General features: G+C 66.0%; 50 protein-coding genes (1 of these 50 only partly in view). 24 read left to right on the plus strand and 26 right to left on the minus strand.

Annotated elements, in window-relative coordinates; all coding sequences use genetic code 11:
• The 4 genes from CDN36_RS16025 to CDN36_RS16040 form a co-directional block, all read right to left on the minus strand.
• Positions 1–349, minus strand: partial view of a gamma-butyrobetaine hydroxylase family protein gene (locus CDN36_RS16025; protein WP_287497247.1) — the 5' portion only. 68 nt of this gene lie to the left of the window's left edge; 349 of the gene's 417 nt are visible here — the first part of the coding sequence; its start codon is at positions 347–349; the stop codon falls past the left edge of the window.
• A gap of 198 nt (positions 350–547) precedes the next feature.
• Complete coding sequence (locus CDN36_RS16030) at positions 548–985, minus strand: HIT family protein (RefSeq protein ID WP_150553646.1); 438 nt, start codon at positions 983–985, stop codon at positions 548–550.
• 93 nt (positions 986–1078) lie between these two features.
• Positions 1079–2767: a Na+/H+ antiporter gene (locus CDN36_RS16035; protein WP_287497248.1), complete on the minus strand. Its 1689-nt coding sequence runs from the start codon at positions 2765–2767 to the stop codon at positions 1079–1081.
• 52 nt (positions 2768–2819) lie between these two features.
• Positions 2820–6815 carry a DUF3683 domain-containing protein gene (locus CDN36_RS16040; protein WP_287497249.1) on the minus strand — a complete coding sequence of 1332 codons (3996 nt, stop codon included), beginning with the start codon at positions 6813–6815 and terminating at the stop codon, positions 2820–2822.
• Positions 6816–7414: 599 nt separating this feature from the next.
• Between CDN36_RS16040 and CDN36_RS16045 the strand changes: the two genes are divergently transcribed.
• Both CDN36_RS16045 and CDN36_RS16050 read left to right on the plus strand, forming a co-directional pair.
• Positions 7415–7873, plus strand: a complete 459-nt coding sequence (locus tag CDN36_RS16045) for a (2Fe-2S)-binding protein (RefSeq protein WP_150553649.1) — start codon at positions 7415–7417, stop codon at positions 7871–7873.
• Positions 7874–7889: 16 nt separating this feature from the next.
• The gene (locus CDN36_RS16050) at positions 7890–10124 is read left to right on the plus strand and encodes a xanthine dehydrogenase family protein molybdopterin-binding subunit (RefSeq protein ID WP_287497250.1); all 2235 of its coding nucleotides are present in this window, start codon (positions 7890–7892) and stop codon (positions 10122–10124) included.
• 118 nt (positions 10125–10242) lie between these two features.
• Here CDN36_RS16050 and CDN36_RS16055 read toward each other — a convergent pair whose 3' ends face one another.
• Positions 10243–10917, minus strand: coding sequence for a YqaA family protein (locus CDN36_RS16055; protein WP_287497251.1), 675 nt, complete (start codon positions 10915–10917; stop codon positions 10243–10245).
• Positions 10918–11084: 167 nt separating this feature from the next.
• Between CDN36_RS16055 and CDN36_RS16060 the strand changes: the two genes are divergently transcribed.
• From CDN36_RS16060 to queF, 4 genes are all read left to right on the plus strand, one after another.
• A complete protein-coding gene (locus CDN36_RS16060) occupies positions 11085–11705 on the plus strand; it encodes a nucleotidyltransferase family protein (protein ID WP_150553651.1) in 621 nt (206 codons plus the stop codon).
• Between the two features lie 118 nt (positions 11706–11823).
• On the plus strand, positions 11824–13353 hold the full coding sequence (ilvA, locus tag CDN36_RS16065; protein WP_150553652.1) for a threonine ammonia-lyase, biosynthetic: 1530 nt from the start codon (positions 11824–11826) through the stop codon (positions 13351–13353).
• Between the two features lie 54 nt (positions 13354–13407).
• Positions 13408–14331, plus strand: coding sequence for a 5'-nucleotidase (locus tag CDN36_RS16070; protein WP_150553653.1), 924 nt, complete (start codon positions 13408–13410; stop codon positions 14329–14331).
• Positions 14318–15145, plus strand: coding sequence for an NADPH-dependent 7-cyano-7-deazaguanine reductase QueF (gene queF, locus CDN36_RS16075; RefSeq protein WP_150553654.1), 828 nt, complete (start codon positions 14318–14320; stop codon positions 15143–15145). The genes CDN36_RS16070 and queF overlap by 14 nt, the downstream gene beginning before the upstream one ends.
• Positions 15146–15241: 96 nt before the next feature.
• Here queF and CDN36_RS16080 read toward each other — a convergent pair whose 3' ends face one another.
• The 5 genes from CDN36_RS16080 to CDN36_RS16100 all read right to left on the minus strand — a co-directional run bounded on the left by CDN36_RS16080 (position 15242) and on the right by CDN36_RS16100 (position 19373).
• The gene (locus CDN36_RS16080) at positions 15242–15760 is read right to left on the minus strand and encodes a hypothetical protein (RefSeq protein ID WP_287497252.1); all 519 of its coding nucleotides are present in this window, start codon (positions 15758–15760) and stop codon (positions 15242–15244) included.
• Positions 15747–16238 (minus strand): hypothetical protein, encoded by a 492-nt coding sequence (locus CDN36_RS16085; RefSeq protein ID WP_287497253.1) that lies wholly within the window; start codon positions 16236–16238, stop codon positions 15747–15749. Before CDN36_RS16085 ends, CDN36_RS16080 begins: the two co-directional genes overlap by 14 nt.
• Positions 16239–16560: 322 nt before the next feature.
• The gene (locus CDN36_RS16090) at positions 16561–16953 is read right to left on the minus strand and encodes a RidA family protein (RefSeq protein ID WP_206111379.1); all 393 of its coding nucleotides are present in this window, start codon (positions 16951–16953) and stop codon (positions 16561–16563) included.
• Between the two features lie 46 nt (positions 16954–16999).
• Positions 17000–18490 (minus strand): N-acyl-D-amino-acid deacylase family protein, encoded by a 1491-nt coding sequence (locus tag CDN36_RS16095; protein ID WP_287497254.1) that lies wholly within the window; start codon positions 18488–18490, stop codon positions 17000–17002.
• 1 nt (position 18491) lies between these two features.
• A complete protein-coding gene (locus CDN36_RS16100) occupies positions 18492–19373 on the minus strand; it encodes a MurR/RpiR family transcriptional regulator (RefSeq protein WP_287497255.1) in 882 nt (293 codons plus the stop codon).
• 209 nt (positions 19374–19582) lie between these two features.
• Here CDN36_RS16100 and CDN36_RS16105 point away from each other — a divergent pair, with 209 nt between their 5' ends.
• On the plus strand, positions 19583–20854 hold the full coding sequence (locus CDN36_RS16105) for an amino acid deaminase (protein WP_150553658.1): 1272 nt from the start codon (positions 19583–19585) through the stop codon (positions 20852–20854).
• A gap of 52 nt (positions 20855–20906) precedes the next feature.
• Here CDN36_RS16105 and CDN36_RS16110 read toward each other — a convergent pair whose 3' ends face one another.
• Complete coding sequence (locus CDN36_RS16110; protein ID WP_287497256.1) at positions 20907–21764, minus strand: LysR family transcriptional regulator; 858 nt, start codon at positions 21762–21764, stop codon at positions 20907–20909.
• 84 nt (positions 21765–21848) lie between these two features.
• On the opposite strand from CDN36_RS16110, the gene CDN36_RS16115 reads away from it, so the two are divergent.
• Positions 21849–22229, plus strand: coding sequence for a tautomerase family protein (locus tag CDN36_RS16115; protein WP_150553660.1), 381 nt, complete (start codon positions 21849–21851; stop codon positions 22227–22229).
• Positions 22230–22340: 111 nt separating this feature from the next.
• Here CDN36_RS16115 and CDN36_RS16120 read toward each other — a convergent pair whose 3' ends face one another.
• The 10 genes from CDN36_RS16120 to CDN36_RS16165 all read right to left on the minus strand — a co-directional run bounded on the left by CDN36_RS16120 (position 22341) and on the right by CDN36_RS16165 (position 32356).
• On the minus strand, positions 22341–22865 hold the full coding sequence (locus tag CDN36_RS16120; RefSeq protein WP_287497257.1) for a MarR family winged helix-turn-helix transcriptional regulator: 525 nt from the start codon (positions 22863–22865) through the stop codon (positions 22341–22343).
• Between the two features lie 4 nt (positions 22866–22869).
• Positions 22870–24465 carry an MDR family MFS transporter gene (locus tag CDN36_RS16125; protein WP_150553662.1) on the minus strand — a complete coding sequence of 532 codons (1596 nt, stop codon included), beginning with the start codon at positions 24463–24465 and terminating at the stop codon, positions 22870–22872.
• Positions 24466–24623: 158 nt separating this feature from the next.
• A complete protein-coding gene (locus CDN36_RS16130; protein ID WP_287497258.1) occupies positions 24624–25616 on the minus strand; it encodes a fumarylacetoacetate hydrolase family protein in 993 nt (330 codons plus the stop codon).
• A complete protein-coding gene (locus CDN36_RS16135; protein WP_150553664.1) occupies positions 25613–26416 on the minus strand; it encodes a cyclase family protein in 804 nt (267 codons plus the stop codon). The genes CDN36_RS16130 and CDN36_RS16135 overlap by 4 nt, the downstream gene beginning before the upstream one ends.
• Entirely contained in the window at positions 26413–27636 is a 1224-nt protein-coding gene (locus CDN36_RS16140) for an MFS transporter (RefSeq protein ID WP_287497259.1), read from the minus strand. The genes CDN36_RS16135 and CDN36_RS16140 overlap by 4 nt, the downstream gene beginning before the upstream one ends.
• Before the next feature lie 14 nt (positions 27637–27650).
• Positions 27651–28781, minus strand: coding sequence for an FAD-dependent oxidoreductase (locus CDN36_RS16145; protein ID WP_150553666.1), 1131 nt, complete (start codon positions 28779–28781; stop codon positions 27651–27653).
• Positions 28782–28836: 55 nt separating this feature from the next.
• The gene (locus CDN36_RS16150) at positions 28837–29196 is read right to left on the minus strand and encodes a Rieske (2Fe-2S) protein (protein WP_370749541.1); all 360 of its coding nucleotides are present in this window, start codon (positions 29194–29196) and stop codon (positions 28837–28839) included.
• 42 nt (positions 29197–29238) lie between these two features.
• Positions 29239–30201: a VOC family protein gene (locus tag CDN36_RS16155; protein ID WP_287497260.1), complete on the minus strand. Its 963-nt coding sequence runs from the start codon at positions 30199–30201 to the stop codon at positions 29239–29241.
• Positions 30202–30247: 46 nt separating this feature from the next.
• Positions 30248–31405 (minus strand): alpha/beta hydrolase family protein, encoded by a 1158-nt coding sequence (locus tag CDN36_RS16160; RefSeq protein ID WP_150553668.1) that lies wholly within the window; start codon positions 31403–31405, stop codon positions 30248–30250.
• Between the two features lie 51 nt (positions 31406–31456).
• Positions 31457–32356, minus strand: coding sequence for a SphA family protein (locus CDN36_RS16165; protein ID WP_150553669.1), 900 nt, complete (start codon positions 32354–32356; stop codon positions 31457–31459).
• 212 nt (positions 32357–32568) lie between these two features.
• On the opposite strand from CDN36_RS16165, the gene CDN36_RS16170 reads away from it, so the two are divergent.
• A complete protein-coding gene (locus tag CDN36_RS16170; protein ID WP_287497261.1) occupies positions 32569–33516 on the plus strand; it encodes a LysR family transcriptional regulator in 948 nt (315 codons plus the stop codon).
• A gap of 27 nt (positions 33517–33543) precedes the next feature.
• On the opposite strand, the gene CDN36_RS16175 is transcribed toward CDN36_RS16170, so the two are convergent.
• A complete protein-coding gene (locus CDN36_RS16175; protein WP_287497262.1) occupies positions 33544–34485 on the minus strand; it encodes a LysR family transcriptional regulator in 942 nt (313 codons plus the stop codon).
• Between the two features lie 171 nt (positions 34486–34656).
• Here CDN36_RS16175 and CDN36_RS16180 point away from each other — a divergent pair, with 171 nt between their 5' ends.
• The 6 genes from CDN36_RS16180 (at position 34657) to CDN36_RS16205 (ending at position 40599) form a co-directional block, all read left to right on the plus strand.
• Positions 34657–35328 carry an aspartate/glutamate racemase family protein gene (locus CDN36_RS16180; protein ID WP_150553672.1) on the plus strand — a complete coding sequence of 224 codons (672 nt, stop codon included), beginning with the start codon at positions 34657–34659 and terminating at the stop codon, positions 35326–35328.
• Positions 35329–35419: 91 nt separating this feature from the next.
• The gene (cuyB, locus tag CDN36_RS16185; protein ID WP_287497263.1) at positions 35420–36160 is read left to right on the plus strand and encodes a cysteate racemase; all 741 of its coding nucleotides are present in this window, start codon (positions 35420–35422) and stop codon (positions 36158–36160) included.
• A complete protein-coding gene (gene hydA, locus CDN36_RS16190) occupies positions 36157–37638 on the plus strand; it encodes a dihydropyrimidinase (protein WP_287497264.1) in 1482 nt (493 codons plus the stop codon). The genes cuyB and hydA overlap by 4 nt, the downstream gene beginning before the upstream one ends.
• Before the next feature lie 44 nt (positions 37639–37682).
• Positions 37683–38630, plus strand: a complete 948-nt coding sequence (locus CDN36_RS16195) for an N-carbamoyl-D-amino-acid hydrolase (RefSeq protein ID WP_150553675.1) — start codon at positions 37683–37685, stop codon at positions 38628–38630.
• A gap of 43 nt (positions 38631–38673) precedes the next feature.
• On the plus strand, positions 38674–39936 hold the full coding sequence (locus tag CDN36_RS16200; RefSeq protein ID WP_150553676.1) for an MFS transporter: 1263 nt from the start codon (positions 38674–38676) through the stop codon (positions 39934–39936).
• Between the two features lie 75 nt (positions 39937–40011).
• Entirely contained in the window at positions 40012–40599 is a 588-nt protein-coding gene (locus CDN36_RS16205) for a flavin reductase family protein (protein WP_287497265.1), read from the plus strand.
• A gap of 26 nt (positions 40600–40625) precedes the next feature.
• On the opposite strand, the gene CDN36_RS16210 is transcribed toward CDN36_RS16205, so the two are convergent.
• Positions 40626–41357 (minus strand): SDR family NAD(P)-dependent oxidoreductase, encoded by a 732-nt coding sequence (locus CDN36_RS16210; RefSeq protein ID WP_287497266.1) that lies wholly within the window; start codon positions 41355–41357, stop codon positions 40626–40628.
• A 111-nt stretch (positions 41358–41468) separates the two neighbouring features.
• On the opposite strand from CDN36_RS16210, the gene CDN36_RS16215 reads away from it, so the two are divergent.
• Together CDN36_RS16215 and yddG are read left to right on the plus strand one after the other, a co-directional pair.
• On the plus strand, positions 41469–42419 hold the full coding sequence (locus tag CDN36_RS16215; RefSeq protein ID WP_150553679.1) for a LysR family transcriptional regulator: 951 nt from the start codon (positions 41469–41471) through the stop codon (positions 42417–42419).
• A gap of 213 nt (positions 42420–42632) precedes the next feature.
• On the plus strand, positions 42633–43568 hold the full coding sequence (gene yddG, locus CDN36_RS16220) for an aromatic amino acid DMT transporter YddG (protein WP_287497267.1): 936 nt from the start codon (positions 42633–42635) through the stop codon (positions 43566–43568).
• Between the two features lie 107 nt (positions 43569–43675).
• Here yddG and CDN36_RS16225 read toward each other — a convergent pair whose 3' ends face one another.
• Together CDN36_RS16225 and pdxR are read right to left on the minus strand one after the other, a co-directional pair.
• The gene (locus tag CDN36_RS16225; RefSeq protein ID WP_287497268.1) at positions 43676–44131 is read right to left on the minus strand and encodes a carboxymuconolactone decarboxylase family protein; all 456 of its coding nucleotides are present in this window, start codon (positions 44129–44131) and stop codon (positions 43676–43678) included.
• Positions 44132–44266: 135 nt separating this feature from the next.
• Positions 44267–45721 carry a MocR-like pyridoxine biosynthesis transcription factor PdxR gene (gene pdxR, locus CDN36_RS16230; RefSeq protein ID WP_287497269.1) on the minus strand — a complete coding sequence of 485 codons (1455 nt, stop codon included), beginning with the start codon at positions 45719–45721 and terminating at the stop codon, positions 44267–44269.
• Positions 45722–45840: 119 nt separating this feature from the next.
• Here pdxR and CDN36_RS16235 point away from each other — a divergent pair, with 119 nt between their 5' ends.
• Positions 45841–46482 carry an HD domain-containing protein gene (locus CDN36_RS16235; RefSeq protein WP_287497270.1) on the plus strand — a complete coding sequence of 214 codons (642 nt, stop codon included), beginning with the start codon at positions 45841–45843 and terminating at the stop codon, positions 46480–46482.
• A gap of 99 nt (positions 46483–46581) precedes the next feature.
• On the opposite strand, the gene tet is transcribed toward CDN36_RS16235, so the two are convergent.
• Positions 46582–47781, minus strand: coding sequence for a Tet(A)/Tet(B)/Tet(C) family tetracycline efflux MFS transporter (gene tet / locus CDN36_RS16240; protein ID WP_287497271.1), 1200 nt, complete (start codon positions 47779–47781; stop codon positions 46582–46584).
• An 80-nt stretch (positions 47782–47861) separates the two neighbouring features.
• On the opposite strand from tet, the gene tetR reads away from it, so the two are divergent.
• The 6 genes from tetR (at position 47862) to CDN36_RS16270 (ending at position 54267) form a co-directional block, all read left to right on the plus strand.
• Positions 47862–48509: a tetracycline resistance transcriptional repressor TetR gene (tetR, locus tag CDN36_RS16245; protein ID WP_287497272.1), complete on the plus strand. Its 648-nt coding sequence runs from the start codon at positions 47862–47864 to the stop codon at positions 48507–48509.
• Between the two features lie 258 nt (positions 48510–48767).
• Positions 48768–49841, plus strand: a complete 1074-nt coding sequence (locus CDN36_RS16250; protein WP_287497273.1) for an ABC transporter substrate-binding protein — start codon at positions 48768–48770, stop codon at positions 49839–49841.
• Complete coding sequence (locus CDN36_RS16255) at positions 49838–50755, plus strand: ABC transporter ATP-binding protein (RefSeq protein WP_241013988.1); 918 nt, start codon at positions 49838–49840, stop codon at positions 50753–50755. Before CDN36_RS16250 ends, CDN36_RS16255 begins: the two co-directional genes overlap by 4 nt.
• A gap of 18 nt (positions 50756–50773) precedes the next feature.
• The gene (locus CDN36_RS16260; RefSeq protein WP_206111382.1) at positions 50774–51526 is read left to right on the plus strand and encodes an ABC transporter permease; all 753 of its coding nucleotides are present in this window, start codon (positions 50774–50776) and stop codon (positions 51524–51526) included.
• A gap of 14 nt (positions 51527–51540) precedes the next feature.
• Positions 51541–52287 carry an ABC transporter permease gene (locus tag CDN36_RS16265; protein ID WP_287497274.1) on the plus strand — a complete coding sequence of 249 codons (747 nt, stop codon included), beginning with the start codon at positions 51541–51543 and terminating at the stop codon, positions 52285–52287.
• A 357-nt stretch (positions 52288–52644) separates the two neighbouring features.
• A complete protein-coding gene (locus CDN36_RS16270; RefSeq protein ID WP_287497275.1) occupies positions 52645–54267 on the plus strand; it encodes a glycosyltransferase family 39 protein in 1623 nt (540 codons plus the stop codon).
• Positions 54268–54434: the final 167 nt, after the last annotated feature.

Genomic DNA, 54434 nt, shown 5'->3' on the forward strand with positions numbered 1-54434 from the left:
CCGCGAGCTTGTCCAGGTACTCCTGCCACAGTGCGTCCTGATGCACGCACAGCTCGTAGAGGTAGTCCCACGAATAGATGCCGGTGTCGTGCCCGTCCGAGAAGACGGGGCGCACCGCGTAGTTGCCGACCGGCTCGAGACCCTTGAGGTCGACGTCGCGCTTGCCGGTCTGCAGCGTTTCCTGGCCCGGGCCGTGGCCGCGCACTTCCGCGGACGGCGAGAGCACGCGCAGGAATTCGAAGGGCAGCCGGTAGTGCTTGCCGTCTTCGTAACCGAGTTCCAGCACCTTCGACGCGCGATGCAGCGTCAGCGAAACGGGAATCGGCGTGTCTTTCTCCAGCCCAGCCATGGTCTTGCTCCAGAAAAATCGTTCGATGTGCGGCCGACGGCGGCAATCCGCGAGGCCCGCGGCAACCCGGCGCGACAAAGCGCGCGGCACACCGGCCGGCAGTATAGCCGCTCGGACCTCAGCGGTCAGCCCGCGCGGCGGCCGATGCGTGCATTGGTCGCAGCCGGGTGCGGCGGCTTGCCCCTCTGGCCCGCCCGCTCACACCGGCCAGGCCGGCATACGGTCCAATTCTGCCACGATGGCCTCACGCAGCGCCGGCCGCCAGGCGCAGCGCTCGGCGAGCACGGACTCGGGCACCTCGCGCTGCCGCGCGCTCCACACCGAGCCGGGGAAATGCGCGTCGTCCCGATAGCGCGGAATGACGTGCCAGTGCACGTGCGGCACCATGTTGCCCAGGCTCGCGACGTTGATCTTGTGCGGCGACATCACCGTGCGCTGCGCGGTCTCGACGGCGAACACGGCGCGCATCACATGCTCGCGCGCCGCCTCGGGCAGGTCGCTCATCTCGGCCACATGTGTGTGCCAGATCACGCGCGCGAAGCCCGGATAACCGTCCTCGCTCGGCAGCACCACGCGCAGCACGGCGTCGCGCCACACGACTTCGCCGCCATCTGCGTTGCAAAACGGACATTCCATGATCGTTTCTCCCTGCCCTTCCCGGCGGTGATACCACACGCCGGACACGCCGGACACGCCGGCCGCGCCGGCGCGCATCGGCGCCAATGTCAGTCAGTGTTTGTATCGCTTCGTTCGTTTGCCGGTGGCCGGATCGACCGGCCCCAACGCCAGTTCGGCGAAGTCGATTTCGCTGAGCAGCTCGCGCAGCGTCTCGTCGTTGATGCGATGCGTGATGCGCAAACGCGAGAGCTCCACGCGCTCGGCCTGCAGCGCCGCCGCGCGCAGGCGCCGCTCCACTTCCACCTCGCGCACCGCACGTTCGCGCGCTTCGTCCGACGCGCTCGAGGCGTTGAGCGAGCGGCGATAGCGCCCCATCACGCGCGCGGCGGCTTCGGCGCACACGGCGGTGTCGAGCTCGTCGCCGGACTTGGCGATCACCTTCTGCAGCGACTCCACGGCCCGGATCGCCGCCTCGGACGCCGCCAGCCGCGCCTCGCTCATTTCCCGGTTGCGCGGATCCTCGGCGGGCCAGCGCACGCCGCGCAGCAGCACCGGCAAGCCGAGGCTGCCGCCGATGAGCGAGAGCAGGATCACGCCGGCGGCGAGGAAAATCAGCAGATCGCGGCCCGGGAAAGGCGCGCCGTTGGGCAGCGCCAGCGGCACCGAGAGCGCACCGGCGAGCGTGACTGCCCCGCGCACGCCCGAGAGCGCGGTCACACCGGTAAAGCGCAGGCCCGGGCGCGTGGTGATTTCGCCGCGTCGCATGCCGAGGAAGTACATCACGCGCCACGCCACCCACACCCAGCAAAAGCGCAGCACGATGAGCACCGCCGAAATCGCTCCGACATAGCCCATCAGCTCGGCCAGGTTCACCAGCGTGCCCCACAGGTGTTCGCTCGGGCGCAGCGCCGCGCGCACGATGTCGGGCAGTTGCAGGCCAAGCAGCACGAACACCGCGCCGTTGAACACGAACTCGAGCATCGACCACACGCCGTTGCCGAGAATGCGCGTGGCGGTGCGGCTGTTGAGCAGATCGGTGGAGCTGACCGTCATCCCGGCGGCCACGGCAGCGAGAATGCCCGAAAAGCCGAAGTGTTCCGCGAGCAGATAGGCGGCAAACGGCATGAGCAACAGCAGCAGCACCACGGTGGCGGGCTCTTCGCTGGTCGCGTCCATCACGCGGCGATGGAACTGCGTGAAGAGCCACGTGACCGCCCAGCCGGCCAGGAGCCCGCCGATCGCGATGACGAAAAACGAGAACGTGGCGCTGCCGATGGAGAAGAGGCCCGTGGTCGCCGCCACCAGGGCGAATTTGAAGACGACGAGCCCCGACGCGTCGTTCATCATCGCTTCGCCCTCGAGCACGTGCATGAGCCGGGCGGGCATGCGCATGCGTCCGGTGAGCGCGGACACGGCCACCGCGTCGGTCGGCGAGAGCACGCCGCCGAGCGCGAACGCCACGGCCAGCGGGATCGAAGGAATCATCCAGTGGATGAAATAGCCCACGCCGACCACGGTGAAGATCACCAGGCCGAGCGCCATCGCGATGATCGGCACGCGCAGGTGCCAGAATTCGCGTTTGGGCATGCGCCAGCCGTCGGCGAAGAGCAGTGGCGGGATGAACAGCAGGAAGAAGATCTCGGGATCGAGGTCGATGTGCAGGCCCGCGCCCGGGTATGCGAGCGCCGCGCCGACGGCGATCTGCACGAGCGGCACGGGCAGGAATCGGACGAAGCTGACCAGCACGCCGGTCAGCGCCACCACGAACAGCAGAATCAGCGCCGTGTAGACTACCTCCATGCCGCCTCCATGGTCCGTCGGTCAGGCATCGGCCGCGTTCCCGGAACAGGCATCAGACCAGCACGCGCTCGATACCGCCGTTGTTGGCGTCCTTCACGTAATCGACCAGCCACCCCTCGCCAAGCACATGCTTGGCGATTTCGACGACGATGTAGTCGGCCGTGACGTTGGCGTCCTCGTTGTAGCGCGACAGGCCTTGCAGGCACGACGGACAGCTCGTGAGGATCTTCACGTCCTCCACCTTGCCGTCGGCCCGCAGTCTGGCCGCGCCCTTGCGCATTTCCTCTTCCTTGCGGAAGCGGATCTGCGTCGAGATGTCGGGACGCGTGACCGCCAGCGTACCCGATTCGCCGCAGCACCGATCGTTCTTCTCGATCTTGTAGCCGTCGTTCTCGCTGCCCATGAGCTGGTTCACGAGCTTGACCGGGTCCATCGTCTTGATCGGCGTGTGGCACGGGTCGTGATACATGTAGCGCGTGCCGCTCACGCCATCGAGCTTCACGCCCTTCTCGAGCAGATATTCGTGGATGTCGACGATGCGGCAGCCCGGGAAGATCTTCTCGAATTCATAGCCGGCGAGCTGATCGTAGCAAGTGCCGCACGACACGACCACCGTCTTGATGTCGAGATAGTTGAGCGTGTTGGCCACGCGGTGGAACAGCACGCGATTGTCCGTGACGATCTTCTCGGCCTTCTCGCCCTGTCCCGAGCCGCGCTGCGGATAGCCGCAGCACAGATAGCCCGGCGGCAGCACCGTCTGCACGCCCACATGCCAGAGCATGGCCTGCGTGGCGAGCCCGACCTGCGAGAACAGGCGCTCCGAGCCGCAGCCCGGGAAGTAGAACACCGCTTCCGAGTCGACCGTGGTCGCCTTCGGATTGCGGATGATCGGCACGATCTTGTTGTCCTCGATGTCGAGCAGCGCGCGCGCCGTCTTCTTCGGCAGGTTGCCCGGCATCTTCTTGTTGACGAAGTGGATCACTTCCTCGCGCAGCGGCGGCTTGCCGACCGTGGCGGGCGGACGGGCCGTCTGCTTCTTCGCCAGCTTCTTGAAGATGTCCGCGCCGAAGCGCTGCGCCTTGTAGCCCCAGTCGATCATCACCTTGCGGGTCACGTTGATCGTCTCAGGGTTGGTCGCATTGAGGAAGAACATGCCCGCGGCCGCGCCCGGGTTGAACTTCTTCTTGCCCATCTTGCGCAGCAGGTTGCGCATGTTCATCGTCACGTCGCCGAAGTCGATCTTCACGGGACACGGCGTCACGCACTTGTGGCACACCGTGCAGTGATCGGCCACGTCGTTGAACTCGTCCCAGTGCTTGATCGACACGCCGCGACGCGTCTGCTCTTCGTACAGGAATGCCTCGATGAGCAGCGACGTCGCGAGAATCTTGTTGCGCGGGCTGTAGAGCAGGTTCGCGCGCGGCACGTGTGTGGCGCACACCGGCTTGCACTTGCCGCAGCGCAGGCAGTCCTTCACGCTGTCGGCAATCGCGCCGATGTCCGACTGCTGCATGATCAGCGACTCGTAGCCCATCAGCCCGAAGCTCGGCGTGTAAGCATTGCGCAGATCGGCAGGCAGGTCCGGCATGTTGAGCAGCTTGCCCTTGTTGAAGCGTCCCTGCGGATCCACACGTTGCTTGTACGCGCGGAATTCGCCGATCTCGGCCTCCGTCAGGAATTCCAGCTTGGTAATGCCGATGCCGTGCTCGCCCGAGATCACGCCGTCGAGCGAGCGGGCAATGTCCATGATGCGCGCCACAGCCTTGTGCGCGTCCTGGAGCATCTCGTAGTTGTCCGAGTTGACCGGGATGTTGGTGTGCACGTTGCCGTCGCCCGCGTGCATGTGCAGCGCGACGAACACGCGCCCGTGCAGCACGCGCTTGTGAATCGCCTGCGCTTCGTCGAGGATCGGCTTGAATTCGGCGCCGGCGAAGATCTGACGCAGCTCGGCACGGATCTCCAGCTTCCACGACACGCGCACCGTGCGGTCTTGCAACAGGTCGATGAGGCGCGTCTCGGGCTGCTTGTTCAGGCGTTCGTTGAGCGCGACGTCCAAATCGCGAATGCCGTAGCGGTTGAGCAGGGCAATGGCGTTCGCGAGCGGCAGCTCGAAGTGATCGCGCAGGAATTCCCAGCGCGCGCGCACGTCGCGCAGCAGCGTGAGCGCCGTCTGCACGCGGTCCTCGAGCAGCTCGGCCGAGGGAATCTCGTTTGCGTCGTCCGTCTTGCCGAGCGGCAGGTTGCCGGCTTCGAAGAACGCTTCGAGGGCGTCGACCAGTTGCAGCTTGTTCTTGAGCGAGAGCTCGATGTTGATGCGTTCGATGTGATCCGTGTACTCGCCCATGCGCGGCAGCGGGATCACCACGTCCTCGTTGATCTTGAAGGCGTTGGTGTGGCGCGCGATGGCCGCGGTGCGCGAGCGGTCGAGCCAGAACTTCTTGCGCGCTTCGGCCGAGACCGCGACGAAGCCTTCGCCGCTCTTGCCGTTGGCCAGACGGATCACCTCCGAGGTGGCCTGCGCCACGGCGACGTCGTCGTCGCCAACGATGTCGCCGATCAGCACCATCTTCGGGAACGCGTTGCGCTTCGACTTCGTGGCGTAGCCGACGGCGCGCAGATAGCGCTCGTCCAGATGCTCGAGGCCGGCGAGAATCGCGCCGCCCGCCGCCGTCTGCGCGAACATGTAGTCCTTGATTTCGACGATGCTCGGAATCGCTTCCTTCGCCTGACCGAAGAACTCCAGGCACACCGTGCGCGTGTGCGCCGGCATCTTGTGCAAAATCCAGCGCGCGCTCGTGATCAGACCGTCGCAGCCCTCCTTCTGCACGCCCGGCAGACCGGCAAGGAACTTGTCCGTGACGTCCTTGCCAAGGCCTTCCTTGCGAAAACGCCGGCCTTCGATCTCGAGCCGTTCCGTCTTGAGCAGCACGGCGCCGGGCGCCTGATTGCCGTCGTACCACTTCAGTTCGAAGCGGGCGACCGGAATGTCGTGAATCTTGCCCAGGTTGTGATCGAGACGCGTGACTTCCAGCCAGTTGCCCTGCGGGTCGACCATGCGCCACCAGGCCAGGTTGTCGAGCGCGGTGCCCCACAGCACGGCCTTCTTGCCGCCGGCGTTCATGGCGACGTTGCCGCCGATGCACGAGGCGTCGATCGAGGTCGGGTCCACGGCGAATACAAGCCCCGCGCGCTCCGCGGCTTCGGCCACGCGGCGCGTGACGACGCCCGCGCCCGAGAAGATCGTCGGCACCGGCTTGTCCACGCCGGGCAGTTGCGAGTACTCGACCTCGCCGAGCTGTTCGAGCTTTTCCGTGTTGATGACGGCCGAGAACGGCGTGAGCGGAATCGCGCCGCCCGTATAGCCCGTGCCGCCACCGCGCGGGATCACCGTGAGCCCCAGCTCGAAGCAGCCCTTCACCAGCGCCGCCATTTCCTCTTCCGTGTCCGGCGTGAGCACCACGAACGGGTACTCCACACGCCAGTCGGTCGCGTCCGTCACGTGCGAGACGCGCGACAGGCCGTCGAACTTGATGTTGTCGTGGGCGGTCGTGCGGCCCAGCACTTTCTTCGCGCGACGGCGCAGTTCCGCCATCTTCTCGAACTCGCCGGCGAACTCGGCCACGGCGCGGCGCGCGGCGTTCTCGAGTTGCTCGACGCGCGCGGCGCGCTCGCGGCCGTGGGCGTCGGCGTGTTCGGCCACATCGGCGCGTCGGCGCTTGTCGATCTCGTTCAGGCGGTGCTCGAGTGCGTCGATCAGCAGCTTGCGCCGCTTCGGATTGTCGAGCAGATCGTCCTGCAGATAGGGATTGCGGCGAACGACCCAGATGTCGCCGAGCACTTCGTAAAGCATGCGGGCCGAGCGGCCGGTGCGGCGCTCGGCGCGCAGTTCGTCGAGGATGGCCCAGGCGTCGGCGCCGAGCAGGCGCATGACGATCTCGCGGTCCGAAAACGACGTGTAGTTATAGGGAATTTCGCGCAGGCGCGGCGGTTGCGCGGCTACGGCGTGCTTTGCGTCGTGCGGCTCGAAGGCGGGCAAGGGTGCGTTCATCTTGTCGGGCTCGTCAGTGCGGCGGTGCATCCGCCGTCGGCGTTCGTCTCGCGGGACGCGCCGAAAGTCAAAATCGGAAAATGCGCTGGGATGCCGGCGGGGGACGCGATAGGTGCGCGCGAGCCGGCAAACGGACGATCTGCGATCAGCGAGATCGGCGACTGCCGTGCGAAGACGTCGATGACGAATCGTGTCCGGTCATCGAGAAGAAGCACTGAGGGGTGAGGCAGTTGTTGCGCATGCCCAGATCTTTCTTCCGGCTTGGGAAAGTGTTGGTAGGGGAATGTAGGCCGAATTGTACTTCATTGCACCGCAACACGTCGGCGCCGCTCCGGATTCGCCCTTCCCGCGCAGGGATCCACCACGAATTCCCGGCGAGCCCCCTCTTCTGACCGCCCCGGCCCGGCTCATCGCCGCGTTGACGACAAATTAACGACCCGGGGCCACCATGGCTTCGACGCTTGCAGGTTCCGACGCTGGTACAGCGCTATATCCCAATAAACACAGCGGTTCGCGGCGAATTCGTGCGCTGAAAGTTCCAACGAATGGGAGTATGTTTGGCCGATCCCCGATCCATCCACCCGTCAAGAGGTGTCTTTATGGTCTCGTTTGAACTGAACGGCCGTCCCGTGCAGGTCGATGTCGATCCTGCCACCCCACTTCTCTGGACCTTGCGCGACGCGCTCAACATGACCGGCACCAAGTTCGGCTGCGGCATGGCGCTGTGCGGCGCGTGCACCGTGCATATCGATGGCGCGGCCACGCGAAGCTGCGTCACCCCGGTTTCCGCCGTGGCGGGCAAGAAGGTCACGACCATCGAGGGCGCGGGCACCGACCCGGTCGGGCGCGCGGTGCAGGAAGCCTGGGTCAGGCACGACGTGCCGCAGTGCGGCTACTGCCAGAGCGGCCAGATCATGTCGGCCACCGCGTTGCTGCGCGAGAACAAGAAGCCGAACGACGAGCAGATCGACGCCGCGATGGCCGGCAACATCTGCCGTTGCGGCACCTATGCCCGCATCCGTGCGGCGATCAAGGACGCCGCGGCGTCGCTGGCCTGAACCGAGGAGGATCGACATGCGCGAACTTCGTTTCTCCCGCTTTGCCCCGTTCCAGGGTGTTGCCGTGGGCGACTACGCCGGCGTGTCGCGCCGGGCGTTTCTCAAGACTTCGGCGCTGGCCGCGGGCGGCCTGATGCTCGAGATGTCCGTGCCGGGCGCCATGCGCACCGCGAGCGCCCAGGGCAGCGCGCCTGCACCGGTCGTACCGTCCGCGTTCGTGCGCATCGCGCCGGACGACACCGTCACCATCCAGGTCAACCGCCTCGATTTCGGCCAGGGCGTGCAGACCGCGCTGCCCATGCTCGTCGCCGAAGAACTCGACTGCGACTGGAGCAAGGTGCGCAGCGAGCTGGCGCCAGCGGCGGACGTCTACAAGGATCCGCTGTTCGGCATCCAGATGACCGGCGGCTCCGGCTCCGTCGCGCATTCGTGGCTGCAATACCGGCGCATTGGCGCCTCGGCGCGGGCCATGCTGATGGCGGCGGCGGCCCAGCAGTGGAACGTGCCGCCGGCGCAACTGCGCACCGAAAACGGCGTGGTGCTGGGGCCGAACGGACAGCGCGCCACGTATGGCAGTCTGGCGGCAAAGGCCCAGACATTGCCGGTGCCGGCCGAGGTGGCGCTCAAGGACCCGTCCCGGTTCCGCCTGCTCGGCAAGCCCACCGGACGGCTCGACGCACGCGCGAAGTCCACTGGCGCGCCCATGTACGGCATGGACTTCAAGCTGCCGAACCTCAAGGTGGCCGTCGTGGCGCGCCCGCCCGTCTTCGGGGCGAAGGTCAAGGGCTTCGACGCGAAGGCCGCGCGCGCCGTCAAGGGCGTGCGCGACGTGCTCGAGATCCCCGACGACCGGGGCGGCACGGCGGTGGCCGTCATCGCCGACGGCTACTGGCAGGCCAAGACCGGGCGCGATGCGCTCAAGCCCACGTGGGACACGGCGGGCGTCGAGCATGTCGACACCACGGCACAGTTGACCAAATACAAGGAAATGGCCAGGACGCCGGGCATCGTGGCGCTCGACGCCGACGTGTCGGCGCTCAAAGGCGCGCCGAAGACCCTGGTGGCCGAATACAGCTTTCCGTATCTCGCGCATGCCCCGATGGAGCCGCTCAACTGCACGGTGCAGCTCACCGAGCACGGGGCCGAAGTGTGGACGGGCACCCAGTTCCAGACCGTCGACCAGGCGGCCATTGCCCGCACGCTCGGCCTCGAGCCCGGGCAGGTCAAGTTGCACACGCTCATGGCCGGCGGCGGCTTTGGCCGGCGCGCGGTGCCCACGTCCGACTATGGCGTCGAAGCCGCGCAGGTCGCGAAGGCATGGAAGCGCGCGGGCCATCGCGAGCCGATCAAGGTGATCTGGAGCCGCGAGGACGACATCCGCGGCGGCTACTACCGCCCGATGTACGTGCATCGCGCCGAGATCGGCCTCGATGCCAAGGGCAATGTGCTGGCGTGGAATCACACCATCGTGGGGCAGTCCATTTTGCAGGGCACGCCGTTCGAGAAGATGCTGGTGAAGAACGGTATCGACGGCACCAGCGTCGAGGGTGTGTCCGGAACCCCATACGCGGTGCCATTGCGCCTGACCCTGCACAGCCCGCAGGCCAACGTACCGGTGCTGTGGTGGCGCTCCGTGGGCAACACGCACACGGCTTTCGTCATGGAAACGTTGATCGACGAACTGGCGAAGAACGCCGGTCAGGACCCGGTGGCGTACCGCTATGCGCTGATGGGCGACAAGCACCCGCGTCACAAGGCGGCGTTGGCGCTGGCGGTCGAGCGTTCCGGCTACGGCAAGACCCAGCTGCCCAAGGGACAGGCGTGGGGTGTGGCCGTGCACGAGTCGTTCGACTCCGTGGTGGCCTACGTGGTCGTTGCCGAGATTCGCAACGGATCGCCGCGTCTGGTGAGTGCGACGGCGGGCGTGCATTGCAACTTTGCGGTGAATCCGCTGACGGTCGCGGCGCAGGTCGAGGGTGCGGCGCTGATGGGTCTGGGCACGACGCTGCCCGGTGCGGCGATCACGCTAAAGGACGGCGAGGTCGAGCAGAGCAACTTCCATCAGTACACGGTGGCGCGCCTGACTGACATGCCGGCGATCAGCGTGCACATCGTAAGCTCGAGCGACGCGCCGACAGGCATGAGCGAGCCGGGATTGCCGGCGCTGGCGCCGGCGTATGCAAACGCGCTGTTCACATTGACGGGCAAGCGCCAGCGCGCCCTGCCGTTCGACATGACGACGACAGCATGACGGCGGCAACATGACGGCAACATGACGGCGGCATGAGGGCGAGGCCCGACGCATCGCGGCCGAAGTAAGAGCACCGCACGCTTTCTCATGGGCGTGCGGTTTTTTTTCATGGCCGCCCTCACCCGACGAGCAGATGCCTGAAGGGTGCGAACATACCTTGCCAGAAGGACTCTGGCACACGCAGCATCAGGTAGGTGATGAGCAGATAGCGCAAGGTCTTGCCGATGGCGATGTAGACGAGGCAGGCGCGCCATGACAGACGCAGCCAGCCGGCGAGCGTGCAGAGCGGATCGCCGACGACGGGCAGCCACGAGAGCAGCAGCAGCCGGGGGCCGAAGCGTCGCATCCAGCGGTGATAGCGTTCGCTCATGGGGGCCTTGCCGGGGGTGTCGTCCCCATCATGCCCATCACGCCTATCACGCCCATCGCGCGCAGGCGCGCAAGCGAGCGAGCACTGTGCGCTGTCGTTGCCCGCGCCGATACTGGCCGCGGTCGCGCCGGCCAGCGCCGCCGCCCGGGCATGCGCGCGCCGGCGCGCTTTCAGGCGAACGAACGCCCGCCGCGCGGCCAATCCCATCCACCAGTCCAGCATGCCGCCGGCCGTGTTACCGACGCTCGCGAGCGCGACGGCCGGCCAGAACATATGGGGATTGAGCGCCACGTAGCCGAACAGCGCGGGCTCCGAGCCCATGGGCAGTAGCGTGGCCGACAGGAACGAGACGATGAAAATGGCCGGCAGGCCGACGCCGGGCAATGCCAGCGCGCCCAACAGCCAGGCGATGAACGACTCCATACCACTCCGGGAAAAGATCCATCCGCGACGGGCGCGGCCAATACGGCGACGCCGCGCGTGCTCTGCCTCCGAGCTCGTCCGACCGACCGGACGGTCGGCGGTTCCGGCGCCGTGGCGGGCACGCGGGTTTGGCACAAACGAAAAGACTGGCGCATAATGCACACCCTATGACCCGTCCCTCGACGCCGCCCGTGGCCATTCTACTGGCAGGCGGACTCGGTACCCGCTTCGATGCGGCTGGGCGCCGGAACAAGCTGCTTGCGCCGCTGCCCGGAGATCCCCTGAACCGACCCGTTGCCCTCGCCAGCGCGCATGCGCTGCTGGCGGCATTGCCGCGCGTGATCGCGGTGGTGCGGCCGGACTCGGCGGAGCTGGAGAACGTGTTGTTGCAGGCGGGTTGCGAAGTCGTGATGAGCCACGCCACCAGGCGCGGCATGGGCGCGACGCTCGCGGCGGGCATCCGCGCCGGCGCCGACGAAGCGCCGCCCCCGGGGCTCGAACATCTCGACGGCTGGCTCGTTGCGCTGGCCGACATGCCGTACATCCACACCAGCACCATTCGCGCGCTCGCCGGCGGGCTCACCTCGTCCGAGGCCATCGTCGCGCCGAGCTATCGCGGACAACGCGGCCATCCCGTCGTGTTCGGTTCCGCCTATACCTCGCGTCTGGCCGCCCTCGACGGCGACACCGGCGCGCGCGACCTGTTGATTGGCGAGCACATTACGATCGTCGATGTCGACGACGACGGTATCGTGCGCGACATCGACACCCCAGACGACCTCCGCTAGGGCGCGCACCCCCTTTCACGTTTTCCCGAGAAACCAAGCGCGACCGCCCCGGCGGAAGCGCTGGTCTATCATTGTCCTTTTGTTCCTCGATGTGCCTAACCTGAAGAAACCTTAAATCATGTCCGACGCAGCTCCCGATTACCTGAAGAAGATCCTGACCGCCAAAGTCTACGACGTCGCCAAGGAAAGCGAACTCGAACTGGCACGCACGCTCTCCATGCGGCTGCACAATCGAATTTACCTGAAGCGCGAAGACAATCAGACGGTGTTCTCCTTCAAGATTCGGGGCGCGTACAACAAGATGGCCAACCTGAGCGACGCCGAACGCGAGCGCGGCGTGCTCACCGCCTCGGCGGGCAACCATGCGCAGGGCGTCGCCTATTCGGCCGCGCGCCTGGGCTGCAAGGCCGTCATCGTCATGCCCGTGACCACGCCGCAGGTCAAGATCGACGCCGTGAAGACCCACGGCGGACGCGCCGTCGAAGTCGTGCTCGCGGGCGATTCGTACAGCGACGCCTACGCCCACGCCATGACGCTTCAGGAAGAGCGCGGCCTCACCTTCGTGCCGCCGTTCGACGATCCCGAGGTCATCGCCGGCCAGGGCACCATCGGCATGGAAATCCTGCGTCAGCATCAGGGCCCGCTGCACGCCATCTTCGTGCCCATCGGCGGCGGCGGCCTGGCGGCCGGCGTGGCGGCCTATGTCAAGGCCGTCCGCCCGGAAATCAGGATCATCGGCGTGCAATCCGTCGATTCCGACGCGATGGCGCAATCCATCCACGCCGGCGAGCGCGTGCTGCTCAACGATGTTGGGCTGTTCGCCGACGGCACGGCGGTCAAATACGTCGGCGCAGAGACCTTCCGCCTGTGCGAGGCGTACCTCGACGAAGTCGTGCGCGTGGACACCGACCAGTTGTGCGCGGCCATCAAGGACGTCTTCCAGGACACGCGCAGCGTGCTCGAGCCGTCCGGCGCGCTGTCCGTGGCGGGCGCCAAGCTCTACGCCGAGCGTGAAAGGCTCAAGGGCGAAACGCTCGTCGCGATCACCTCGGGCGCCAACATGAACTTCGACCGGCTGCGTTTCGTGGCCGAGCGCGCCGAGGTCGGCGAGGCCCGCGAAGCCGTGTTCGCCGTGACCATCCCGGAGGCGCGCGGCAGCTTCAGGCGCTTCACCGAAGTGGTCGGCAGCCGCAACGTGACCGAGTTCAACTACCGCATCAGCGAAGCGTCGAGCGCCCATATCTTCGTGGGTATACAGATGCACAACCGCGACGAAGGCGCGCGCATCAAGGCCGGCTTCGAGCGCCACGGCTTTCCCACGCTCGATCTGTCCAACGACGAACTGTCCAAACAGCACATCCGCTACATGGTCGGCGGCCGTTCGCCGCTCGCGAGCAACGAAGTGCTGTTCCGGTTCGAGTTTCCGGAGCGTCCGGGCGCGCTGATGAAATTCCTCTCGGCCATGAGCCCGAACTGGAACATCAGCCTGTTTCACTACCGGAACCAGGGCGCCGACTACAGCAACATTCTGGTCGGCATGCAGGTACCCGACGACGAGAAGGCCGCCTTCCGCGACTTCCTCGCCACGCTCGGCTATCCTTACTGGGACGAGAGCGACAACCCCGTCTACAAGCTGTTCCTCGGGTAAGTTGCGCTCATCTGCGATTCACGCCACGTAACGACAGGACACCACCCCGCCGCCATGCCGATCACGCTCGAGAACAAGCTCGTCGTCGCGATATCCTCGCGCGCACTGTTCGACTTCGAAGAAGAGAACCGCGTGTACGAGGCCGGGGTGGCGAGCGGCGACGATCAGTCCTACATGCGCTACCAGCTCGATCGCCTCGACGTGCCGGCGCGCGTGGGCGTGGCCTTCCCGCTCGTGCAGAAACTGCTCGCGTTCAACCGCGACGATGCGCACCGCGTGGAGGTCGTCGTGCTCTCGCGCAACGACCCCGTGAGCGGCTTGCGGGTATTTCGCTCGGCACGCCAGGTCGATCTCAAGATCGAGCGCGGCGTGTTCACGCGCGGGCGCGACCCGTTCCGCTACCTCAACGCCCTGGGCGCGCACCTGTTCCTGTCGGCCAACGAAAGCGACGTGCGCAGCGCGCTGGCCGCGGGCTTCCCTGCCGCGCGCGTCTATCCGGACTCCGCGAAAAAGGCCGAACTGCATCCCGACGAAATCCGCATCGCCTTCGACGGCGACGCGGTGCTCTTCTCCGACGAGGCCGAGCGGATTTTCCAGCGCAACGGCTTGGACGCGTTCCAGCAGCACGAGACCGAGCGCGTGGCAACACCGCTGCCGCCCGGCCCGTTCAAGCCGTTGCTGCTTGCGCTGCACCGGTTGCAGACCCTCGCAGGCCACGAAGTGCCGGTGAAGATTCGCACCGCGCTCGTCACGGCGCGCTCGGCGCCTGCGCATGAGCGCGCCATTCGCACGCTGATGGACTGGAAAATCGACATCGACGAGGCGATGTTCCTGGGCGGGTTGAACAAGGGCGCGTTCCTGCGCGAGTTCGAACCCGATTTCTTCTTCGACGATCAGACACACCACTGCGAATCGGCCGCCGGCTTCACACCGACAGGCCATGTCGTCAGTGGCATTGCCAATCATGACAACGCCTGACCAATCCCCGCTCGGCAAGGAAGTCTCCTACACCGAGCAATACGCCCCCCACCTGCTCTTCCCGATCGCGCGCGCGCCGGCGCGTGCGGCCATCGGCGTGCCCGACACGCTGCCTTTCTTCGGCGCCGACATCTGGAACGGCTACGAGCTGTCGTGGCTCAACGAAAAGGGTAAACCGCAGATCGCACTGCTCACCGCCATCGTGCCTGCGGACTCGCCGAACATCATCGAATCGAAGTCGTTCAAGCTGTATCTCGGTTCGTTCGCGCAGACCCGGCTCGCCAATGCGGAGGCCGCGCGCGCACTGATCCAGCAGGACCTCTCGGAAGCGGCAGGCGCGCCCGTGCAGGTGCGTCTCGTGGAGCCGGGCGGTTTCGGCAAACTCGAGCTCGACGAGCTCGATGGCCTGCTCGTCGACCGGCTGGATATCGAAACGGACATCTACGCGCCCGACGCCGCGTTGCTCAAGGCCGCGCACGATGAACCGCACGTCGACGAGACGCTCGTCTCCAACCTGCTCAAGTCGAACTGCCCCGTGACGGGTCAGCCCGACTGGGGCAGTCTGCAGATCCGTTACATCGGCCCGCCGATCGATCAGGAGGGGCTGCTCAAGTACGTGATTTCGTACCGTCGCCATACCGGCTTTCACGAGCAGTGCGTGGAAGGCATTTTCATGGACATCATGCGCCAGTGCAAACCGAGCCAACTGGCCGTGTATGCGCGCTACACGCGCCGCGGGGGGCTCGACATCAACCCGTTTCGCACCAACTTCACGTTGCCCATGCCGGACAACGCGCGCACGGCGCGCCAGTAAAGCGCGCGGCACGCGGGCCATAAAAAAGGTGGCGAGGGGCTGCGCGCCCGTCGCCACCAACAGCTTCACTCACTTCCCTCCGAGGACCGGCGTATTTCAGCGCAGCGCGGCCTGCGCCATGATGCTGCGCGCTGCATTTCGTACCTTCTCGTATCTGGGCTCCCTGCCGCAGCGATCAAGCGTCTCCTTCATCGCCTGGCAAGCCGCGTCGCGATAATCGAGCGCGAGCAGGCACTCGCCCACGCGATACATCGGACCGGGCGCATCCTGGTCCAGCAAGGCCGCCGCCATGAGTAGCGGCAACGCGGCCTTTGGTTCGCCGTGGCGCTCCAGCGACAGCGCGAGCGCCACGGCGTAATCGGCATGCATGGGGCATGCCGAGAGCAATGGCGCGAAGCATTCGATGGCCTGCACGTAGTCGCCGCGCTCGAATGCCCCGTAGCCGCAGCGATAGGCCGCATCGCACTGCGCGGCGTCCCACTCGCCGGGCCGCGGCATGCCCATCGCCTCGCGCTGCTGCACCTCGTCGCGCACCAGTGCGAGCGCCGCTTCGATTTCCCCGGCGATGTGCGCCGACGTCGGTGCGCCGTCATTGCCCTTATCAAGCGGGATCATGGGCTCGGCCCCCAAGCGGTGCGTAATGCGCGCTCAGGCTCAGCAAGCGCATATGCTCCGCCGCCTCGCGGCGCTTGCGCAAACACGCGCCTACCTGATGCAAGCCGATCGAGATCGAAATCGCCGCCATGCCGACCAGCGTCCCGCCCACGGCGTAGGCCGCCCACGGCTCCCTGCCGGGGGCGCCGTCGGCGACGTCCGAGGCGGCATCGAGGCACAGGTACGCGCCACCGGCAAAGCTTGCAATGCCGAGCACCGTGCAGGCCACGCCGGCCAGGCCCGCGGCGCACCCCGCGCGGGCGAGGCGGCTGGCTGTGCGCGAGTGCAGCCGAACCTCGTCGGGCGCCACGGGGAAGTCGAGGGTCACGCGCGCGGCATCACGGGCATCACGGGCATCGGGGACATCATGGGCATCGGGGGCGGCCTGAGCGGCCGGGACAAACGGGGCGGATGTGGTCGAAGCGGGGTCTAGTCTCACTGCCATCTCCTCCTCATGGATAGGTGGGAAGAGATTGCGCGCCCGCGCCGGCATCGGCCATCGAAGGTGGCCCGCCGACTTTGCGAAACGGGAACCGCCGTATCCGTCAACGGAAATGCGCGGGCTGAAAACGAAAACGGCCGGCGAGTTCGCCGGCCGTTATTGTCGATATTGTCGCGATTGGTCGCTATTGGTCGCTATTGGTCGTTATGCGTCGTTATTGGTGGGGCCCGCGTCCGCCGCCGCGCCGGGCGCCGCGAGGGACATCACGCTCGCTGCGGCTGCGGCGCCTGCCGCGCCGCCTTTGCCGCGCGACTTGCCCTCAAGCCGCGGGCTTCTTGTATGCCACGCAGTCGATTTCGACCTTGCAGTCGATGACCATGCTCGAGACCACGCACGCGCGTGCCGGCGGATGGTCGCCGAAATACTCCTTGAACACCTTGTTGAACGATGCGAAATCACGCGGATCGTCGAGCCAGACGCCGATGCGCATCACGTGCTCGGGACCGTAGCCGGCTTCGGCAAGAATCGCCAGCATGTTCCGGATTGCCTGATGCGACTGGGCGACGATGCCCCCGTCGATCACTTCGCCGTCTTTCATGGGCGTCTGTCCCGACACGAACAGGAAGCCATCGGCCTCGGTTGCGCGCGCAAAGGGCATGCGCTGGCCGCCCGTACCCTGCCCGCCTTCTACGCCGTATCGTTTGATGCTCATCATCACTCCTTGATCAAAATCTCGATGAATCGACTTCCACTCTCGCTCAGAGAACCGGTTGCGGCATGCCGCGCCGCACGAAGCGCCCCGCACGCGCGCCACCGGTGGGCGCGCGATCCTGCCAGGACAGCACGCCGTTGACCCACACCGCCTTGATGCCGTAGGCCGGCTGCATCGGATCGGTGAACGTGGCCGCGTCGGCCACCGTCGCCGGGTCGAACAGCACCAGGTCGGCCCAGTAGCCCTCGCGCACGAAGCCACGGCCCGTCAATCCGAAGCGTTGCGCGCAAAGCCCCGTCATCTTGTGTACCGCTTCGGCGAGCGGAAACAACTGCTGTTCGCGGCTGTAGCGACCGAGCACGCGCGGGAACGCGCCCCACAGGCGCGGATGAGGCAACGGATCGTTCGGCAGGCCATCGGACCCGACCACCGTCGCCGGATGCCGCAGAATGCGGCGCACGTCGTCTTCTTCCATGCAGTGATAGACGGCCCCTGCCGGCTGCAGGCGCCGTGCGGCTTCCATCAGGTCGACGCCCCACTCGGCCGCGATCGTCGCAAGCAGCTTGCCGCCCTGATCGGGATGCGGCTGAGACCACGTCACGAGGATGTCGAAGTCGTCGGTGACCTGCTTCAGATCGAGCGTGGAGGAACTCGCGGTGTACGGATAGCAATCGCAGCCGACCGGCTGAAAGCGCCGAGCCTTGTCCAGCGCGTCGAGGATCTCCGTGCTGCGCCCCCAGTTCTCGACGCCCGCGCATTTCAAATGCGAAACGACCACCGGCACACGTGCGTGGCGCCCGATGCGAAACGCTTCGTCGAGCGCCTCCAGAATCTCGGCAAATTCCGTGCGCAGATGGGTCGCATAGAGCCCGCCGGCCTCGGCGAGCGGCTCGGCCAGCGCGAGCACCTCCTCGGTCGGCGCGGCGTTGGCGTTGGCGTAGGCCAGTCCGGTCGACAGCCCCAGCGCGCCGTGTTCGAGCGCTTCGCGCAATTGCGCGCGCATGCCCTCGATCTCCGCCTCGGTGGCGGGCCGATCGAGCCGGTCCATATGGTTGTTGCGCAGTGCCGTGTGGCCGATGAGCGCCGCGACGTTGATGGCCGGCTGAGCCTTTTCCAGCGCCTCGACATACGCCGCGAACGTCGGGTAGCGGAACGCGTCGGCGTCGCCGAGCAGGTTCATGGGATCGGGCGGCTCGCCCTTGAGGGAAACCGGCGAAGCGCTGATGCCGCAATTGCCCACGACGACCGTCGTCACACCCTGCGAGAGCTTCGGCGTCATCTCGGGCGTGCGCACCACGTTCGTGTCATCGTGCGTGTGTACGTCGATGAAACCGGGGCTCAGCACGAAGCCTGCGCCGTCAATCCGCTGTGCCGCCTGCCAGCCGCCGAGTGCGCCGGCCGGCGCGATGGTGTCGATGCGGCCGTCGAGCAGCGCCACGTCAAAGCGCTCGTCGGGCATGGGCGCGCCGGAGCCGTCGGCGAGCCGCACACCGGCAATGAGGGTGTCGAACGTTCGTTTTGCGAGGCAGTCCGTCATGTCAGTCTCCCAGGGGCTGGCGATCGCCGCCGCCCCGATGCGTGTCGAGCACGTACTTGATCCGCCGCAACAGCGCCTGGCTCTGCGGCTTGGCGAGCAACGCCAGCTCCGTGGCCAGGACGTCCATCGCCAGCAGCATCGCGTAACGCGACGACGACGGTTTGAAAATGAAATCCGTTTCGAGTGCACGGATCGGCAGCACGTCGTCGGCCAGCGCCGCGAGCGGCGAGCCCGTCGCCGTGACGGCCACCACCTGCGCGCCGTATTCCCTGGCGATCTCGCACGCCGACACCAACTCCGGCGTGTGGCCGCTCACCGAGAAGGCCAGCACGACGTCGTCCCGGCCCAGCGTGCCGGCAACCATGCGCATGAGCACCGCATCCTGATAGCTGGCAACAGGCCGCCCCAGGCGCACGAGCCGATAGCGTGCCTCGTCGGCCATCAGCGACGAGCCGCCGCCCATGCCGAACGCGTACACCATGCGCGCGGACTGCAAACGCGCTGCCGCGAGCCGCACTGCGTCCGGCTTGATCAGGCCGCGATGCACCTGGAGCGTGGTCTGGATGTCGTCCGCGATGCGGTCGATGGTCTCGCCTGCGCCGTCCTGTCCATTGGCCGCGTTTGCGCCAAAGAAGCGCTGGCCGACCACGGCGGCCTGCGCGAGGCGCAGCTTGAGGTCGCGCACATCGCGGCAGCCCATCGCCTTGGCAAAGCGGGTGACGCTCGCTTCGCTTACGCCGGCGCGCTCGGCCAGGACATTGATCGACGCGGCGGCAGCGCCTGCCACGTCTTCCAGCACGATCTGCGCAACTTTTCGCTCCGCCTGGCTCAGCGTATCGCTGCGCTCGGCCACGCGCGTCACGATGTCGAAGGTTTCCGCCATAGTTCCGGTCATCGCGGCGCCAGGTGCGAGCGGCGCGCAAACGCGTCACCGACAAGGCGCCTTTCTGAATGTGAAGGGTTTTCCGATTTTTTGTTACTTTATAACAAAATTGTCAAACGCGGGTCATTAAACGCTAATATAGGGGCCACTGGGAAATGCACCGTCCCATCGACGTGCCCTTTCAGCCCATGCTTCGCGGAGAATTCTCGATGAATGATACAAACTATCAACATGGCATGATCGATACCCTCAACAAGGGTCTCGGCGCGCTGCAGGCCCCGCTGGCGCCCTCGTCCACGAAGGGTCTGGGCTGGAATCTGCTCGCGGAGGATCTGAGCCTGCCCACGGCGGTGCTCTATGAGGAGAAGATCCGCCACAACCTCGCGTGGATGCAGCGCTTCGTGCACGAGTACGGGGTCAAGCTCGCGCCGCACGGCAAGACGACGATGGCGCCCAAGCTTTTCCGCCGCCAGCTCGAGGGCGGCGCCTGGGGCATCACGCTCGCGACCGCGCAGCAGACGGGCGCGGCGTATCACCACGGCGTGCGCCGTGTGCTCATGGCGAACCAACTGGTGGGCAAGCGCAACATGGCGCTCATCGCCGACTTGCTGAAGGATCCCGACTTCGAATTCTTCTGTCTGGTGGATTCCGCTGCGGCGGTCGAGCATCTCGGCCAGTTTTTCCGCGCGCGCGGCCAGTCGATTCAGGTGCTCGTCGAGCTGGGCGTGGCGGGCGGGCGCACCGGCGTGCGTGACGCAGCCCAGCAGCAGGCCGTGCTCGACGCCCTCGCGCAATATCACGACGCGGTGAAACTGGCCGGCGTGGAAGTCTACGAGGGCGTGCTGAGCACCGAGGCGGACATTCGCGCGTTCCTGCAGCGCGCCGTCGGCATCACGCGCGATCTGGTCGCGGCAAGGCGCATCGAGCGCACGCCCGCGGTGCTCTCGGGCGCGGGCTCGGCCTGGTACGACGTGGTCGCCGAAGAGTTTTCGCACAAGGACGTGGGCGCGCCGCTCGACGTGGTGCTGCGCCCGGGCTGTTACCTCACGCACGACGTGGGCATTTACAAGGCGGCGCAGGCGCAGATCGCCACGCGCAACCCCATCGCCAGGCAGATGCGCTCGCAATTGCAGCCGGCGCTGCAACTGTGGGCCTACGTGCAGTCGGTGCCCGAGCCCGAGCGCGCGATCATTGCGCTAGGCAAACGGGACGCGGCGTTCGATGCGGGCATGCCGGAACCGGCGCAGCACTTCCGGCCGGGGCAGAGCAAGGCGCCGAAGGCCACGCCGGGGCATTGGGAAGTCACCGGCATGATGGACCAGCACGCGTATCTGCGCATCGCGCCGGGAGACGACATCCGCGTGGGCGACATGATCGCGTTCGACATCTCGCATCCGTGCCTGACGTTCGACAAATGGCGCCACCTCCCGGTAGTCGACGGCGATTACAACGTCGTTGACATCGTGCAGACGTTCTTCTGATAGCGCGCGGCGCGCCGGCCCTTGCCGCGCCCCCGTGGCAACGTAAGGGCGATCAGTTTCGCACCACGCTTCGAAAGGCCGCGCAAAGCGCGCTCAGCGCATCGCGCGCTCGGCCGTCCCTGACCCTTGTGTGAAGCACAATGGGCAGCCGCGGCAGCTCCGGCAATGCCAGTCTGGAGCCTACGTCGACCGCCCCAAACGGCACCATGCGCGCGGAAAGCGCCGCAACGCCGAGCCCGGCCATGACGGCGGCGGCGACCGCCATCACGCCGCCGCCAACGAACACTTCCGTCCACGGTATGCCGGCCTCGTCGAGAAGTTGCCCGGCCATGGCCCGCACGCCACAGGGTTCGGCCATCGTAGCCAGCGGCAGAGGCTCTCCCGCGCGATGCTGCCAGCCGGGCGTTGCGAACCAGCCGAACTTTTCTTCGGCGAGGATTTCGCCATCGCTTCGCCCCGCGTGGAAGCGAACGATCACCGTATCGAGTTCCCTGCGCTCGAAACTCTGAAGCAGTTCCCCTGACGACCCGATCCGGATTTCGATCAGCAGTTGAGGGTCCTGTGCGTTCATGCGTCCGATCAGCGCAGGCAGTTCCGGGCCTGCCACATGGTCGCTGATGCCGATGGTGAGGCGCTGCCGGGCTACCGCAACCACCGAGATCGCCCGGTCATGTGCCTCTATGAGCTTGCGCGCATGCTCGAGAAAGGTCGTGCCGTGGGCCGATAGCTCCACGTATCGGGGCGTTCGTTCGACAAGCCTGAAACCCAGCCTTTCTTCGAGCCGCTTCAGCTTCAGGCTGACCGCCGCCTGTGTGGTCCGCAACGCTTCGGCAGCGCGCGTGAAACTTCCCAGTTCCGCAATGCGGATGAAGGCTCTGACGGCTTCCAGATCGAGGGCGCGCTCAGCCATTTCAAATCGTTATCACTGAAATAAAAATACATACGTTATCAGAATAGCTAGTATGAAGCGGGACAATCAGGAAGGGAACTCACGATGCCACTCGCTCATATCTCGTTGCGCGCCGGAAAGTCGGAGGCTTACAGGCAGGCGATCTTCGACGGCGTTTATCGCGCGATGCGCGAAACATTCAACGTTCCCGAAGACGACCAGTTCATGGCCTTGACCGAACATGCGGCTGCGAACTTTCGCTACGGCGCGTCATACCTCGGTGTCGCTCGAAGCGACGATCTGGTGTTCATTCAGATCACCGCGAACAACACTCGCACGGTCGAGCAAAAGAAGGCGCTGTTCCGGCGGATCGCGGAATTGCTTGGTGAAAATCCCGGCATCCGCCCGGAGGACGTGTTCGTGAGCCTCGTCGAGGTCGTGAAAGAAAACTGGTCGCTGGGACACGGGCTCGCGCAATACGCCTGAACCGCGGGGCTTGAACGCGTGCCTCGTCGCACTTCGTCATGAAGGCCGCTGAGGTCGACTTCATGCCGACGCCCGGGGCTCGGCGCTCGGTTCGCACTGAGGGCGACGTTTTTACCTTCTGCGGGCAGCAGGCGCGTGCGGCTCTGCCGGCCGCTTCGCTCGCGCGCCCGACCTCACCGCCGCATCGCCCGCCGAGCCCGCCTTAGCGCGTGCGACCACCGCCTTGAACTGCGCTTCCAGATGCGTGAGCGCGCTCTCCAGCGTCGCGATTTCCTCGGGGGTCATGCCGGCGAGCGCGTCGTCGAAGAACGCCTGCCGGCGCGGCGTCGCCTCGTCGTGCACGGCCATCCCGGCGGCCGTCAGCGTCACATTGGTAAGACGGTTGTCGTCCGGGTCCGTCGCCCGCGAGAGCCACCCGAGCGCCTCCATCGACTGCAACTGACGGGTGAGCGAGGCCGGATCGAGACGGCAGTGTTCCGCGAGGAATTTCTGCGAGCAGGTGCCGCGCTCGGCCAACGCCAGGATGATGCGCCAGCGCGGCAGCGGATGGCCGACCTGGGCGTCGAAGGCAAGCATCATCGCGCGATAGGTCAGGCTGAGTTGCTGGATGACATTCCGCTTCATGGGTGTGGCCATGGCGTCACTCCCCTGCGGGCGGCTGCGGCTTCGCGCCGCGCGTGAGCCGGATGAGCGGCACGCGCCGCACGAACCAGAGGCCGGCCAGCGCTGCCGCGAGCGACACCATCTGGCCGTTGTGAATCGACGCAACCAGCGCGTTGCGGGCCGACTCGATGAACAGCGCGCCGTTCTGGTTCATGTGCGCGAGCGTCATCAGGAAATCGTTCCGCGCGTCGGCGTTGACGAGAATCTGCGGGTCCGAGAGCCGTGCCGTCCACTGTGCGCCGCCGCCGGCGGCGAGCGAATCCTTCACACGGGACGTGTAGCTGTGGTTGACGAGCGTCCCCACGATCGCCGTGCCGAGCATCCCGCCGATCATGCGCAACGATTGCATGACGGCGGTGGCGATGCCGAGATGGGCGCGTCCGGCGACTTCCTGCGCGAACACCGTCAGGTTCGGCATGACGAAACCGAGTCCGAGACCGGCGAGCAGCATATAGGCGGCGATCAAGCCGTGCGACGTGCCGCGATGCGTGGTAATGACGCCGGCGCAAGCGAGCGCGAGCAGCACGAAGCCGCCGTAGAGCATCACGTTCGGATTGGGCAGCCGTGTGATGAGCCGGCCGTTCACGATGCTGCCCACGGTAATGCACACGACCATCGGCGTGACCAGCAGGCCGGTCTCGCGCGGCGAGAGTCCGAAGCCGCCCTGCAGCAGCAGCGGCGCGTAGAACAGGATGCCGAACATCGAGAAGCCCGCGAAGACCGACAGCACGAAGAGCGGCGCGAGGCTTTTGTCCCGGAACATCTCGAACGGCAGAATCGGGTGCGACGTGCGCTGTTCCCAGCGATAGAGCAGGTAGGACGAAATCACCAGCACGACGATGAGGGCGAGCACGCCGCGCGAGAGGCCGTCGGCAGGCAACCATTCGACGAGCATCTGCAGGCTGCCGAGCGCGGCGGTGATGAGCAATGCGCCGAGCCAGTCGATGCTCGCCTTGGCATGCTCCTCGGCGCGCATATGGGGCAGGTGGCGGCCGACGAACCACAGCCCGGCGAGGCCGACGGGCAGGTTGACGTAGAACACGGAGCGCCAGCCGAAGCCTTCGGTGAGGAAGCCGCCGAGCGAGGGGCCGATGGCGTTGGCGATGCCGAAGGCCGAGCTGAGCATGACTTGCCAGCGCAGGCGAACGTGGGCGTCGGGGAACAGTTCCGGGACGCAGGCGAACGCAGTGCCGACGAGCATGCCGCCGCCGATGCCTTGCAACGCGCGAGCGACGACAAGGAACGGCATGCTGCTCGCCGCGCCGCACAGCACGGAAGCGGCGGTGAAAACGACGATGGCCGTCATGACGAAGAGCTTGCGGCCGTAGAAGTCGCCCAGCCGGCCGAAGATCGGCACGGTAATGACCGACGTGAGGAGATAGGACGTCGCGACCCAGGCGTAGTACTCGAACCCTTTGAGTTCAGCGACGATGGTTGGCAGCGCGGTACCGACGACTGTCTGGTCGAGCGCGACCATCATCGTGCAGAAACAAAGGCCGAGCATCGCCACGAGCGACTGCCGGAAAGGCAATACCTGCCCCGCCGAATGCGGGGTGGTCGGAGTGGGGGCCATTTTTTGGACGGATCAATGTTTGATCAGTCAATGATCTTAGCACGAACAGCGCATGAGGCCGCCGGGCACAGGCCGCGCCGGATTTTTCAAGCGTCTTCGGCATTGCGGGCGATGGCGCCGCGCATGGGCGTTTGCCGCACAGGCGCGTCACCGCCGATTCAACAGCCCGGCACGATCCGCTGTTCGATTTCTCCGAACGGGGCGCCGCCGGCGGCATCCAGCGCGACCATTCTCACGCGCTCGCCAAACGCCAGATAGCGGGTACGCGCTTCACCATGCGCCAGGATCTCGATGCCGCGGCGCTCGGCCAGGCATGCCGAGCCGGCCTCACGCGCCGCATTCGAGACCGTGCCGGAACCGATGATCGTACCCGGGCTCAGTTGGCGCGTGCGCGCCGCGTGCGCGATAAGCCTGCCGAAATCGAAATTCATCTCGCTGCCGCTGGGATGCCCGATCCACTCGTCGTTGCGCTGCACGTGCAAACGAAGGTGCACCCGACCGTCGCGCCAGTCGGCCCCCAGTTCGTCGGGGGTGAGCGCGATCGGGGCAAAGCTCGTGGACGGCTTGGCTTGCAGGAATCCAAAGCCGGTGCGCATTTCGCGCGGGCCCAGTGCCCGCAAGCTCCAGTCATTGAGTTGCACGAGCAGCCGCACGTGCCCGAGCGCGTCCGACGCGCTCACGCCCATCGGCACCCGGTCGACAATGACACCGAACTCCCCCTCGAAATCGATGCCGTCGGCCTCGCTCGCCTGGGGCACATCGACGTGAGGCCCCAGAAAATCGTCGCTGGCGCCCTGGTACATGACCGGGATCGTGTCGAAATCCGGGATCGGAGCCGTGTTGAATGCCCGCTCCATCAGACGTCCGTGATTGAGGAAGGCCGATGCGTCGCACCATTGGGGGCTGCGCGGCAGCGGCGCGGCACAGGCGCGCGCATCGAACGTCCTCGCCTGAGCGCTGTGCATGGTGCTGCCCGTGTCGTTCAGCGCATCGTAGCGCCGTTGCAGTGCGGCCTCGACTTCCTCCCAGCGCTCGATTGCCTCGATCAGACTCGACGCAATACCGTCGGCCGGCACGGCGCGCGTGAGGTCGCGCGAGACGATCAGCAGTTGCCCGTCGCGGGTGCCATTGGCCAGCGTCGCGAATTTCATTGCTCCACCTCGTCCAGAATGGCCACCGCGCGGGTCCAGCCGGCCGAGGCGGCACGGATCTTGTGGGGGAAACAGCTCACGGTAAAACCGAAGGCAGGCAGCGCTTCGAGATTGTGCAGTTTTTCGAGATGGCAGTATCCGATCTCGCGTCCGGCCTTATGTCCCTCCCAGATCAGCGATTTGTCGCCGGTCTGCGCGACACGCCGTGCCGTGTAGCTGAACGGCGCATCCCAGCTCCACGCGTCGGTCCCCGTCAGGCGAACGCCTCGCTCGAGCAGGTACAGCGTGGCCTCATGGCCCATGCCGCACCCCGCGTTCACATAATCGGCGTGTCCGTAGCGACTCCCGGCGCGCGTGTTGACCAGCACGATGTCCAGGGGCTCGAGCGTGTGCCCGATACGCTCGAGCTCGGCAGCCACATCGGCGGCCGTGACCACGTACCCGTCCGGAAAATGACGAAAGTCGAGCTTCACACCGCTTTGGAAACACCATTCGAGCGGCACCTGATCGATCGTGATCGAGGGCTTGGCCGGCCCCAGGCGCGCGTCCATGGTCGAGTGGAAGTGCCATGGCGCATCCAGGTGTGTGCCGCTATGCGTGGTCAGGGTTACCCATTCCGCAGCGGCGGCTTCTCCGTCGGGGTAGTCCTCGGCCCGCGTCCCCGGGAGCATGGCCATGAAGTCGGGCAGCGTGTCGGCATGCTTCTGGTACGTGATTTTCGGCGCGAGCGGCGGCGGGTCTGACAGCACGTCGTTTTCGAGATAGATCGACAGGTCGATGAAGCGGTGTTTGACTTTCACTTTGGGGCCTCCGGCTGGCCGTAACGATGGGGAATGCGTGAGAAGCACATCAGGGCGATAGCGCCGAAAAGCATGCCGGCGTATCCGAGGCTCGCGAGCGAGACGAACTTGACAAGCGTGCCGCCGAGCAACGGCCCGATGGCCGCACCGGTCATCACCATGGCGGGCGTAGCCGCCACGGCTCGCCCGGTGGGATCAAGCCGCGCGAGCATCCCAAAGGCAAAGGTGTGGCAAAAGATCATCACCGCGGAGAGCATCGCGCTGGCCGCCGCCCACGCGGCGAACCCCGCGTCTGCGGTGATAAGTACGCCCAACCCGGCCTGCACGATAGGACCGATGCACAGCACGGCCCGGGCATTGAGCCGCCGCTCGAGCAGCGCGGCGGCTGGCGCGGGCACCAGATTGATCATCCCGAGCGTAACGAGCACGGCGGTAATCGCCGTCTCGCCAAAGCCGCGCACCGTGCCGATGTGTACGACAAAACTGATCAGCATCGCCTGGGTGAGCGCCATCGCGCACACCCCACCGATCCCGAACCAGACATGAGCGGCAAGCCTGGGCCCGGCGCCGCGTGCCGCACCGTGGCCGTCCGCGGTGGCGGCGGACGATGCCGAGGCCGCCGTGAAGGGAAGACCGAGCGCGCTGACCACCGCGGCCACACTCATGACAGCACACAGGATCGTGAAGAATGTGCCGCCCCCGTGCGCCTGGATGAGCGATGGCGAGACGCCCAGAAACGCGATCGAAACCAGCCCCAGGCTCATTCCCGCCAGCGCAAACACGCGGTGCGGACGCTCGCTGCGGCCGATGATGCCGTGTGCAAGGCTCAGGCTCGCCCCCACGGCCAGACCGGCAAGGGCATGCAGTGCCGCCAAGGCCGGGTAGAGGCTCGTCGTGCGCGCGACGAAGAACGCCGCGGCGGCGATCGCGAAGCCGGTCGGCACGATCGCGCGCGCAGGCAAGCGTGCGAGCAGTGGGGAACAAGCCATGCTGCTCAGCACCACGCCGGCGAGAAACAACGTGGGTAGCGCGCCCGCGCGTTGCGGGTCGAGGCCGTAGTGGCCTACCAGCGTCGAGATCCACAGCGGCAATGCAGCGAGATCGATCATGCCGGCGCAGTGCGCAATCATCAGCGAGAGCACGCCGAACCTGCGCAAGCGAGCGGGCGTACCCGATACCGCCTCGGGCGTGGCGGCAGGCGCCATCGTGTGGGGTTTCATCACGCGCTCCCGGCTCAGATGGCTTGCGCCAGATACTGATGCGTCTCGCGCATGATGCGCTCGTGCTCCGCACGGTCGCCGCGTGTGATCTCGATCTCGCCCAGACGAGCGGAGTTCTCGACAACGACCCGGCAACGCTCCCAGCGACGCGCCTCGAATGCCTCGAGACCGTCGATCATCGTTGCGGCGCGCGCGAGCTCCTCGGCCAATACGATCGCGTCCTCGATGCCGATGCCGGCGCCCGAAGCCATGTGCGGTGTGGTGGCGTGAACGGCGTCACCGACCAGCACGATACGGCCCCGATGCCACGGGCGACGCAGCAGCAGGCGCTCGAGGGGACGGTAGATCACCGACGCGTGCTCGTCGAGCGCCTGGCTCACGGCTTGCAGCCGCGGCGCCGCGAACTCGGCAAGCAGCGCCTTGAGCATGTCCGGCGCCTGCTTCGGGTCGACGAATTTGCGAGTCGGCGCGTCTTCGGTCACGAACAGGTACATCCGTTCGGCGCAGACCGGATTGATGCCCGCCTTCACACGCGCGCCGAGCCACATTTCCGTGCCTGTCACGTCCTCCGGGCGCGGCACGACGGCGCGCCACACGCCCTGACCGGTATAGCGCGGGGGTTCGGCGTCGGCAAAAATGGTCTTGCGCACGTTCGAGTAAAGGCCGTCGGCCCCCACGACGAGCTCGTAGCTCCCGGCAGTGCCGTCAGTGAACGTCACATCGACCTGCTCGCCGCTGGCGCACAGGCTGGCAAACGTTATGCCAAGTTTGACCTTCACGCCGGCCGCCAGCGTGGCCCTGGCGAGAATGTCGGCCAGCACCGGGCGCATGATCGCACCGCCGCCGGGCACTTCGTCACCGGCCAGGCGCGGCGTGGGGATCTGCGCGATCGGCGCGCCGTGCGGCGCGAACAGCTTCAGCCCGTCGGCGAGCGCCCCCCGCTCGAGAAAGGCGTCAAGCACGCCAAGCGTGCGCAGCGCTCGCAACGTGGGACCACTGATGCTGATCCCCGCGCCATAGGAGCGCCAATCGCGATCGATCTCCACGAGATCGACCTTCATGCCGCGCCTGGCGCCCTCGATGGCCGTGGCCATACCCGAGAAACCGCCGCCGATCACGAGCATGCGCTGGGTTGTCATATCCATTTGATGTCTCCTTCTTTGTACGTTTTTTGCCCGTGTTGGCGACGCCTGAACGCGGTTACGGTAAGCCACGCTCGCAAGCCACGAGGAACACCTCACCCCGTGCGTTGACCTTCAGGGCAAGTTGCGTGAGCGACTGGCCCAGACAGGGTCCCGCCAGGCACGCGCCGCTCACCGGATCGAACTGTGCGGCGTGGGCGTGGCAGACAATGCGCGAGCCGTCGTGATTCAGGTAGGCGTCCTTTCGCCAGGCCATCGGCGTATCGCCATAGTGGGGACAGGCGTTGCGCCACGCCCGCACCTCGGTCCCGTTGCGTACTACGAACATCGTGTCGTGCCCCGCGCCATGCGGATCGAACCCGCGAGCACCGGGGTTCGGTATGGCGTCGAGATGCGTCAGGAAGATCGGTGAGCTCACAGGCAAGCTCCGGCCCGAATCGATGATTGACCGGCCGCCATATCAGGCTTTCTCCCCATCGGCCGGCGCACCGCCTGCCGGCGAGCCGCCCGGCACCCATTTCTCGCGCGGGTGCAACAGGAACAACTGCGAAGCGTCGGCGCTCATCGGCGCAATACGGGCGCACCACTGGTCGTCGTGCTGGTCCATGTCGGCGTCGTACTCGACATGGCACCCCAGAGGGCTATTGAAGTACCAGAACCAGTTCGAACCGAAGCGGTGCCGGCCCGGCCCCCAGAACGACTGATAGCCCTTTTCCACGAGACGCGTGCCCGCATGCATCAACTCGGTCGGGCCGCCCATGTGGAACGTGAAGTGCTCGCACCCCTTCATGAACGGCGGCGTCTGGATAAAGAAGAGCGTGTGGTGATCGAGCGTGCCTGCCGGGCGCAGGAACCCGCCCACGCCCTCGAAACGATCCGTGCAGCGAAAGCCCAGGCGCTCTACATAGAACGCTTCGGCTCGTGCGGCGTCCGGTACGAAATAGACCACATGCGAGAGTGTGCGCGGCGTGAGCGACATGTCGTCGCGCACCGCCACGACGTTGGGTCGGCGTTGCGCCGGCGCCCCCGGCGCGTTGATCGCTTCGGCGGGCATGTTCAGCGTCTTCCTTCGGGTAACGACAAAACCCAGCGCGAAGCCCATATCGTCCACGGTCTCCAACGAGCCGTCGGCGAGTACGCGCACCTCGCGATCGCGCCTCAACTCCTCGCCGATTTGCGCAAGATCTTGCGCGCCGGCCACGCCATAAACGGTCTTGCGCAATTGACTCGTGGTGCCCAGTGCCGGAGGCAGGCGCGAGTCAGTGGCAGACCACACTTCGATCGCAGTGCCGTCAAGCGCGGTGAACCGCCCGGCCTCGCCGGGGGGTTGCTGTGCGACGAGGCCATAGTCGACCAGATATTGGGCAGCACTGGCGATGTCGTCAACGCCAAACACGAGGTATTCGAGTCCGAGGATATTCATGAATGCATTCCAGCTTGAGGAAGAAGGCGAGGCATCGGCGCGGGCGCTAGCGGCGGGTGCGACCGCCGAGTGTTTCGGCCACCCAGTCGGCGATGTAATGGCCCGCGTTGATCGAGTTATCGAAGCTCGCATGCTGCACCCCGCCCTCCCGATCGGTGAAGATCTTCAGCTCGCGCTTGGGGCTGTTGACCAGTTGCTCATACGTGCGATACGCCCACGAGAGCGGGATCTGCGAGTCACGCTCGCCGTGCGTTACGAGAAACGGCACCCGAATTCGATCGAGCACGCCATCGAGATGCACGTCCTCGGCGATGCGCATGAAATCGTCGATGTCCTTGGCTCCCCACACCCAGCACACGTGATTCCAGTAGTGCGGCACAGGGAAGTCGCCCTCGCGCTTCAAGCGCTGCTTTTGCACGTCGCGCCAGTCGTGGTTGGCTCCCCACGCCACGCCGCACGCAAAGCGGGGCTCGAACGCCACCGCACGCGGACAGTAATAACCACCGAGCGAGACGCCCTCCATGCCGATACGCTGCGCGTCGATATCCTCGCGCGTCTCGAGCCAGTCGACCACGCGGCTTGCCCAGTGTTCAGCATCGAAGCGTGCATGCATGCCATGCAGGCGAAGCGCCTCGCCGGTGCCGGGCTGATCGACGATGAGCGACGACACGCCGCGCTCGGCCAGCCACCCGGGCAAGCCGACGAGGTACTTCATCTCTTTCATGGAGTCCAGACCATTGACCTGCACGAGCACCGGCGCGCGCGCGACGCCCGGCGCACGCACGAGCAACGCCGAGAGATGCTCCTCACCGTAAGGGATCTCCACGCGCTCACAGTTCTCTCCTGTGAGCGCAATACCCGTGGCAAAAGACTTCAGCGCGCGCTGATAGAGCTCGACGCGCCCGGGCGAATCATGCGCGAGCATGCGCTCGCAGGTGATCATGTAAGCGCTCGCGCGCTTGTATTTCTGGCCTGCCGAGAATTGGCGACCGCGGGCCTCGTCTTCGGCGGCAAGCGCTTGCAGCCGATCGGCCATGGCCACCCACGCCTGGCGAAATGCATGGGTTCCCTCAGCATCGGGTTGTTTGGCGGCGTCTTGCAGCGGTGCGCAGATCGTTTCGATCTCGCCCATGCGTGCCCCCATCTCGATGGCCAGATTGACGGAGAGATTCCAGACGTAGTTGGTCGGAAAATAGCGGAACATTGTCTAACCTTGTGAGCGTAAAGAAGTCAGTCGCAGCGCATGCGTGCTGCGTCAGAGCAGCGGGATGGCGATGTTCAGCCACACGCTGCTCGATTTGGCGGTATTTGCCGCGTAAAGGCCCTGCTGGTAGTTCACGGCGACGTTGAACCAGCGGCCGTCATAGGAGACCGACGGGCCCATCGCGAAGCTGCGAGCGCGATTGCCGGCGCCGACGGTCACGCCGGACTGGGCGTCGTCGGTGAACTGGTTCAGGTAAGCGCCCACGGCGCCGACTTTCCACGGCCCGAAGTTCCAGCCGACGGTGAATTCGCCAACGTAGGCGCTCCCCGAGTGATAGTTCGTGTCGCGATTGGTCTGGTTGATCATGAGCCGGTTGGACAGCCCCACGTCGAATCCATCGGGGTTGTTGTAGCGAATCGCAAAAACCGGCTGCAGGGACGAATAGCCCACGGCAACACTGTTTTTCGAGGGGCTGTAGGAGCCCGAGGCCGTCATGAGGTCAAGGCCCGTGGCAAGCGTCAAGGTCGACGACGGGCGCCACTGCAGGATGACCGGCGAGACCGTGATGTTGGCTAGGCCGTTTTGCGTGCTGCTTTGCCCGGCGATGTTCATGTGCAGCGAGACCACCGGCAGGACGAGTTGCGAGTAGACATCGGCGCCCAGGAACTTGACCGGGTAGGCGGCGATGAGGCGGGTCGTTGCGACCGGGGCGCTCGAACGGAATTGAATCGGTAGTTTGTTGCCGTCGTTGCCATATAGGGCGTTGGCAAACGTATAGCTGAATTGCTGCAGCATGAAGAGCCCGGGGATCGGAGGCAGCGAGGCAATGCCGTTGGCCGTCGCTCCCGCCGGGTAAGGCGACACGTAGTTTTCGAAGGCATGCGCTTGCTGTGTCGCACAAGCGGCAATGAGCGCGCAGCCCGACAACAGGCTCCTGATCTTGAGGGTCATCTTGTCTCCTGATCGATCTCGCGGATCGAGTTATTGGTGGGACTTCTTTTTTGTTCCGATCAGGTTAAGATGCCTGCTTGCATGTGAAAAATTGATTCGATCCATTCGCGAAATCGATTCGCCGAATACATCAAGGGAAAACCCGAAGGTTGGCGAATACGCGACCGACGCGTCGCCACCGAGCGCGGTGTCCGACGAAAAGAGCATTCCCCATGCGTTTCAACAAGCTCGACCTCAATTTGCTCGTCGCCCTCGATGCGCTGCTCAGCGAGCGCAGCATCAGCCGCGCTGCGGAGAAGGTGCACCTGAGTCAGTCGGCGATGAGCAATGCGCTCGCGCGGCTACGCGAGTATTTCGACGACGAGTTGCTCGTTCAGGTCGGCCGGAAGATGGAGCCCACGCCGCGCGCGGAGGGTCTGGCGGACGCGGTACGCGACATTCTTGTGCGGGTCGAGGCGAGCATTTCCACGCCACCGACGTTTGTGGCGGCCGAGTCCACGCGCGTATTCCGCTTGCTGGTCTCCGATTTCACGTTGTCGACGCTGATCCCGCATTTTCTGAAGCGGGTCTACGCACATGCACCGAACGTAAGAATCGAACTATGCCCGCAGGTCGCGCAGGCTGCGCGCTCGCTCGAGCGAGCCGACGTCGACATGCTGATCATCCCTATCGATTACTGCACGGGCGAGCATCCGACCGATGTTTTGTTCGAGGAGGATTACTGCTGCGTGATGTGGGACAAAGCCGCGCTCGCCGGCACTGCCATCACGCGAGACCAATATCTGGGGGCGGGACATATCGTCGTCACGCCCGGGCACGTCGATACGACGCTCGGCGATTGGTTCGGAGAGCGCATCGGGGTGCAGCGCAAGGTCGAGGTCACTACCTTCAGCTTTGCGGCGCCGGCGCAACTGGTGGTCGGAACGCAACGTGTCGCCACGATGCACCGCCGACTTGCCGAGCTTGCGAGGCGCAGCCTCCCGATTGCGATCTGCGACCTGCCCGTCACGATCCCGAAGATGAAACAGGCGATGCAGTGGCACTCGCACCGAAGCGCGGATCCCGGTCTGCGCTGGCTGCGCGAAACCCTCAAGGCGTCCGTGCTGGACATGGACGGTGGGCAAGGGCCGCACGCGGGCGCGACCATGGCGCTTCGCTGAGCGGCAGGCGGCACTCCCGTCGTCGCCTCACCGTCGCAACGCGTCGATAGCACTCAGGTGGTCTTCGAGGACCGATTGCAGCGTTCGGATGAAGGCGCGCCCGGCGTGCGACAGCGGCTCGGCCTGCGAGTACACAGCATGCACCCGAAGCTTTCTGGCCGGGCGAATTTCGTGGACGTCGATTCGCTGGAATGTCGATGCATCGATGCAGAACGGATCGACGATCGCCACACCCACGCATTCTTTCACCAGCACTCTCGCGCTGATCGCCGAGCGCACCTCCACGATGGGCGACGGCCGACGGTGCTTGCCGAAAATGTCGCCGACGATCGCCCCCAGCGGCGTGTCGTGCCCATAGTCGATCCACGGGTGCGGTGGTAGATCGCTTACCCTTACGCTCCCACCCGGCGCGAGCCACCCCGGCGGACTGATGCACATCATCGGGCCATCGACCAGCGCTTCGGTCTTCAGATGGTTCGAATTCACTCCGAACATCGACACGCCCAGATAATCCTTGCCCAGCAAAACGCGAGGGATCAGGTTGTTGTGGGTGAGCGGCTCGAAGTGGATCTGCAAATCCGGATACCGCCGATTGAACAACGCAATCGCGCGCGGCACCAGCTCCGCCCCCAGGCTCGGGCTGCAAACGATATTGAGCTTGCCGCTCCTGCCCTCGATGATCGCGCGCACCAGGTCGTCCACACGCTGCACGCCCGCGTATGCCGTCTCCACCTCGTTGTAGATGCGTCGTGCCTCGGGCGTGGGAAAGAGCCGCCCTTTCGAGCGCTCGAACAGCGGAAATCCGACGCGGGACTCGGCCGCGGCCAGAATACGGCTGGCCGAGGGCTGCGTGATGAACAGCATCTTCGCCGCTTCCGTGATCGAGCCGGTGATCATGATCGCGCGAAACGTCTCGATCTGGCGAAGGCTCATCGCCAGCGGGCGCTGTATGGGGGCGTCGGATGCCACGTCTGTCACCTGTCCGATAGGGTCTGGATGGTGCAAGAGCTTACCTCAGGCACCTCCTTGGTGCGAATCCATGCATTGAGTCTATAAGGTCCGAAAATCGTTCTATTGGACCCGTCCTCCATGCGGTTGCTATCGTGAATCCGTCACATTCGCCGTGTAGCGGACTCGCGCATGCAACCTACCATCCTCGTTCTCAATCCCAATTCCCTCTCCGGGGTAACACGGCGCATCGCCGAGACGGCGAGCGTTCAGTTTCGTAACGCGCCGGTGCGGCTCGCGTATGCGACCCTTGCCGATGCCCCGCCCGGCATCGCCACCCAACGCGACGCCGAGCGCGCCGCGGTGCTGGCGGTGGACGCCATCGAGCGGAATCTGCGGGGCGCCGACGCCGCGGACGCCTTCGTCCTCGCGTGCTACAGCGATCCCGGTCTCGCTGCCGCGCGCGAAGTGACCCGTCGGCCGGTGATCGGCATCGGGCAAGCAGCGCTCGGCGCGGCAACGGCGCTGGGCGAGCGTATCGGCGTCGTCGCCATTACCGCCGGCAGCATCGCGCGGCATTGGCGAGCCTATCGCGCGCATGGAATCGCGCAAAAGATCGTGGGCGAGCGCGCCGTCGATCTGACGGTCGCCGAGTCAGGCGACGACGCGCTGGCCATACCCCGTATCGTCGACACCGGCCGCGCGCTCGTCGAGCAGGATGGCGCCGACGTCATCGTGCTCGGATGCGCGGGCATGGCCGCACTGCGTGCGCGCATCGAAGATGCCCTCGGCGTTCCCGTCGTCGAGCCATGCACGACGGCTATCTCGCTGGCGTGCAACGTCCTCGCCGGAGTGCCGCGATGAACGCCACTTCCCGGACATGGCGGACGCCGCTCGTCGTTGCGCGCACGGCGGTTATCGTGATCGCGCCGGCGCTCACGCGAGGAGGTGGGCAATGACCGCATCATCGCCGATCCTCGGCGTGCTCGGCGGTATGGGGCCGCTCGCCACGGCGGACTTCATGCGCAAGCTCGTGGAGGCGACGCCAGCCGCCAGAGATCAGGACCACATGCCGGTGTTCGTCCACAGCGTGCCGCAGATTCCCGATCGCAGCGAATCGTTCCTCGCCGGCTCCGACGCCCCGTGGCCCTTCCTGCTCTGCGGGCTGCGCATTCTCGAGGCCGCCGGCGCCGGCGCCATCGCCATACCGTGCAACACCGCGCATCTCTGGCACGCGCGCCTGGCTGCGGCCACCGGGCTCGAAGTGCTGCACATCGGGCACGCGACATCCGCGGCCGTCACGTCGCATCCCGCGGCATTCAAGCGTGTGGGCTTGATGGCCACGTCCGCCACGATCATGGGACGCATTTATCAGGACGCGCTGTGCGCCGCCGGCGTGGACGTCATCGTCCCATCGGCTCACGATCAGGTCGAACTCGTCACCGCGGGCATTGCCGCCGTCAAGGCCGGCGACCTCGCGAGCGCGGCGCCGCGGCTTCGGGAAGCTGCGGCGCATCTTGTCGAGCGCGGCGCGCAAGGGGTCATCCTGGGCTGCACAGAACTGCCGCTGGTCCTGCACGGCGATGCATCGGACGTGCCCCTCTTCGACACAACCCATTTGCTGGTGAAGGCTTGCATTTCCTGGTGGAACAAGTCGAAGGCAGCCCAACGCCGGAGCGAGACGTTTTCACAATGAGCGACTTTGATCTCATCATTCGCGGCGGCACCGTCGTCAACGACACGGAAGCGCGCCGGGCCGACGTCGGCGTCAAGGGCGACAGGATCGCGGCCATCGCGCCACGCCTGGACGGCGAAGCCGCACGAAGCATCGACGCAACGGGGCATCTGGTAATGCCCGGTGGCATCGACACGCACTGCCATGTGGAGCAGTTATCCGGTATGGGCAGGATGGGCGCCGACGACTGGTATTCCGCGAGCGTTTCGGCGGCCTTCGGCGGCACCACGATGATCGTGCCTTTCGCCGCGCAACATCGCGGCAACTCGTTACGCAAGGTCGCGGACGACTACGCCGATCTGGCGCGACGCAAGTCCGTCATCGACTACAGCTATCACCTCATCCTCTCGGAAACCGATCCGCAGACGCTGCACACCGATCTGCCTGAGCTGATCCGCAGCGGCATCACGTCCTTCAAGGTCTACATGACCTACGACCAACTGAAGATCGACGACTATCAGTTGCTCGACGTGCTCGCGGTGGCCGCCCGGGAACGCGCGCTCGTGATGGTGCACGCGGAGAACAACGATGTCATCCGTTGGGTGTCGCAACGCCTGCTCGAGCGCGGCTACACCGCACCGAAGTTTCACGGTGTGAGCCACGTCGCGCTGGCTGAAGCCGAAGCGACCCACCGCGTGATCCAGCTCTCGCGGCTGTTCGACGTGCCGGTGATGATCGTCCACGTGTCGGCCGTCGAAGCGCTGTCGACCATTCAGGCCGCGCAGAAGATCGGCGCGCAGGTGTACGGAGAAACCTGCCCGCACTACCTCGTGCTGACCGAAGACGACATGGACCTGCCCGGCACCGAGGGCGCGAAGTATTGCTGCAGTCCGCCGTTGCGCGACGCGCAGGCGCAGGAAAGTCTGTGGAAGGGGCTGGCCAACGGCACGCTGCAGACGCTCTCGTCCGATCACGCGCCGTATCGCTACGACGAAAGCGGAAAGATCCCCTTTGGCGACAAGACCACGTTCAAGCAGATGGCCAACGGCATGCCCGGTCTCGAGGCGCGTTTGCCGCTGCTGTTCTCCGAGGGCGTGGGTGGTGGACGCATTTCGCTGCAGCAATTCGTGGCATTGAGCGCGACCAATCACGCAAAGATGTACGGCATCTTCCCGCGCAAGGGCCGTATCGCCGAAGGCGCGGATGCCGATATCGCCATCTGGAACCCCGAGCGTGAGGTCACCCTGACGGCGTCCGTGCTCCACGATCAGGTCGGCTACACGCCGTATGAGGGCCGCACCGTCAAGGGCTGGCCGGAGATCGTCGTCAGTGCGGGGCGCGTGATCGTCGCCGATGGCCGCCTCGACGCGGCGCCGGGCAGCGGGCGCTTCATCGCACGCGGCGCGCCCGAGCCGCATACCGTCGAACGCGAGATCTCGGAAGGCGCGAAGTTCTTCCGGACGCTGGCGCTCACGAACGAAAAGCAGAAGAACTACTGATCTGCCGACTTACCGGTTTTGTTTGTTAATTCAAGAGAGTGGATATGAGCAAGAGTCGAAAACTCGGTTTGGCCGTCGCGCAGATGGGCCCGGTGAATCTCGCACACGATCGCCGCGCGGTGGTCTCGCGACTGGTCGAGATGTTGCGCGAGGCCGCCGGCCGCGGCGCGAAACTCGTCGTCTTTCCGGAAATGGCGCTGACCACGTTCTTCCCGCGCTACTGGATGAGCGAGGAGGAGGCCGTCGAGCGCTTTTTCGAAAAGTCGATGCCCAACGCCGACGTGCAGCCGCTGTTCGACGCCGCGAAACAGCTTGGCGTGGGTTTCTATCTCGGCTATGCCGAGCTCACGCCGCAAGGCCGTCGCTTCAATACGTGCGTGCTGGTCGGCGCCGACGGGAACATCGTCGGCAAGTACCGCAAGATTCATTTGCCGGGTCATGCCGATCACAAGACTGACGCGCCGTTCCAGCACCTCGAGAAGAAGTTCTTCGAAGTCGGCGACTCGGGGATTCCGGTGATCGAGTCGTTCGGCACGCGCGTGGGCATGTGCCTTTGCAACGACCGCCGCTGGCCGGAAACGTGGCGCGTCATGTCGCTGCAAAGCGCGGAGCTCGGGCTCGTGGGCTACAACACGCCGTCGATCAACATCCACTGGAACGAGCCGGTGCATTTGCGCATGCTCACGCATCTGGTGTCGCTGCAGGCAAGCGCGTATCAGAACGCGATGTTCATCGGCGCTGCGGCAAAGTGCGGCAGCGAGGACGGCCATCACATGATTGGCGGTTCGGTAATCGTGGCGCCGACGGGCGAGATCGTGGCGCAAGCCGTGACGGAAGAAGACGAAGTGATCTTCTCGTCGATCAATCTCGCAGTAACTGAAGGGTTCCGCAATCACGTCTTCAACTTCGCGAAGCATCGCCGGCCGGAGCATTACCGGCTGATCGTCGAGCGCACCGGTGCAGGTGCGCCGCTGCCCCGGGAAGACTTCTGACAGACACGTCCATTTCTCGTGCTGGCAGCACGAAGGAGACCTCATGAGCGGCTATGAATCAAACAGCCTGAGTCCGGCACAAGGGGCTCAAGACCGACCTGCGGTTGCGGCGGGGCAACCGGGCAGCGGCCCGCTGCGGGCGCTGATCGCAGCGGTGTCCGGCTATGCCATGGACGGCTTCGACCTCCTCATCCTGGGCTTCATGATGAGCGTGGTGAGCGCGGACCTGGGCCTGAGCGCAACCGAAGGCGGATCACTGGTGACAGCGACGCTGATCGGCGGCATCTTCGGCGGCGTGGGTTTCGGGATTCTCAGCGACTACTGCGGCCGCGTTCGCGTGCTGACGTACACGATCCTCGTGTTCGCGATTTTCACCGGTCTGTGCGCGTTTGCCACGGGCTACTGGGACTTGCTGGTCTACCGCTTCCTGGCGGGACTCGGGTTGGGCGGCGAATTCGGTATCGGCATGGCGCTGGCGATCGAGGCGTGGCCGGCCGAAAAGCGTGGCCGCGTGTCCTCGTATGTCGGCATGGGATGGCAGTTGGGCGTGTTGCTCGCGGCGGTGCTTACGCCGCTGCTGCTGCCGCATATCGGCTGGCGCGGGATGTTCGTGGTGGGCGTGGTGCCGGCGCTCGGTTCCTTCGTGATCCGCAAGGTCATCGGCGAATCGGAGCTCTTTCTCGAGTCGACGCGCAAAAAGCGCGAGTTTCCCATCAAGACGCTGTTCCGCGACGCACGCACGACCAAGCGCAGTATCGGCGTGATGATTCTGTGTTCGGTGCAGAACTTCGGCTACTACGGACTCATCGTATGGATGCCGGCCTATCTGTCGAAGATGTTCGGCTACAGCCTCGCGAAGTCGGCCGTGTGGACCGGCGCGTCGATCATCGGCATGCTCGTCGGGATCTGGATCTTCGGGCAATTGGCCGATCGCATCGGGCGCCGCCCGACGTTCATTGGCTACCAGATCGGCGCGTTGGCGATGGTTTTCGTGTACTCGCAACTGAGCACGCCCGAAGCGCTGCTCATCGGCGGCATTGTGATGGGCGTGTTCGTGAACGGCATGATGGGCGGATACGGAGCGCTGATGGCCGAGCTGTATCCGACGCATGCGCGGGGTACGGCGCAAAACGTGCTGTGGAGCATCGGCCGCGGGGTTGGCGGGCTGAGCCCGCTCGCCATCGGCGTCATCGCTGCGCACTACTCGTTCGAGATCGCAATCGCCGCGCTCGCCGGCATCTACGTCATCGATATCCTGGCGACGATATTCCTCATTCCCGAACTCAAGGGTGTGGAGCTCGAATGAAGGACGTCGAGTCCGGTTGAAATCGATGGACAGGCCTGCGGGCCTGTCCTCGTTTTTTCATGATGGGAACTGCGAGTGGAAATCGACTTCGGAAAATTGACGCCCTACGAACGCTACAAGCTGATGAGCAGCCTGATCGTGCCGCGGCCGATTGCGCTGATCACGACGCTGAGCGCCGGCGGCACCGTCAACGCCGCGCCGTTTTCGATGTTCAACATGCTGGGCGAGGACCCGCCGATCGTCATGGTGAGCATCAATCGGCATGATGACGGCGCGCTCAAGGACACGGCCGTCAATATCGATCGCGACGGTGTTTTCGTCGTACACCTGTGCGACGAGGCGATGGCCCTGAAGATGCATCGCTGCGGCGAGCGACTACCGTCGGACGTGAGCGAGCTGGCGGAGGTCGGGTTGACGACGACGCCGAGCGCGGACGTTGCGCCGCCGCGCATCGCCGAGGCGCCGGTGGCGTTCGAATGTACGGTGTGGGAGACGTTGCGCTCGGACAGCCGGCAGATTTTCATAGGGCGCGTGCTGCGCCTGCATGCCCGCGACGGGCTGGTCGATCGCAAGACGTGCCGGATTCGGCTCGACGACTACGCGCCCGTCGGGCGGCTCGGCGGAGGCTTCTACACGAAGACGCGGGACCGCTTCACCCTGTGAATCGCGATGCCGGTTCGACGCCATCCTCACCAGGGCACCGTCCGTCCGAGATAGTCGAGATATTCGAGGCCGGGTCTTCCCCGCTTGGCCAGCAGCACATCGACCACGTTGGGAATACTCTCTTCGATGCTCAGCCGCCCCTGCGGGCCGCCCAGCGCGGTCCGCACCCAGCCGGGCGCCATGGCGACCATGGCGCGCGGTGTATCGGCCTCGCGCGCCGCGAAGCTGCGCATGAACTGATTCAAAGCCGCTTTGGTGCCCCGATACAGTTCTCTCTGGCCTGTCTCGTTGTTCGCAATGCTGCCCTGCCCGGAGGACATGACGCCGATGAGCCCGTCCGGCAGCACATGCTTCGCCAGACGCTCGATCACGCGCATCGGACTCAGGGCGTTCGTGACCATCAGTTCGACGAAATCCGACGTCGAGACTTCACCGATGGTCTGTGTCGGATCGGGGTTGGTCGTGCCGGCATTGACGAACAGGATGTCGAAAACGCGGTCCGTCAGCCGGCCGGCGAGCGCCTCCAGTTGCCCGGACATCGTGATGTCGAGCACCTCGATCTCGACGCGGCCCGGGTATTCCCCGGCCAGCGCATGCAGGGGTGTCGCGGGCTTGTGGCGGCGTACCGTGCCGACGACGTGCCAGCCCCGCCTCAGAAACTCCTCTGCCATCGCGTGGCCCAGCCCGCGCGAAGCGCCGATCAGCAAGATGGTGGGCACGCGGCCCGCGTTCGGTGTCATGGTGTGCTCCCGGATCATGGTTACCCCATGCATCGTAGATACGGCCTGCCATTTGCACCAGACGCTCCACCATCAATCATCGATTGCATCAGACGCCATAGTCGAACGACTTGCGTCTACAATCGAGCGATGCCAGACCTCGACCTGAACCTGCTCCTCGCGCTCGACGCGCTGCTCGCCGAGCGAAGCGTAACGCGCGCCGCCCGGCGCCTCGGCCTGAGCGTGTCCGCGATGAGCCGAACCCTTACGCGGCTGCGCAATGCCACCGGCGACCGACTGCTGCTGCAGGCCGGTCGGGAGTTGGTGCTCACGCCCTATGCCGAGCACCTGAGCCAACACGTCCCGCTGTTGACCCGTGAAGTCCAAAGCGTGTTGCGCCCCCCGGATCAGTCGCTCGATCTCGAGACGCTGGCGCAACGTTTCACGATTCGGGCCAGCGAGGATTTCATCGATTTGCTGGCGTGGGCATTGATCGAGAGAATTCGACAGGCGGCGCCCCGGGTTCAGCTGCGATTTGCCCCCAAACCGGATTGGGATGCGCGGCCGCTTCGGGAAGGCGCCATCGATCTGGAGATCGGCACCGTCCAGACCGAGGCGCCCGAAATACGTACCCGAGGGCTGTTTCAGGATCGCTATGTCGGCGTATGCCGCCGCGACCATCCGATTCTGCGAGGGGTGCCGCGAGGAGCGGACATTTCGTTGGCGCGGTACGTGGAATTCGGGCACGTCGTCGCCTCTCGCACCGGACGCACGACCACGCCGCTCGATACCGCATTGGAAGCGCAAGGGCTGAGGCGAGCGGTGCCGGTCGTCGTGCCGGCCTATACCAATGCCATGCGAATCGTCCGGCATACGGACCTGCTCGCAGTCATTCCGCATTCGTGCCTCGGCAATCCCTTCACGCCCGACTACGCCGAGATCAACGGACTTGGAACCTTCGCCCTGCCGGTGCCCGTGCCCGAGTTTCAGGTGTCGGCCATCTGGCACCCGAGACTGGACAAGGACCCCGCGCAGGCATGGCTTCGTGCGCAGGTGCTCGACCTCTGTCAAGCGGCCTACCCGCCGCAGGCGCGCGGATAGCCGTCCATCGCCATGGCGCCAGGACGCGCATCTGCCACACGGTCGCCGGCCGGTAAAATACGCCCCTTCGCGCCGGCCCTCGAGGCCCATGCCCCAGATGCAAGGCAACGCAAGGCGGCGCAGCTCGGTCGCGACCGTCGGTCCCGGGCGTCACCCGCTCACGATGGCACAGGGCCTTGCAGACCTTCCCGAACCGCAAACAGGCAGTGAAGTATGGATAGCAGGCACAGGAACCGCGCAACGCTCATCGGACTGGTGGCCGTGGTGCTGTGGAGTTCGATCGTCGGACTGATTCGCGGCGTAAGCGAGAGTTTCGGCGCGACCGGCGGTGCGGCGCTCATGTATACCGTGGCGTCGGTGTTCCTGCTCTTCTCCGTCGGTTTCCCGCGCCTTGCGACTTTTCCGAAACGATATCTTTACCTCGGCAGTGCGTTGTTCGTCGCCTACGAGATTTGCCTGTCGCTCTCCATCGGCTACGCGAACACCGCCCGGCAGGCCATCGAAGTCGGCATGGTGAATTACCTCTGGCCGACCTTTACCCTGGTCGCGGCGATCGTCTTCAACAAGCAGCGCGCCAACCTCTGGGTGGTGCCCGGCTTCCTGCTTTCCATGCTCGGCATCTGCCGGGTGTTGGGCGGCGAGCGAGGGTTCGATCTCGCCGGCATGGCCGCGAACGTGCTCGACAACCCGCTGAGCTACGGCCTTGCCTTCGCGGGCGCGCTGATCTGGGCGGCATATTGCACGGTGACGGCGCGTCACGCCCGTGGCAAGAACGGCGTGACGTTTTTCTTTATGCTCGTGGCCGCCGCGTTGTGGCTCAAGCTCGCGCTCACGGGCAACGGCGGCGACATGCGCTGGAGCGCTTCCGGCGTCGTCTTCCTGCTGCTCGCGGCCGGCGCAATGGGCTTCGGCTACGCAGCGTGGAATGTCGGCATCCTCGGCGGCAGCGTGACGCTGCTCGCGGGCGCGTCCTATTTCATTCCCGTCTTCTCCGCCGCGCTGTCGGCCATTCTGTTGCACGCGCCGCTGTCCTACCCGTTCTGGCAAGGCGCGGCGATGGTGTGCGGCGGCTCGGTTCTGTGCTGGATCGCGACACGAGCGAAGCGCGTGCGGCCCGAGCCCGCCGCGGCCGTCGATACGCCCGAGTAGGCGGGTGCCAGAGGTACGCGCTCAGGCGTCGCCCGCCCCGAGCGACATCGTGCAAAACGCGTAACGAAGCCCCAACGCAACACCGTCGAAGCGCCGCCCGTCGAGTCTTACGGCTCGAGTACCGCCCCAGGCGTATTGCGGAAGCTGATCGCCATGCGGTTATAGGTGTTCATCAATCCGATCGCGATCGTGAGATCCACGACCTCGCGTTCGTCGAACACCGTGCGCACGGCTTCATACGCCTCGTCCGGCACGCCAGTGGCGGCGACGAGCGTGACCGACTCGGCCCAGGCGAGCGCAGCGCGCTCACGCTCGTCGAACAGTTCGCCAGCCTCCCGCCAGGCCTGCAGGAGCGCCAGTTTTTCCACTTTCACGCCCCTCTTCAGCAGGTCGCGCGTGTGCATGTCGAGGCAATAGGCGCAATTGTTGATCTGCGACACGCGAAGATAGACCAGGTCGACGAGAACGGGCGACAGGCCGCTCTGCGCGACATACCCATAAACGCCACCCAACGCCTTCACGCCGGCGGGCGCAATCCGGTTGTAGTCGAGACGCTTGCTCATGAAATAGCTCCTGGTGCGATGAGATTATCGTGTCCCTGCATTCTCATGCGGGAAGGCAGCACGCAAAAGCACCAGGAATGAACATTTTCGATGCACCAAGAATCGCCCGCGGCGCCCGGGCGCGAGCCCGGCCGCTCACTCCCCGCGAACGAGGTCGAGCAGCCGTTGGCAGTCTGCGCGAAGCGTGCGCTCGTTCAGATTCGTCACACCTAGCAGCAGCCCCTGTTGCCGGGGCGCGCTCATGAACCAGGGCGAGAGGGGAACCGGACACAGCCCGAGGCGCTGCGCCCGTGATGCGATATCGACGTCCGACAGCGACTCCGGAAGCGAAGCCACCACGGCCGTACCGGCCGTCGCCAGCACCCGGATCGCATCGGAGTCGAGTTCATGCAGGCAGCGAACGAGTGCCTCGCGCCGCGCGGCGTAGAGGCGTTTCATCCGGCGCAGATGGCGCAGATAGTGCCCGTCGTGCATGAACTCCGTTACGGCATGCTGCGCTGAGGCCGCCGGCGCGGGCGAGAGGCACGCGGCAACGTCGCCGAAGCGGTGCGCGAGGTCGGCAGGAACGACGAGAAAGCCCAGCCGCAGCGCCGGACTGATTGTCTTGCTGAAGCTGCCGATGTGCATCACGCGGCCGGCCTGGTCGATCGAGGCGAGCGCCGGCGCCGCGCGCCCCTTCAACTGCAACTCGCCGAGGTAGTCGTCCTCGATGATCCACGCGTTGCTCTGCCGCGCCCAGTCGAGCAGCGCCATTCGCCTTGCCAGCGACATCGTCATGCCGAGCGGCGCCTGCTGGCCCGGCGTCACCACCGCCACGTCCGCTGCGCGCCATGCCTCGCCTTGCCTTGCGTCCCCCGCTCTGCCCGCTTCGCGAATGCCCGCCCCGACATCGAGCCCCTCGGCGTCCACAGGCACGGGCATCACGTCCAGCCCCGCCAGTTCGAGCGCGGTGCGCGTGAGCGGAAAGCCCGGGTCTTCCATCCAGGCTCGTCCGCCCTCCAGGCGAAGCCCGCGAATCGCGAGATTGAGCGCGCCGGAGAAACCCGCGGTAACGAAGACCTGTGACGGGGTACACCGGAGTCCGCGCGCGACGCCGAGATACGCCGCAATCTCGCGGCGCAAATCCGGGTCACCGCGTGGATCGGGGTAACCCACGGGGGCGGCCGCCGCACGCCGGGCCGAGCGCGCCTGGATGCGCGCCCACAGCTTGAACGGAAAGGCGTCCTGCGACGGCACGCCCATCTGGAAGGCCAGCGGCGCCGCGCCGAACTCGTGGAACAGACGGGGAAGCGGCGGCGCCTCCGGCGACCAGCGCGATATGACCGTCGGCGCCGGACGCTCGGCAACGCGAGTGCCCGCCGCTCCCAGACCGCGCACGTACTGTTCGTCGGTCAGGCGCTCGTATGCCGAGCGCACGGTGCCTCGGGAAACGCCGAGCTGTGCGGCCAGATCCGACCACGAGGGCAGCCGCGCGCCGGCGGCGAGCTGCCCGGACTCGATCGCATCGCGGATGGAGCCATAGATCTGCGCGGACAGCGACATGCCTCTGGAGCGATCGAGGCCAATGGACAGGGGCGTCTTAGCGTCCATGGTGCATTCGGATTGTTCGATCTTGGGACTGTTCTATGGTCCGTGAGAAGCGTAGCTTTGTCCCGTGACCCAGTCAATCGACCGCGGTCGCGCCATTCCGAAAGCCCGAGAGACGAGAAATGCAGACGAACGGACCGATCGACGACATGATCCCCGACAGCCAACTGACGCGCGAGGTCACCGAGCTCGTTCGCGACACGCACAGCGAGTTGCTGTTCAGACACTCCACCCGCGTGTACCTGTGGGGCGCCATGCTCGGCCGGCAAAGGCGTCTGGCCTTCGACCCGGAGCTGCTTTATGTTGCGTCCATGTTCCATGACATTGGCCTGACCCCGCACTATCACGACAGCCAGTTGCGCTTTGAAGTGGATGGCGCAAACGCCGCTCGCGATTTCCTGCGCAGTCACCGGGTCCCGGAGGCGGATGTGCATAAGGTCTGGACCGCCGTGGCGCTGCATACGACGCCGGGCATTCCGGAGCACATGCACGCCGAGATCGCCCTGGTCCATGCCGGCGCCGGCATGGACGTGGCGGGGCGCGGCTTCGAACAGTTCACCGACGCCCAGCGGGCCGCCGTGGTCGGCGCCTACCCGCGCGGCGACAATTTCGCCAGCGAGATGATCGACGCGTTCTATGAAGGCATGAAGCACCGCCCCGCGACGACGTTCGGCACGTTCAACGACGATTTCCTCGCACACAAGGACCCGGCCTTCGCCCGAATCGACGTGTGCAGCATCATTCTCCGCTCGCCCTGGGGCTGACGACTCCGTAGCGGCAGGCCACAGGGCTGCCACGGACGCCAGCCGTGCCCTGTCGTGTTCGTGTCGTGCCGTGCCGTGCCGCGCGGCGCCCGCCATGCGCTATCGGGCCTCGCGAAGCCGCGCGCGAGCGCCGGCCTTGCGATAGCCGAGCAACAGCGGCGGCACCAGCAGGTACGCCGCCGCGCCCACCGCCCACACGATCCCCGGGTGAATCTCGCGACTGGCGGCATACACGCCGGTGACGATCAGCGGCCCTGCCACCCCGAGCAAATTCGTCACGCTCGCCAGCGTGCCCTGTAGTTCGCCCTGGCGAGACTCGTCGACCTCACGCGTGAGCATCGCCTGAAGCGCCGGCATCGCAATGCCGCCGAACGCGAACAGGGGCAATAGGGCGAACGGCGCCCAGCCGGCACTCGCTATGCAGAGCAGCGCCAATCCAAGCGCATCGCAGATCACCGCGAAGACGAGCGCGCGGACTTCCCCCATGCGGGCGACCAGCGGGGCGATGATGAGCGCCTGTGCCAGCGAATGGCAAACGCCATAGCCGGCCAGCGACAGTCCCGCGATCCCGTTGCTCCAGCCAAAGCGGTCCTGCCCGTACAGAATCCACAGGGTCGCCGGCCATTGCGACACCAGCGCCACCACACCGAAGATGCCGGCAAGGGGCAACACCGCCGGCTCGCCTCCGAGCCTGCGCAGCGCCGAAAAGGCATTGAGATTCACCCTGGCGGAACGCTCGGCGGCTGGCTTGCGCGATTCAGGAAGGACGAGCCCCGCCATCAGCAGATTCAGACCGTTGAGCGCCGCCGCCAGCAGGAATGGCGCGCGCAGCCACATGTCCCCGAGAACGCCGCCGATCACCGGCCCGGCAATGAAACCGATGCCGGCGGCCGCGCCCATCTGTCCGAAACGCGCGGCGCGTTGGCCATCGGGCGTGATGTCCGTGAGGTAGGCCGACGCCACCGCCATGTTGGCCCCCGTGACGCCGGCGAGCATCCGGCCCACGTAAAGCCAGCCGAGATCCGGCGCGAACGCCAGCATCAGATAGTCGCCCGCCGCGCCGGCCAGCGAGACGAGCAACACCGGGCGTCGCCCGAAGCGGTCGCTCAGCGCGCCGAGCACCGGCGCGCACAGAAACTGCATGAGCGCGTACACGGCCACCAGCGCTCCGTAGTGAAAGCTGCTGAGCGCGCCGCCGCTCACCTCTCTCAACAGGCTCGGCAGGATGGGCATGATGAGCCCGATGCCGGCCGCATCGATCAACAGGATGGCCAGCAGAACATATAAGGGTTTCGTCATTCGATGTCGCAGATGGCATTGGCTTCCCTATCAGCGATAGGGAGAGGTATTATTCCACATTCCCTATCAGCGATAAAGCCTTGAAAGACGCTACCCCACCCAGACTGAGTCGCGACGCGGTCATGCAAGCGGCGCTGGCGCTTCTCAACGAAGCGGGCATCGACGCCTTGAGCACGCGCCGGCTGGCCGAGCGTTTGGGCGTGCAGTCACCCACGCTGTACTGGCACTTCAAGAATAAAGCGGAGCTTCTCGAAGCGATGGCCGAGGCCATCATGCTGGAGCGGCACGTGCAGACGCCGCCCGGCCCCGGCGAGCGCTGGCAGGACTGGCTCGTGGCAAACGCGCACAGTTTCCGGCGCGCCCTGCTCGCGTATCGCGACGGCGCACGGCTGCACGCGGGGACGCGGCCGCGCCCCGCGCAGCTCGGGAACATCGAGGCCAAGACGCGCGTGTTGTGCGAGGCCGGCTTCACGCCGGATCAGGCGATCGGCCTGATGATCGCGATAAGCCGCTTCGTCGTGGGCTGGGTGCTCGAAGAGCAGGCCCCGACCGCCGCGCCCGCGAATGCCGCACGGGGCGAGGACGTCGATGCAAAGGCCTACCCGCTGCTGCGCGCCGGCTGGTCGGCGTTCGACGCGCAAGATCCGGATCAGGCGTTCGACGATCATGTCCGCCTGTTCGTTACGGGAGCGGAGCGTCGGCTAGGCAAGGCGCCGAGCCGCAGGTGACTGAATCGCCAATGCATGAAACCCGCGAACGTCATCCCGCTCAACCGTCCAGTCAGACGAGAAAATCCAAAATGCTTCATCATGTGGCCTCGCGCGCGGCGGCAGCCCCCTTTCGATGGCGGCGGGCCGGTGCCCGCGCTTCACGACACACGGCACACGACAAAAACACAAGACGCATGACGCATGACCCATGACGCACCCGCCTTCGATTTTCCCGGCGCAAGGTCGTGTGCCGGTCGGCTTGACCCGGAGTTGCTGATGAAACCGTTGTACTCAATCGCCGGCTTTGCTGGCATCGCTTCCATCACTCGCATCAATTGCATCATTCGCATGATTCGCCCTGGCCGCTTCGCCCGCCTCGCGTCCCTGTCCCTGCTCGCACTGGCCGCTGCGCTCGCGCTGCCGGCCCCGCGCATGGCCCGCGCCGAAGAGATTTCCGTTACGCAGTGGGGCAGCAGCCTGTACGGCCTGCCCTACGCCGTGGCCATGGAGCGCGGGCTGTTCCGCAAGGCGGGCGTGGACATCACCGGCATTCTCAGCTCGGGCGGCGGCGGCACCACGGTGCGCAACATTCTCGCGAGCAAGACACCATACGGCGAAGTCGCCGTCGCGGCCGCGCTGGCCGCCGCCCGCCAGGGGCTGGACATCGTGATCGTGAACGTCGGCACGCGCAGCGTCGCCGAAGCGTCGATGATCACCCTGCCGGACAGCCCCGTGAAGACGCTCGCCGATCTCGTCGGCAAGAAGGTCGCCATTACGTCGCCCAAGAGCGTGTCCGAAATGCTCTTCCTGATGGTGCTGCGCGAAAAGGGCATCGACGCCGCGAAGGTCACGCGCGTCGCCTCGGGCGGCTACGTGAACGGCATGACGATGCTCGAACAGGGCGCAGTCGCCGGCGCGGTCGCCATCGAACCACTCTCGATCGTGCGCAAGTCGCAATACCGCACGCTCTATCGCGCCGGCGACGTGCTCAAGCCGATGACGACTTCGGTCGGCATCACGACGCGCGCTTTCGCGCAATCGCACCCCGACACGCTGCGCGCCATCATCGCCGGACGCCGCGCCGGCGTGGACGCCACCTACGCCGACCCGGCCGGCGCCGCGAAGCTGCTCGCCGCGCAGTTCAAGCTTTCCCCCGAAGTCGCCAGGGAAGCCGTGGACAACATGGTCAAGTCGCACATGTGGAGCCAGGGCCAGTTCGATCGCGCCGAGCTCGGGCGCGTTGCCAGCGGACTCAAGCTCATCGGCGAGATCAAGGAAGACGTGGATTGGGCGAAGCTGGTCGATTCGCGCTTCCTGCCGGCCGACGTGCGGGCAAAGGGCCAGCTATGACGCCACCGTCTCCCGGCTCGCGCCTGCATCTGGTCGACGAGGCCGGTGCGCCGCACGCCAGCCACGGGCCGCACGTCGTGCTCGCGGGCGTGACGAAAGACTACAGGGCGCCCGATCCGAAGACATCGCGAAAAACGCGGATGCAGGCGCTCGGCCCGGTCGACCTCACATTGCGCAAGGGCGAGTTCTTCTCCGTGGTCGGCCCGTCCGGCTGCGGAAAATCGACGTTGCTCGAACTCATCGCGGGGCTTGCTGCGCCGAGCGACGGCCTTGTCCAGTTCGAGGGACGACCGGTCACGGGCGTGCCCGAAGGCGTCGGCGTGGTGTTCCAGGAAGACGCCTCGTTCCCGTGGCTCACCGTGCGCGAGAACATCGGCTTCGGCCTTCGCATGGCGGGCGTGGACAGCGCGGAGATCGAGCGCCGCGTGGCCTACGCGCTCGGCTTCATGGGCTTGCGCGAGTTCGCCAACGCACGCCCGGCGCAGCTCTCGGGCGGCATGCGTCAGCGCATGTGCATTGCGCGCACGCTCGTCATCGCGCCTCGCCTCATCCTGCTCGACGAGCCGTTCGGCGCACTCGATCAGCAAACGCGCATGCTCATGGGCGACGAACTGTTGCGCCTGTGGCGCGAGACGTCGGCGACCGTACTGCTGATCACCCATGCGCTCGACGAGGCGGCCGTCCTCTCGGATCGCGTGGGCGTGATGTCGTCACGGCCGGGGCGCTTCATCGACGTGATCGAAACGGGCTGGGAGCGCAATCGCGACAGCCGCATCGTGGCCGCCCCGAGGTTCGGCGAAATCACCGCACGCCTGTGGGACACGCTGCGCGCCGAATCGCTCAAGGCGATGGAGAGCGGCGAACGCCCCGCTGGCGCAAACGGTGCGCCAGGCGCCGGCCTGCGCCGCCAGTGAGCTCATGATGCGATTGCCATGATGCGCCCCGAACGCCTCATTCGCACGACCGTCGTCGCAGGTCTCGTGCTGCTCGTGGAGTGGCTGTGCCGCACCGGCGCGATTCCGGCCGACGTCATGATCGCGCCGAGCGCGATGGCGCTGCACGCGGCCGAACTGCTCCGCGAGGGGCGCTTCACCCGCGACATCGCGACGAGCTTCGCAAGCGTCGCCATCGCGTCGATCTGCGCAGTGGTCTTCGGCTTTGCCGCCGGCCTCGTCATCCATGCGCTGCCGGGCGTGCGCCGCGCGCTGGAACCACTGATCGCGAGCTACTACGCGGTGCCGACGTTCGCGTTCTATCCGGTGTTCATCGTGCTGTTCGGCGTCGGCGCGCTGCCGATCATCGCGATTGCCACGCTGCTCGCGGTCGTGTCGATGATGACAGCGACGATGACCGGTCTCGACCGCATCCCGCGCTCGTATTCGAAGACGGCCCGCGTCATGCGGCTCACGCGTTGGCAGGCGGTATGGCACGTCAAACTGCCGGCAACCTTGCCGCACCTGTTCAGTGGCGTGCGGCTCGCGGTGTCGCATGCGTTCATCGGCGTGATCGCCTCGGAGTTCATCCTCTCCGGCTCCGGCATTGGCTACGCGATCAGCTACGCCTACAACAACTTCGAGAACGCCGACATGTATGCGCTCATGCTCACCGTGCTCGTCGCGGTGACCGTGGTCAACGGCATACTCAACCACATCGACGCGCGCTTCCAAGCGCGCAGTCGTCGCTGAACCGGCCGCTGCATATGGACTTCAGGAAACCTAACCCGCTTGGCACGCTCGCCGTCGTGTTCGTGCTGATCGGCCTGTGGCAGACGGTCCACTGGCTCAATGGCGCGGCCCTCGGCTCGCCCGCCGCGACCGCGCGGGAACTTTGGGCGATGATGGGCACGGCGTCGTTCTGGGCAGACGCCGCGCAGACCGGCGAAGCACTCGCCTTCTCGCTGGTGATCGCCATCGCAGGCGGTGTTGCGCTCGGGCAGGTGCTCGGCGCAAATCGCCTGGCGGCGAACGTGGCCGAGCCGATCCTCGTCAATCTGTACTCTCTGCCGAAGGTCACGTTGTACCCGCTGGTGCTGCTGATCTTCGGCCTGGGCGTGGCCGCAAAGGTGGCGTTCGGCGTCATGCACGGCTTGATCCCGATTCTAATCTTCACGATGAACGGCATCCGGCAGATCAAGCCCGTCTACTTCCGCGCGGCGCACGCGATGCATCTGTCGCGGCGCCAGATCGCCCTGCGGGTCGTGCTGCCGGCCGTCCTGCCCGAGGTGCTCTCCGGCGTGCGGCTGGGTTTCTCGCTCACGCTGCTCGGCGTGTTGATCGGCGAGATGTTCGCGTCGCAGAAGGGCCTGGGCCACCAACTGTCCAACGCGATGAACCTCGGCAACATCGACACGATCATGGCGGTCGCGCTGTTCCTCATGCTGTTCGCGCTCGCGGGCAACACGCTGCTCAGCGCACTGAGCCGGCGCCTTGGCGCCGCGGCGGCGTGACCCGCCAGGCTCGCGAGCCCGCCCGCCGCCCTCGTCTCGTCTCGTCTCGTCTCGTCTGTCAATTGACCGCCCGCTTTGTGACGTTTTGTTTTCAGGCCAATGCGGCGAATGCGCCGAACCGGCCGCCAACGGAAGCCGCATCCGGCCGTAACGCCCCGCCGGGCGGCCTCGCGCGACGCGCTCGACGCCCGAGCGGCGACGTCCACGGTTTGCCGCGATCACAAAACTCGACAAAAACGGCATACAACGCGACACGGCAAGCCATATGGCATGGCTACCATGCAGCGGTTCTGAGAGAAGGCCCTGTGCCCGGCGTCAGCCCTCCATCACCCGCGAGCACTGCGATAGCTGAAAGTCATGGCGTTGCCCATTTCCCCGGTCCGGTCCGCCGAGGCCGGCACCGATTCCGTCCCGCTGCCCTTCGGCAAGGCGCCCCGCGCCGGCCTGGGCGCACACGCGTGGGAGCGCCTGTGGGTGCAGTACCGTGCGCCACTGATCTACGTCGCGTTCTTCGGCCTGATCTGGACGCTCGTGAGCGGCGCGCTCGACCCCACCGTGCCATACGACGCCGTCGAAGCGCTCAACTGGGCCCGCAACGCCGAGTGGGGCACGCCCAAGAACCCATGGCTGACGGGCCTCGCATTCTGGCCGGCCATCGGGCTGCGCGGCCCGGCGCAGGGCGTCTACTGGTATGCATCGCACTTCGCCGGTGTGGCGATCGGCCTGCTTGGCGTCTGGCAGCTCGCGCTGCGCCTCACGCACCGGCGCGATCTGGCGTGGCTCGCCATGCTGAGCCTCAATGTGTCTGGCGTGCTCAACATCGACATCCTGCCGTACAACGACAACTATCTGCTGGTCATGCTCTGGCCGTGGATGCTGTACCTGCTCGTGCGCGCCGTCTTCGACACGCCAGCCGCGTGGCCGCTGTTCGGCGCCGTGGCTGGTCTGGCCGCCATGACCAAATATTCGACGTTCGCGATCATCGGCATGGCGTGCGTGCTCGCGCTCGTCTCGCCGGCGTTGCGTCGGCGCTGCCGAACGCCGTGGTTCGCGCTCGCGGTGGCGATCTTCCTGCTGCTGGTGCTGCCCAACCTCTGGTGGCTCGCGCATCACGACTTCGCGGCATTCCGCTGGGTCGGCGATCAGATCCGCGAGCGGTTGAACCCGCGTGGTGTGAAAGCCGCGGCCTGCGCGTTCTATCCGGTGGCCGTGCTCGCCATCGTGGCGCTGTTGTGCGGCGCCCGGCTGCGCTGGCCACCTTCGGCCGAAGCGCAGGCGCCGTTGCGTCTGCTCGCCCAGGTGCTTCTTCTGCCGCTCGTGCCGATCCTGGCGTATTTCACGGTGTTCGACGGCGGGCGCGTGACCGAATGGTTGCAACCGTTCGTCGTGCCGGCGCCCGCGCTGCTGGTCGCTTGCCTTGCCGGCGCCGGCCCCGGAAGAGACCTCTGCGTGCGTCGCGCCATCGCGGGCTTCGCAGGCGCTGCCGCGGTGGTCCTCGTGGTCTATGCATTCTTCCTGTGCGCGAACGTCAAGAACGCCGGGCAGAAATTCTCGGGCCTGAAGACGCTCGGCGTTGTGCTCGAACAGCGCTGGCACGACCGGTACGGCGCCCCGCTGCGCTATGTCGGCGGCCATCCGGTCTCGCACTGGCTGACGTTCTACGTGCCGGGCAATCCGCAACTGCTCGCCGCATGGTCGAGCGCGACGCGGCCCAACATCTACACGCGCGGTATCGACGAGGCGAGCGTGCGGCGCGACGGCGCACTGCTCGTCGGCACGCCCGAGGTGCGCTGCGACGACGCCGATTTCGGCTCGGTGCTCGCGCAGTGGCCCACGCTGAAGATCGACGCCACCGAGGACGTCCTGTTCTCCTTTCATCGGAACGCAAAACAAAGGCAGAAGCATCTGTGCGTCGCGTGGGTCGCACCGGCCGCATCGGCACCACCGGCCGCGCCTGCCGCACCTGCCGCGGCGCATTGAATGGTGCGCCGGCCTTGATGGTCGGACACGTCGCCCATGGGCCGCTCGTCACCGGGGGAAGGCGCAAGCCATTATTGATCCGGCCCCTGTGAACTTGTATCAAGCTGCATAGCGAACAGGGCCGTGCTCGAAATACTTGCGAATTCGTTCGGGCTGGCGTTGCACGC

The organism is Pandoraea sp. CB10b_02 (assembly GCF_002216225.1).
Classification (GTDB): Bacteria; Pseudomonadota; Gammaproteobacteria; order Burkholderiales; family Burkholderiaceae; genus Pandoraea; species Pandoraea nosoerga.

What these genes read in the sequence shown, in the direction of transcription:
- CDN36_RS16030 (WP_150553646.1), bottom strand. Translation starts at nt 985, where the DNA reads ATGGAATGTCCGTTTTGCAACGCAGATGGCGGCGAAGTCGTGTGGCGC.
- CDN36_RS16035 (WP_287497248.1), bottom strand. Translation starts at nt 2,767, where the DNA reads ATGGAGGTAGTCTACACGGCGCTGATTCTGCTGTTCGTGGTGGCGCTG.
- CDN36_RS16040 (WP_287497249.1), bottom strand. Translation starts at nt 6,815, where the DNA reads ATGAACGCACCCTTGCCCGCCTTCGAGCCGCACGACGCAAAGCACGCC.
- CDN36_RS16045 (WP_150553649.1), top strand. Translation starts at nt 7,415, where the DNA reads ATGGTCTCGTTTGAACTGAACGGCCGTCCCGTGCAGGTCGATGTCGAT.
- CDN36_RS16050 (WP_287497250.1), top strand. Translation starts at nt 7,890, where the DNA reads ATGCGCGAACTTCGTTTCTCCCGCTTTGCCCCGTTCCAGGGTGTTGCC.
- CDN36_RS16055 (WP_287497251.1), bottom strand. Translation starts at nt 10,917, where the DNA reads ATGGAGTCGTTCATCGCCTGGCTGTTGGGCGCGCTGGCATTGCCCGGC.
- CDN36_RS16060 (WP_150553651.1), top strand. Translation starts at nt 11,085, where the DNA reads ATGACCCGTCCCTCGACGCCGCCCGTGGCCATTCTACTGGCAGGCGGA.
- ilvA (WP_150553652.1), top strand. Translation starts at nt 11,824, where the DNA reads ATGTCCGACGCAGCTCCCGATTACCTGAAGAAGATCCTGACCGCCAAA.
- CDN36_RS16070 (WP_150553653.1), top strand. Translation starts at nt 13,408, where the DNA reads ATGCCGATCACGCTCGAGAACAAGCTCGTCGTCGCGATATCCTCGCGC.
- queF (WP_150553654.1), top strand. Translation starts at nt 14,318, where the DNA reads ATGACAACGCCTGACCAATCCCCGCTCGGCAAGGAAGTCTCCTACACC.
- CDN36_RS16080 (WP_287497252.1), bottom strand. Translation starts at nt 15,760, where the DNA reads ATGATCCCGCTTGATAAGGGCAATGACGGCGCACCGACGTCGGCGCAC.
- CDN36_RS16090 (WP_206111379.1), bottom strand. Translation starts at nt 16,953, where the DNA reads ATGAGCATCAAACGATACGGCGTAGAAGGCGGGCAGGGTACGGGCGGC.
- CDN36_RS16095 (WP_287497254.1), bottom strand. Translation starts at nt 18,490, where the DNA reads ATGACGGACTGCCTCGCAAAACGAACGTTCGACACCCTCATTGCCGGT.
- CDN36_RS16100 (WP_287497255.1), bottom strand. Translation starts at nt 19,373, where the DNA reads ATGGCGGAAACCTTCGACATCGTGACGCGCGTGGCCGAGCGCAGCGAT.
- CDN36_RS16105 (WP_150553658.1), top strand. Translation starts at nt 19,583, where the DNA reads ATGAATGATACAAACTATCAACATGGCATGATCGATACCCTCAACAAG.
- CDN36_RS16110 (WP_287497256.1), bottom strand. Translation starts at nt 21,764, where the DNA reads ATGGCTGAGCGCGCCCTCGATCTGGAAGCCGTCAGAGCCTTCATCCGC.
- CDN36_RS16115 (WP_150553660.1), top strand. Translation starts at nt 21,849, where the DNA reads ATGCCACTCGCTCATATCTCGTTGCGCGCCGGAAAGTCGGAGGCTTAC.
- CDN36_RS16120 (WP_287497257.1), bottom strand. Translation starts at nt 22,865, where the DNA reads ATGGCCACACCCATGAAGCGGAATGTCATCCAGCAACTCAGCCTGACC.
- CDN36_RS16125 (WP_150553662.1), bottom strand. Translation starts at nt 24,465, where the DNA reads ATGGCCCCCACTCCGACCACCCCGCATTCGGCGGGGCAGGTATTGCCT.
- CDN36_RS16130 (WP_287497258.1), bottom strand. Translation starts at nt 25,616, where the DNA reads ATGAAATTCGCGACGCTGGCCAATGGCACCCGCGACGGGCAACTGCTG.
- CDN36_RS16140 (WP_287497259.1), bottom strand. Translation starts at nt 27,636, where the DNA reads ATGAAACCCCACACGATGGCGCCTGCCGCCACGCCCGAGGCGGTATCG.
- CDN36_RS16145 (WP_150553666.1), bottom strand. Translation starts at nt 28,781, where the DNA reads ATGGATATGACAACCCAGCGCATGCTCGTGATCGGCGGCGGTTTCTCG.
- CDN36_RS16155 (WP_287497260.1), bottom strand. Translation starts at nt 30,201, where the DNA reads ATGAATATCCTCGGACTCGAATACCTCGTGTTTGGCGTTGACGACATC.
- CDN36_RS16160 (WP_150553668.1), bottom strand. Translation starts at nt 31,405, where the DNA reads ATGTTCCGCTATTTTCCGACCAACTACGTCTGGAATCTCTCCGTCAAT.
- CDN36_RS16165 (WP_150553669.1), bottom strand. Translation starts at nt 32,356, where the DNA reads ATGACCCTCAAGATCAGGAGCCTGTTGTCGGGCTGCGCGCTCATTGCC.
- CDN36_RS16170 (WP_287497261.1), top strand. Translation starts at nt 32,569, where the DNA reads ATGCGTTTCAACAAGCTCGACCTCAATTTGCTCGTCGCCCTCGATGCG.
- CDN36_RS16180 (WP_150553672.1), top strand. Translation starts at nt 34,657, where the DNA reads ATGCAACCTACCATCCTCGTTCTCAATCCCAATTCCCTCTCCGGGGTA.
- cuyB (WP_287497263.1), top strand. Translation starts at nt 35,420, where the DNA reads ATGACCGCATCATCGCCGATCCTCGGCGTGCTCGGCGGTATGGGGCCG.
- hydA (WP_287497264.1), top strand. Translation starts at nt 36,157, where the DNA reads ATGAGCGACTTTGATCTCATCATTCGCGGCGGCACCGTCGTCAACGAC.
- CDN36_RS16195 (WP_150553675.1), top strand. Translation starts at nt 37,683, where the DNA reads ATGAGCAAGAGTCGAAAACTCGGTTTGGCCGTCGCGCAGATGGGCCCG.
- CDN36_RS16200 (WP_150553676.1), top strand. Translation starts at nt 38,674, where the DNA reads ATGAGCGGCTATGAATCAAACAGCCTGAGTCCGGCACAAGGGGCTCAA.
- CDN36_RS16210 (WP_287497266.1), bottom strand. Translation starts at nt 41,357, where the DNA reads ATGATCCGGGAGCACACCATGACACCGAACGCGGGCCGCGTGCCCACC.
- CDN36_RS16215 (WP_150553679.1), top strand. Translation starts at nt 41,469, where the DNA reads ATGCCAGACCTCGACCTGAACCTGCTCCTCGCGCTCGACGCGCTGCTC.
- yddG (WP_287497267.1), top strand. Translation starts at nt 42,633, where the DNA reads ATGGATAGCAGGCACAGGAACCGCGCAACGCTCATCGGACTGGTGGCC.
- CDN36_RS16225 (WP_287497268.1), bottom strand. Translation starts at nt 44,131, where the DNA reads ATGAGCAAGCGTCTCGACTACAACCGGATTGCGCCCGCCGGCGTGAAG.
- pdxR (WP_287497269.1), bottom strand. Translation starts at nt 45,721, where the DNA reads ATGGACGCTAAGACGCCCCTGTCCATTGGCCTCGATCGCTCCAGAGGC.
- CDN36_RS16235 (WP_287497270.1), top strand. Translation starts at nt 45,841, where the DNA reads ATGCAGACGAACGGACCGATCGACGACATGATCCCCGACAGCCAACTG.
- tet (WP_287497271.1), bottom strand. Translation starts at nt 47,781, where the DNA reads ATGACGAAACCCTTATATGTTCTGCTGGCCATCCTGTTGATCGATGCG.
- CDN36_RS16250 (WP_287497273.1), top strand. Translation starts at nt 48,768, where the DNA reads ATGAAACCGTTGTACTCAATCGCCGGCTTTGCTGGCATCGCTTCCATC.
- CDN36_RS16255 (WP_241013988.1), top strand. Translation starts at nt 49,838, where the DNA reads ATGACGCCACCGTCTCCCGGCTCGCGCCTGCATCTGGTCGACGAGGCC.
- CDN36_RS16260 (WP_206111382.1), top strand. Translation starts at nt 50,774, where the DNA reads ATGATGCGCCCCGAACGCCTCATTCGCACGACCGTCGTCGCAGGTCTC.
- CDN36_RS16265 (WP_287497274.1), top strand. Translation starts at nt 51,541, where the DNA reads ATGGACTTCAGGAAACCTAACCCGCTTGGCACGCTCGCCGTCGTGTTC.
- CDN36_RS16270 (WP_287497275.1), top strand. Translation starts at nt 52,645, where the DNA reads ATGGCGTTGCCCATTTCCCCGGTCCGGTCCGCCGAGGCCGGCACCGAT.